This window comes from Chloroflexaceae bacterium (genome assembly GCA_025057155.1).
Taxonomy (GTDB): Bacteria; Chloroflexota; Chloroflexia; order Chloroflexales; family Chloroflexaceae; genus JACAEO01.
This window is the reverse complement of sequence record JANWYD010000001.1, coordinates 57,672-115,342: the sequence shown is the minus strand read 5'-3', so window position 1 is coordinate 115,342 and position 57,671 is coordinate 57,672. Positions and strand designations below refer to the sequence as shown.

Genomic DNA, 57,671 nt, shown 5'->3' with positions numbered 1-57,671 from the left:
GATGCGTAGCATCGAGGAGAAGATTGACATCCCCGAAAGCCGCAAGGACGACTTCCGGCGCGAGATCATGAACTACATCGGCGCGCTGGCCATCGAGGGCAAGACCTTCGACTACCGCACCAACGAGCGTCTGCACAAGGCGCTGGAACTCAAGCTCTTCGAGGATCAGAAGGACAGCATCAAGCTGACCTCCCTGGTCTCCCGCGTGATTGACAAGGATACGCAGGAGAAGATCGACGTGGTCAAGGCGCGCCTGATCCGCGACTTCGGCTACAATGAGCAGAGCGCGACCGACGTGCTGAACTACGTGGCCTCGATCTTCGCTCGCGGAGATACCAAGAGCAACTACTAGGAGGGGTGAGGGGCTGGCGTAAGGCGCACAGCATGAGCGCATTCCGGTCAGCGCGAAGGCGCTCATCTGCCAGATGCCTTACGCCGCGCGCCTCGCCGTTCCTACCGTCGCCGTATGTCTATGTCCATGAAACGTGTTGACCGCGACCTGGGGCGCTTTCGCCAGATCGTTCGCGGGAAGATCAAAAAAGACCTGCGCAAGTACATGTCGCAGGGGGAGATGATCGGGCGGCAGGGAAAACGCTACGTCAGCATCCCCGTGCCGCAGATTGATATTCCCAATTTTCGCTATGGCGCCAGGCAGAGCGGCGGGGTCGGTCAGGGCGATGGCGACATCGGCGATCCGATCGCCCAGGGCGATGGTCAGTCCGGGCAGGGGCAGGCCGGCGCCGAGCCGGGCCAGCACGTCCTCGAAGTGGATGTCTCCCTGGAGGAACTGGCCGCCATCCTCGGCGAAGAACTGCAACTGCCCAATATTCAGCCCAAGGGCAAAAAGAATATCGTCAGCGAGAAGGACAGGTACAGCGGCATCCGCCGCACCGGGCCCAACTCGCTGCGCCATTTCAAGCGCACCTACCGCGAGGCGCTGCGCCGCCAGCTCGCCACGGGCGACTACGACGAAGGCAACCCCGTCGTGGTGCCTATTCGCGACGATATGCGCTATCGCTCCTGGAAGGAGACCATGCTCCCCGAGAGCAACGCCGTCATCATCTATATGATGGACGTCTCCGGCTCCATGGGCACCGAGCAAAAGGAACTGGTGCGCATTACCGCCTTCTGGATCGAAACCTGGCTCCGCTCGCAGTACAAAGAGATCGATATTCGCTATATCGTCCACGATGCCGCGGCCAAGGAGGTGGACCAGGAGACGTTCTATCACATCCGCGAGGGCGGCGGTACGAAGATCTCCTCGGCTTATAAGCTCTGCAACCGGCTGATCGACGAACGCTACCCCGCCGATGAGTGGAACATTTACCCCTTCCACTTCTCCGATGGCGACAACTGGGGCGGCGGCGATACGCGCGAGTGTATCGAGTTGCTCAAGAAAGAACTGCTGCCCAAGGTCAATCTCTTCTGCTACGGGCAGGTGCGTTCGCTCTACGGTTCCGGCCGCTTCGCCCATGATCTCGAAGAGTACCTGGGCAGCGATGATCGGATCGTGATCTCCGAGATCGCCGAGCGTGACGATATTTACGATACGATCAAGGATTTCCTGGGTAAAGGCAAGTGAGTCCGCCGCCACGGCTGGCCGGTGGATCGGGAGCTCACGGCGCGCGGCCCTCATACCGGGGGTCGCGCGTAATCCTATTGCCATCGCAGTGCCAGATCGGCGCCTGTAGCCCGGGCGCGGCCTATCCAGACGCGCTTGACCCCGCGGCGACGCCGTAACCGGTCGCCTGGAACCGCACTATGGTGCTGAAAGACGCTGTGCCTCCGCTCTCTGCGCCGTTTCTCGCGCAGGTTCGCCGCGCGCGCCGCGCCGCCTCCTGGCGCGAACTGGTCCCCGTCACGCTCCTCGGCCTGCTGGCCCTCGCCCTTACCGTCATCTACTACGCCAGCGCCTACCAGGCCCACATCCGCGCTGATGACCGCATCCGCGACCTCTTCGCCGGCTTCCAGTCTCTGGAGGGCGAGGCTCACGGCCTGCCCTATCGCTGGACGATGGGATCGGGGACAGTATGCCTGCCCGCAATGGGGCTTACACGGCCCCTGGCGGCCCTCGACCTGCGCCTCCTGGGCAGCGCCGTTACCGCCGGGAGCGCCGGGCGAGCCGTTGATTACGCCGATGTGCGCGTGGGTGCGCTGAGCATCCCACTGGCGATCGCGCCCGAGCACCGCGCCTACCATCTGCTGCTCCCCCCTGCCCCTGAAGGCGGGCCGCTGTGCGTGACGCTCCTCAGCGCCACGGTGGATCCCTCCGGCAACGGGCGCGTCGTGGGCGTGGGAGTGCGTTCGGTCGCCGCGCGCCCGCTGGAACGGGGAGCGCTGCCGCCGCCGGGGGCGTTGCTGGCGAACCTGGGGCTGGCCCTGGGCAGTTACGGGGTGCTGCGTCGGCTCGGCATTCCTCAAATCGCCAGCCTGGGACTGGTTGCCAGCCTGAGCGTGGCCCTTGGCGCGGGGCTGATCGGCGGCGCGATCCGCCTGGCCCCCGACCTGCCCTACTGGAGCGCCTTCACCGCCGTGGCCCTGGGCCTTATCTTTAGCGCCCTCGTCGCCTACCAGCGGGTCACGCCACGCCTCGGCCCCTGGCAGCGCGAGACCCTGGGCGTCCTGCTTATCCTGGGCCTGATGAGCCTGGGCTGGTACGTACTGGCCCACCGCGAGGGCTACGCCTGGCCCTTCCCGCTGATGGCTCGCGCTGGAGGCGCCTTCGGCTGGGGCATACTCCCCGCGGCGGCCCTCTTCGGCGCCTTCGCTGCCGCTATCCTCACCTGGCTGCGCGCGCCTGACCCGCCCGCGCCGGGGCTGGTCATCGCCGCAACGGCCCTCGCCGCTGCCCTGCTGCCGGCCACTCTCAAAGTCGGCCTGCGCGGCTACCCGTCGTTGTTCCAGCACTTCGCCGAGCAGTCGGGCAACTACATCCACGACGTGCCCCGCGTCGGCAACGATCCGCTCGGCTTCCTACGGGGCTACGTGGCCAGTATGCCCGACCTGGTGCTGCACAACAAGACTCACCCGCCGGGCAGCACCCTGTTCCTCTGGGGCATCGAACGCCTCTTCGGGCCGGGACCCGAGCCGGCGACCTGGGCGGTGATCATCATTGCGGCCCTGGGCGTCTGGCCGACCTACCGGCTGACGGCGGCGCTGGCCGGCCAGCGGGCGGCGATCCTGGCTGCGGCGATCTACGCCGTATTACCAGCCTTTATGATCTACGCCGCCACCTCTATGGACGCGCTCTACGCCACCGTGCTGGCCTGGGCCATCTACAGCCTCTACCGCGCCCTGGTGATCCTCGATCAACCCGACGGGCCGCCGGCGCCGCAACTCCTCGCTGCCCTGGCCGCAGGGGCCTGGATCGCCCTCGGTCTGCTCTTCAGCTTCACCACACTGATGCTCGCGCTGGTGGTGGCGGCCCTGGTGGCGCGCCGCCTGGCCCTCGGCCCGCGCCGGCTCGCCGATGCGCTGCGCTGGGCGGCGATTGGCGCGGCGCTCGCCGGCGCCGTGCTGCTGCCGCTCGGCGCGCTCTGGCTCGCCACCGGCTACAATAGCCTGGCGGCATTTTTCAGCGGGGTGGCCAACAATCGCCTGGATGTCGAGGCCCGCGTATCACCCCTTGGCCTGTCGAGCTACCTCTTCTTTCTGGCAGTTAACACAGTGGCCTATGCCTGGTTCCTCGGACCGTGGCTCATCTACCGGCTTGGACGTGACGGCCTGGCGCAGATGGCGCGAATCTGCGCGGGCATAGGCCGGCCCGCCGACGCCCTCGGGCTCGGCCTCATGGCTCTGCTGCTGGGGATGCTCTTCTCCGGGCTGTTTTACCGCGAGATCGAGCGGGTATGGCTCTTCAGCCACATTCTTATTGCGGCGACGCTTGCTGATGGTATCATGGAACAATACGACCGGCGCGGCAACCTGGCGGCCCTGATCTTGCTGAGCCTCTTCGCGCACAGCGTCATCTTTCGCTCCGCCCTCCGCGTTTCCTGGTAGGAGAGAGTATGAAAAGCACACGCCTTCCGCCGCATCTCGAAGCCGCTCGCGAGGAGATCGAACAGATCGCCCGCGACTACGGCCTGGACTTCTTCCCGATCATCTATGAGGTGCTGGATTACCGCACCCTCTACGAAACCGCCGCCTTCGGCGGCTTCCCGACGCGCTATCCCCACTGGCGCTTCGGGATGGAGTTCGACCAGCTGCTCAAAGGGCACGTCTGGGCCGGCAGCACCATCTACGAGATGGTCATTAACAACAATCCCTCCTACGCCTACCTGCTCGAAGGCAACGAAGACGTGACCCAGAAGATGGTCATGGCCCACGTGACCGGGCATGTGGACTTCTTCAAGCACAATATGTGGTTCGCCCATACCAACCGTAAGATGCTGGATACGATGGCGAACCATGCCACGCGCATCCAGCGGATCATTGACCGGATCGGGTATGACACGGTTGAGGATTTTATTGACACCTGCCTCTCGCTGGAAAACCTGATTGACTACCACTCGCCCTACATTCGCCGCCCCGAGGCCCAGAGTCCCAAGCCGCTCGTCGGAGAAGAAGAACCGGAAGTGGTTGAAGGACTGAAGGTGGAACGGGAGTACATGCGTGAATTCATCAATCCGCCGGAGTATCTCGAAGCCCAGCGCCAGAAGCTGGAAGCCGAGCGCGCCAAACAACGCCGCTTCCCCGAAAATCCGCAGAAGGACGTGCTGCTGTTCTTGATGAATTACGCCCCCCTGGAGCGCTGGCAGCATACGGTGCTTGAGATCATTCGCGATGAGGCCTACTACTTCGCCCCGCAGGGGATGACCAAGATCCTCAACGAGGGCTGGGCCTCCTACTGGCACTCGACGATCATGACCCAGAAGGTCGCCTCGGCCGCCGAGATCGTTTCCTTCGCCGACCTGCACTCCGGCGTCGTCGCTACCGGCGGCGGGCGGCTCAATCCCTACAAACTCGGCCTCGAGCTGCTGCGCGACATCGAGGACCGCTGGAACAAGGGCAAGTTCGGCAAAGAGTATGAGGAGTGCGACGATATCGCCGCCAAACGCACCTGGGACCGGCAGCTTGGCCTGGGACGCCAGAAGATCTTCGAGGTCCGCCGGCTTTACAACGATGTCACCTTTATTGATGAGTTTCTGACACCCGAGTTCGTGCTGGAGAATAAGCTCTTCACCTATCGCTACAATCGCGATACGGACATGTATGAGATCGCCTCCCGCGAGTTCAAGGAGATCAAGGAGAAGTTGCTCTTCCGGCTCACCAACTTTGGCCAGCCGTTCATTTATGTCGAGGACGGCAACTATAACAATCGCGGCGAGCTGTATCTGCGCCACCGCCACGAAGGGGTGGATCTGAAGATAGACTACGCGCGCGATACTATGCGCAACCTGTATAAAATCTGGACCCGTCCCGTCCACCTCGAAACGGTGATTGACGAGAAGAAGCGCCTGCTCTCCTTCGACGGCAGCGATTTTACCGAGCGGCGCATTGATTAGCCGTGGCGCAATCCAGAGGATTGGCCTGCAGCGTCGGCTCAAGATATTTCGGGAGGGAATGCCGGCATCAATAGCTGAACTGCTCCAGGACGCCGCCACCCGCCTCCAGGCAACGAGCGCCACCCCCAGGCTCGACGCCGAGTTGCTCCTCGCGCACACTCTGGGCTGGCCACGGGCGCGGGTGCTTGCCGAGCGGCGGCATCTGCCCTCGCCTGAGCAGGCGGCCGCCTTCGCCGCGCTGGTGGCTCGCCGCGAACGCGGCGAACCGGTGGCCTACCTGGTCGGCCACAAAGAGTTCTACGGCCTTGACCTGGAGGTGACCCCTGCGACCCTGATACCCCGCCCCGAAACCGAGGTGCTGGTCGAACTGGCCCTGATTGAGGCCCGTCGCCTGTTGCAAACGCAGAGCGATGCGGCAGGCTGGCCGGGTCTTACCATCGCCGACATCGGCACGGGCAGCGGGGCCATTGCCATTGCTCTGGCCACGCATCTGCCCCAGGCCCTGGTCTATGCTGTGGATATCTCGCCGGAGGCTCTGGCGGTGGCCGAGCGCAACGTCGCCCGGCACAGGCTGCGGGAGCGCGTGCGTCTGCTCCAGGGTGATCTGCTCGCCCCTCTTCCTGAACCGGTGGATCTGATCGTCAGCAACCCGCCCTATACCGTGTATGCCGAGATCGCCCCGGAGGTGCGCGCCTACGAGCCGCGCCTGGCTCTCGACGGCGGGCCGAACGGCGTCGCCGTCTACCGGCGTCTGCTGGCCATGGCGCCCGCCGCCCTGCGCCCCCACGGCGCCCTGCTGCTGGAGATTGGGGCATGGCAGGGTCAGGCTGTAGCCGATCTGGTGCGGACCGCCCTGCCCGGAGCCGAGGTGCGGGTGCATCAGGATCTGGCCGGGCGCGATCGCGTGGTGGTCGCACGACCTTCCGGGAATCCGGTTGCTGAACAATCTGTCAGGGTGTAATCCAGATGTCATCACTCGCGGGTAGAATATCCAGACGCCTTACGTATACTGAGATGTGAAAGTAATCATCTGGGAGGGCTTCGCTGTCCCGATCCGTTCCCCTCAGCAGGTGGCACGGAAACAGCAGGCGTCCCCTGTGCGCGCAACCGTCCAGGTTGCGCCACAGTATTTCCCCTGAGGATGTACAACGGTAGCGATGAACGGGAGACAAGCAGAATGGCTGCACTCTTTGTCACGCTCGGCATTGCCATTATTACGCTCCTTGCCATCTTACTCTGGTTTGTTCCGCACCTGTTGCATCAGCAGGCGATCAGCAACGCCACCGAATCAGCCAGGCTCCGCGACATGCTCCTCGACATACTCAGCGAGCAGGAAGCCGTTGCCACGCGCCAATCTGAATTAAGCGCCTCGCTCGCCTACTTTCAGGAGCAACTGGAGTCTGTGCTGAACGCCACCCAGCAGGAAGGCCATCAGGAGCAGGTTGCCGTGGCCAATCCAGACACTCTGCGCCAGCTCGAGGAACGCATCAGCGCGATGCAACTGCAGATCCAGCACTGGCTCGACACGCGCGCGCGCGTGCAGCGGTACGTGCAGGCACAGGACAACGAAGCCTGGGCGCACCTGATGAGCTTGCTGTCGGCTATCCAGGAACGGCTAGGCCAGCTCTCGGCTGATCGCGCAGTCTCCTCCAGCGGACCGCAAGTCCGGATATTGGTGGATGAACTTGAGCAAGAACTGGAGCACTTGCGCACCATTGTAAGTGACGTCGCGAAACTGCGCTGGCGACTTCAGCGTTCCCTGGGAGGGCGTGAAGGAAGCGCCGCTGGCTTTCGCATTCAGGCAGGCGGGAGCGCCGATTGAAGTTGGTGGAATAGACCCTTCGACAGGCTCAGGGCGCGGGTGGGGAAAGATTGCGGAGTCTTAAAAAATTCTCAAACCCGGCGCGACGAAGCCTTAGCGTCGTGACGCCTGCTTTGCCAGCGGCTATGCAAATTCGGTCGCGCCGGTACGTTATGATTGTACGGCGGGAAGAGTTAGCCTGCTGGAGAAATACAGTCCAATACGCCCTCGACACGTCTGTATTGCCAGTGCTGCACCAATGAGCATCGTTGTTATTGACAATCAGGTGGTTCACTACGAGGTCTTCGGACGCGGCAAGCCGGTGCTATTTCTGCACGGGTGGCTCGGAAGCTGGCGCTACTGGTTCCCGACCATGGAGGTAGTTGCCAGGCAGTTTCGCACCTACTCATTCGACTTCTGGGGCTTTGGCGACTCGCGCCGCAAGCGCACCCGGGAGAGCATCCAGGCCTACTCCGAACAGGTTATTCGTTTCCTCGATGCTCTTGGCATTGACCGGTTGATGCTGGTCGGGCACTCGATGGGCGGCATGGTGGCTCTGAAGACGGCGATCAACTACCCCGAACGCATCCAGCGGGTGGTGACCGTGGGTGCGCCAATTGATGGCGACTCGTTGTCGTGGCTGCTTAAGTTAACCGACCGGCCCTTCCTGGCCGATGTGTTCGCACGCACGCCGTTGCTGCGGCGGTGCCTGTTCCGCTTCTTTCTTGGCCAGACGAACGATCCGGCGGTAAAAGAAGTGATTGACGACAGCGTCAAATCCAGCGCCGATACGCTGCGCTACGCCGTCAGCTCCATGTGGCGCACCGATCTGCGCCCCGAACTTCCGCGCCTGCGCGTGCCCGCGCTCGTTGTCCACGGCGGGCGGGACGATATTGTCAACCCTGATCAGCTTGACCTCTTCGCCAACGTGCCCACGGCCAGAATCTTCCCCATGCCTCGTAGCCGGCACTTCCCCTTTCTCGATGAAGCCGCCACCTTCAACGAGGCGCTCCTGAGCTTCCTACAGGAGGACGACCCACCTGTGCTGCAGACCATGCCCCGGATTGTCCGTGAGGTGCGGATGTCGCCGGGCGATTAACGGCCTGCCGGGCAGGGATCTGGAAGACCCGCTTTACCTATCGCCGGCGCCGTCTGTGCTACAATACCGGCGTGAGTCTGCGGCTGACAGTCGAAGGTCTTGCTGCGCGCTACGGCGCACGGCTCGTCTTTCACGACGTTTCGTTGGAGGTGCGCGCAGGCGAGACGCTGGTCGTCAGCGGACCCAATGGCAGCGGCAAGAGCACCTTCTTGCGGCTGCTGGCGGGTTTGCAACGGCCCGACGCGGGCGTGATCGTCTATGAAGCGGCGGGAGGCGCCTGGGCGCCGCGCGACGCCGCGCCGCTCATCGGCTGGGTCGCCCCCGATCTGATGCTCTACCGCGATCTCACCGCGCGCGAAAACCTGCGCTTCTTCGCCGCGGTGCGCGGGTTGCCTCGCGACGACCGGGCGCTTGATCAGTTGCTTGAACAGGTCGGGCTTGGCGCGCGCGGCGACGACCGGCTGGCCACCTACTCCTCGGGCATGGTCCAGCGCCTGCGCTACGCCTATGCCCTGCTCCACCGCCCCCCCGTTCTCTTGCTCGACGAGCCGACAGTCACCCTCGATGAGCGCGGCGCCAGCCTGGTTGATACGCTCATCGCCTCGCAACGCCGCGAGGGGATCGTGGTAATTGCCACCAATGACCCGCGCGAATTGCGCTACGCTGACCTGGTGCTGCGTCTGGGAGGCTGATGGTATTGCGGATTGTAGATTTTGGATTTTGGATTGCCGTACATGGCGTCTCAATGAGGCCTGGCGGTGATGGGCACACCGTTGAACCCTTCTGAAACGAATGGTCTGGGCAGGCTCAAAGCCTGACATGGCAGACGGAAACAGGCATGGACAGGGCCGAGGAGAGTGGCCAGGAAGCGCCCGCGCTTGAGACACGCTCACAGACCGGCGTTCCGGCGCTGCTCGCCGCGGCATGGGCAGTGTTCGTCAAGGACCTGCGGATCGAGCTGCGCACGCGCTACGCCCTCAACGCGATGGTGCTGTTCGCCGCCTGTACCGCGGTGATGGTCAGCATCGGCACTACCTTTATCGGGCTGCGGCGCACTGAAGAGGCCTTGCTCATTCAATCTTCGCTGCTCTGGATCGCCTTGCTGTTCGCCGCGATCACGGGGCTGTCGCGCGGCTTTGTACACGAAGAAGAGGCCCGCACCACGGCCGCCCTGCGCCTGGCGGCCCAGCCCGCGGCCGTCTATCTGGGCAAGTTCCTGCTCAATCTGGCCCTGCTGGCGGTACTGGGAACGATTACCAGCCTTCTGTTCATCTTGCTGGTGCGCGTGCAGGTCGGCAGCCCGCTGGCCTTCGCGGCGCTGATCGGCGCGGGCAGCCTCTGTCTTGCCGCCGCGACCACCATTCTTGCCGCGATGATCGCCAGGGCGAGTTTCAAGAGCGCCCTCTTTGCCGTCCTGGCCTTTCCCTTGCTGGTGCCGCCGCTGATCATCGCCATCCAGGGCACGGCGCTGACACTGGAAAACGGCGGCCTTGACCCCGCCCTCGGCGCCTTGCAGTTCCTTATGGCGTACAGTGTTGCCACATTCGTGGCATCATTGATGCTCTTTCGCTTCGTGTGGGAAGCCTAGAGCAGGGGAATTCTCAGGGTTGCCCCCACCCTCTATAGCGAGGCAATCTCGGAGCATGTGATGAATCTCCCATCGGAGCGAAAGACATTGTGATACAATGAGCAGGCAATTATACCTCATACCGGCGGAGCGCCCTGATGCTTACCATCCTCTCATTCCCTAAAAGCACATGCTGTAGTATGATACGCATATCACGGCGCGCCTCTCTCGGAGGCCTGGAAAGGTGATGGCAGTGGCAGAGCGGCTGGGCCAGATCGGCAAATTGCTGATCGGCGTCTGGATCGCCGGCGTCGCTGTGGCGATGTTCCTGGTGATCCCGCAGTACGAGGGCCTCGGCAACGCCGGCCGGATCGTGATCATGCACGTGCCTACGGCCTGGGTGAGCGTGCTGGCCTTCGCGGTATCGGCGCTGTTCAGCGGGTTGTATCTGTGGAAGCGCCGTCCCGCGCATGACCACTATGCCCTGGCGGCGGCGGAGAGCGGTTTTCTCTTCACGGCCCTGGCCACGGTCACGGGCATGATCTTCTCGCAGGTGGTGTGGGGAATCTACTGGAACTGGGACCCGCGGCAGACCTCGATCTTTGTGCTGTTGCTGATCTATGCCGCCCTCTTCGCCCTGCGCTCGGCGATTGACGACCCGGGGCGGCGCCGCCAGCTCAGCGCCGTATACTCGCTCTTCGCCTTTGTGACGGTGCCGTTTCTGGTCTTCGTGGCCCCCCGTCTTGCCGATAGCACGTTGCATCCTAACTGCGCCTTCATCCAGGGCAGCAAATGCGATGGGATCACCCTTGAGGTCGGCAGCGTCGGGCTGCTGGGGGATCGCAAGATCCAACTGCTGGCCCTGGAGCGCGAGGGTGACGTGGTGACCGCCCAGGTGAAGGTGAGCGAACCTGGCCTGACCAGCGAGACCATCCTGCGCCCCAGCTACGATCTGGCCGCTGGCGAAATGATCGCGCGCCCCGAATTTCCCGGTCTGCGCTACCAGCTTGGCCTGGAGGCGGTAGATCTGCAGGCCAATGCCGCACTGTTGAACATCGAGGCGCCGGGTACCGGCCTGCTGGAGAACCGGCGGACGTTGTTCACCTTCCTGGCCTCAATCGGCGGTTTTACGGCGTTATTCTTCTGGCTGCTCAGGCTGCGCGCGACGCTGCTCGACGTGCAGTGGGCCCTGGCTCAGCGCGGGGGATCTCAGTTATGAACGGGCTGTATGAAGCGGGTACGGCGATCTATGTGGCTATGGCCGTGGCCCTGTCCGTGTGGATCGGCATCTTCGTGTACCTGTGGCGGATCGACGCCCAGGCGCGGGCCCTGAAGCGCGAATTGCAGCGCGAGCACGAGCGGCTGCGCCATGCCGAGACCGGCGCGCCGCGGGCCAGCGTCACCCGCGTCGGCCAGGCCGAAGGCGAGCCGGTTGAACAGTCGAGTCGAGGGTAAGGCGGGGGCGCCTCGCGCTCCCCTGGCACGGAAAGTGCGCCTATGGCAACCACAACTTCGCTCTCGCGGCGCGGCATGCCGATCAAGCCCCTGTACATCGCGGGCCTCGGCATTATCCTGATTGCCGTCGTGTATGGTTTCTTTGGCTTCCAGAGCGGCTTCCGCTCCTACACCCAGAGCGTGGATGAAGCCATGGCCGCTACGCGCAGCGTGCAACTGGCCGGGTTCCTCGGCAGCACCGGCGAGTATGACGCGGCAGGCCGCTTTACGTTTATGCTCCAGGATCAGCAGGGCAAGATGATCAAGGTCATCTCCGATGATCCGCGCCCGGCCAACTTTGAACACGCCATCAGCATCGTGGCTGTTGGCCGCTACGATCCCGCCGAGCAGGCCTTCATGGCCGACGACCTGCTGGTCAAGTGTCCGTCGAAGTACCAGGAGCAGATGAGCCGTTAGGAGCCGGTTCGGATCGCCTGATCCATCCCCGTGGGTGAAAGGGAGCGAGCAACCCTGGTTTCCCCGCCCTCTTCCCAGGGGACGGTTAAGCCTTCCTGGAATCCGTAGTCGCACTAGAAAGCGCCCCATGTACCTTCTTGGCACGTTTCTGATCGTCACCGCGATAGCGATGGCTCTGCTGGCCGTTGGCAGTTACGCCGTGACGCCCCGCGGCAATCAGGCTGCGCTGTACTACGGGCGCTTTGGCGTCTATGCCACCCTCGGCGCCGTGCTGATGACCTGGACGCTGCTGATCAGCCTGTTCCTCGCCCGCCGCTTTGATATTGAGTACGTCAACAACTACAGTTCACGCGACCTGGATTTCTTCTTCAGCATCGCGGCAAGCTGGGCCGGGCAACCTGGCAGTTTCCTTATCTGGGTGGTGTGGGGCAGCATCGCGTCAACTCTGCTGGTGCGCCGCAGCCGGCACTTCGAGCCGTATGTGCTCGCCGTGCTCATGTTCGTGCAGGCGGTACTGCTGATCTTCGTTCTGGTTCTTAATCCGTTCAAACCCCTCCTCGACCCTTCTACCAACCTCCCCCTGACCCCTAATGACGGGCGCGGGTTGAACCCCCTGTTGCACAACTTCTGGATGATCATCCATCCGCCGGTGCTCTTCGTCGGGTATGCGCTGAGCACCGTACCCTTCGCCTTTGCCATTGGCGGGCTGATCCGCCGCGATTATGACACCTGGGTGACCCGCGCCCTGCCTTGGACCATCGCTGCCTGGGCCTTTCTGGGGCTAGCCCTGTTGCTCGGCGGCTACTGGGCCTACGAGACCCTCGGCTGGGGCGGCTACTGGGGCTGGGACCCGGTGGAGAACTCGTCGCTGGTGCCCTGGCTCATCCTGACGGCGCTGATGCATGGCATGGTGTTGCAGCGTTCCCAGGGCGCTTTGCGGAAAACGAACCTGTTCCTGGCGCTGGCGGTCTACCCCCTGGTCTTCTATGCCACGTTCCTCACCCGCAGCGGGGTCTATGCGAACTTCTCGGTGCACTCGTTCGTTGCCGAGGGGATCTTCGAGGGGCTGGTAGCCTTCCTGGTTCTGCTCACGGTTGGCGCAATCGGGGTCCTGGTCTGGCGCTGGCGCGACATCCCCTCACGCCCGTTGAGCGACAGGTTCTTCTCGCGCGATAGCTTCTTCGTGCTGGCGATACTGTCGCTGGCAGTGGTCGCGCTGGTGGTGGGCGTCGGCACCTCGATGCCGGTGATCTCGGCCATTCCGGGCGTCGGTCATACCCTCCAGGGCTGGATGGGGTCGGTCTTTGAGCTTGACGACGGGACGCTGATGAACCCGCAGGCCCGGCCCTTTGAAGACGGGCGCTTCAGCCTGGCGCCCAGCTTCTACCAGCAGACCACACCGCCTCTGGGGGTCGTGATTGTGGTGCTGATGACGATCGGGCCGCTGCTGGGCTGGCGCGACACCAATATGCGCCATCTGCTTCGGGCGCTGCGCTGGCCCGCGGTTGCGGCGGTGGCGGCCGCCATCGCCGCTATGCTCATCAGTGTGCGCGAGCCGCTGGCGCTCTTCTACGTCGCCGGCGGCGTCTTTGCCGTGGGCACAAATCTGGTCATGCTCGCCCGCACGCTCAGAAGCGGCTGGCTGCGCATCGGCGGTTATCTGGCCCATGTCGGTTTCGCTATCATGCTCATCGGCGTTGTCGCCTCCAGCGCCTATGCCACGCCCGAGACGCGCCTGACCCTGGCTCCCGGCGAGAGCGCGAAGCTCTTCGGTTACGAGTTCATCTTTAACGGCTATAAACTCGACGAGCAGCAGCACGGCGTGCTCGACTTCACGGTGAGCAATGGCCGGACAACCTTCAGCGCCCGGCCCTACCTCTACGAGAACCAGCGCATGGGCGCGACGATGACCACGCCGTCCATCCATAGCTTCTTCTGGCACGACCTGTACATCTCTCCTGCGGGCTATGATCCTGAGCGGGACGAGGCCCGCCCGGTCCTGAGTCAGAATGACTCGGCGACGATGGGACCGTACACGCTCACCTTCCTCGGCTTCAATATTGATCGCGAGGCAATGATGTCGGGAAGCGGCGACCTGCGCGTGGGGGCGCGGGTGAGGGTGCTGTACGAGGGCGTGGAGAGCGAGCTTGAGCCATATGTGCAGGTAGTGACCGATGCAGACAGCGGGGCGCAACGCCTTGAATACGTGCCGGTCGCCCTGCCCGGGGCGGAGGGACGGCAACTTACCCTCGTGTCGCTCGACCCCAACACCCGGCGGGTGATGCTGCAGGGCAGCGGCCCCGGTCTCGATGATTTGCCGGTTGTGCCGGCCAAGGGTGTGATCGCCGTGAGCGTCAAGCCGCTGGTGGTGCTGGTCTGGGTCGGTGTCAGCGTAGGCATTCTGGGAGGCCTCATCGCCCTGGTGCGCCGCTACCTGGAAGGCCAGGCCAGGCTGGCGGGCCTGCGGGTGCGCCTGCCGAAGGGCCTGCCGGCATTCGGTCTGCGGATGGGTTCGCGAGGGGCGGGCCGTTAGATGGTGCTTGAGCTATGCAAGACCACTACGAGACCCTGCAGGTGCATCCCCGCGCCGATGATGAAACGATCCAGGCCGCCTACGCGCGCCTGCGCGAGCGTTACGACCCGGCGCGCCTTGAAGGCAGCGCCGAGGAACTTCAGGAACTGGCGCGCCGCCGCCGCGACGAGATCGAGCGCGCGTATCTCGTCCTGAGCGATCCGGAGCGACGGCGGCGCTACGACGAGGAACTGGCCGCCCGCCAGGCAGCGCGGACGGACGAACGCGCCGCGACGGGCGAGGAAGAGCTTGACTATCGCCCTCTGCCCCCGGCCCGCGGGCAGGAACGTCCGCCGGGCTTCAACGCCCAGCCAACGCTGCGACCTGCCAGCGCTCCCCGCAGGAGCGGGCGCGCCCCGCACCGCGGGACGTCCCCCGTCTGGCTCGCCCCGACGCTGATCGTCGCCGTGTCGGTATTCGCCATCGTGCTGGTCACCCTGGTGACGACCGTCTACAGCCTGCCGCCGGCCGCCGTCCCCTTCGGCGCGCTGCAGGCCGGGGGGGCGAGCGGGCCGGTAAACGCTCCGGCGCCCACACCTGACGTGACGGCGATCATCAACCAGTTCGAAGGGCAGATCATCGCCGCACGGCAGGTAGCCCAACGAGTTCCTGAGAACCCGAACGCCTGGATCGAACTGGGCAATGCGCTCTACGACAGCGTAGTGATCGTGCGCGAACGGCTAGCCAGCGGCGACCAGAGCCTGCAGAACGTCTATATCGAACGGCTGCCGCGCTGGCTGGAGGCCGCCGACGCCTACCGCAGAGCGACCGAACTGGCGCCGACCGACCCGGTGGCGCGGGCGGACCTGGCGGCGAGTCTGTGCTTCTACGGCAAGGACACCAACGACCAGAGCTACGTGCGTGAAGGGCTGGCCGAAGCTGAACGCGCCCTGCGCGACGATCCCCAGGCCGGGCGCGCCCTGCTGAGCAAGGGCCTCTGCCTGGCTTTCAGCGACCCGCCGCAGGTAGCCCAGGCGCTGGAGCAGTGGCAACAGCTCATTGTGCTGCCTGGCGCGGAACCGGGGCTGGTGATGCAGGCTCGCCAGCTAGTGGCCGAGTATTCGCGCTAGTCCCTGGCCACGGGCGTAGGAAGATGTAGCCTGTTATGTATAGCGCAACCCTCCGGGTTGCGCGACACAGGCGGATGCAAAACGATTGTCTCGCCGAGGCGCGCCCGTCATAGCTGGTGTTCACCGAGACGGTGAGGCATAGCGAGGCCTCGGCTTTCAGTTTTAACCATTCTTAATTCCAGAAGTTAAAAGCTGTGTTACAATAGGGACGACCGAGAGAACGCACCTATGGCTACACTCTATGCCCTCCTCGGCGTTGAACCCGACGCGAGCCAGGAGGCTATTGAACAGGCTTACGCCGAGCAACGGGCGCGCTACGCCCCGGAACAGGTAGCCGACCTCGACCCGCACCTGCAACGGGTGGCAACTGAGCGCAGCGCCGAGATCGAGCGGGCTTATCGTATTCTGGCCGACCCGGAACGGCGTCGTCAGTACGACAGCAGTCTGGCGAACGGCACGGCGCCCGGAAAGGCGCCGCAGCGCGGGTTGACGCCGCGTGAACGCCTCTTCGCCGTTGCAGGCGCATTGCTGGGCGTGGGGCTGATCGCCCTGTTCTGGGTGCTGACCGGCCAGAACGGCTCGCCCCAGGGCCAGGCGATGGGCGAGATGAACCGGCCCGCCCCGCCGTTCACGGCCCCGGCGCTTGCTGGCGGAACGGTGCGCCTGGAGGATTATCGCGGCCAGGTAGTGCTGTTAAACTTCTGGGGCACCTGGTGCGAGCCGTGTAAACGCGAACTGCCCGCCCTCCAGGCTGCCCACGAACAGCTCGGCAGCGAAGGACTGGTTATCATTGGCGTCAATCTGACGGATGACGAGAAACTGCAAGGCCGCGATACAGCGCAGATCCAGTCGTTTTTGAATCAATTCGGCGTGACCTATCCCGTCGCCCTGGATGAGGACGGTTCGATTACCAATGCTTATCGGGTCTTTCCGCTGCCGACCAGTTTCTTCATCGACCCGGACGGCGCCATTCGCTACATGCACATCGGCGAGTTGACCCTTGCCGACGTGCAGGCCACGTTTACCCGAATGCGCGGCGAAATGGCAGGGCGTTCGCCGACATAAATGCGAGGCGCACAGATGGAGCAGCGCACCATTCTTGTAGTTGATGATGATGACGGCCTCCGCGAGCTGATTCGCATTAATCTGGAGCACGAGGGATACGCTGTCATACAGGCCTCGAATGGTGTAGAGTGCGTACAGATGGTCCGTGAACATCGGCCTGATATGGTCATCCTCGACGTGATGATGCCTGAGATGGATGGCCTGGAAGCCTGCGTCAAGGTGCGCGAATTCTCACAGGTGCCCATCCTTATGCTTACGGCCAAGACGCAGAGCGAAGATGTGATCACCGGTCTGGATCGGGGCGCCGATGATTACCTGACCAAACCCTTTAATATGGAAGAACTCGCGGCGCGGATCCGTGCCTTGCTGCGTCGCGTGCCGCCCGCCAACCGGCCTCTCAGCGCTGGCGGCGGCCAGATCAGCATCGATCAGCAGAAGCGCGAGGTGTGGGTGCGTGGCCACCTGGTGGATCTGACGCCGATTGAGTACAAGCTGCTGATTGTGCTTGCCGAGAAGGTGGGCGAGGTCGTCGGGCACGAGATGTTGCTGCGGGCCGTCTGGGGCCAGGAGTATACCAAAGATAACAACGATTACCTCAAGGTCTATATCTGGCACCTGCGGCGCAAGATCGAAGAGGATCCGCGCAACCCCAAGATACTGACCACTGAGTGGGGCGTTGGCTACCGGCTCGTACCGTAGTTGACAGGCATGATGCTGCATGCTATACTCATGGCCGCAGCGCGGGCGTAGCTCAGTTGGTAGAGCGCTACCCTCCCAAGGTTGAGGTCGCGAGTTCGAGTCTCGTCGCCCGCTCCAGTGTGCACCGCATTTCACAGGGCCGTTGCGCCGCAGCCGTTGCAGCGCGACGGCTCTGTTGTTGAGGGCAAGCCAATGCATACCAGACATCGCGACGCGCATGGCAATCCGAAGTACACCAATCGCCTGATCCATGCCGCCAGTCCGTACCTGCTGCAACATGCCCATAATCCGGTAGACTGGCACGAATGGGGCGAGGAGGCCCTGGAGCGCGCCCGGCGCGAGGATAAGCCCATCCTGGTGAGCATTGGCTACGCTGCATGCCACTGGTGCCACGTTATGGCCGATGAGAGCTTCGACGACGAGGCGACTGCCGCCATTCAGAACGCGCTGTTCGTTAATATCAAGGTTGACCGCGAAGAGCGGCCCGATCTCGACAGCCTGTACATGACCGCGGTGCAGGCGATGACGGGCCAGGGCGGCTGGCCGCTGAACGTCTTCTGTTTGCCGGATGGCACGCCCTTCTTCGGCGGCACCTACTTTCCGCCCGACGAGAAGGCCGCTCGCTACCGCGCGTCGAGCTGGAAACAGGTGCTCCAGCGCGTGGCCGAAGTCTACCGCACCCGCCGCGACGAACTGGCAGCCTCAGGCGCGGATCTAGTGAACCATATCCAGCGCCTCGCCAGCGCCGGCGTCTCCGACGGGGCCAGTCTGCCCGATGGCGGCGCGCTGCTGCACGAGGCCGTGGCCGTGCTCAGCCGCCAGTTTGATCATCAGGCGGGCGGGTTTGGCGGAGCGCCCAAGTTTCCTCAGGCGAACGCGCTCGAAGCTCTGCTGCGCGCGCACCTGCGCGGAGCGCCCGGCGCTCTGCCGATGCTCGAACTGACCTTGCACAAGATGGCGCGGGGCGGAATCTACGACCAGCTCGGCGGCGGCTTCCATCGCTACAGTGTTGATGCCCGCTGGCTCGTGCCACACTTCGAGAAGATGCTCTACGACAACGCCCTGCTCGCCCGCATTTACCTGGGAGCCTTTCAGGTGACCGGGACGCCCCTGTATCGCCAGATCGCCATCGAAACGCTGGCATATATGACGCGCGATCTGCGCCATCCCCAGGGCGGCTTCTTTAGCAGCGAGGACGCCGACAGCCTGCCCTATCCCGGCGCGCCCCACGCCGAGGAGGGCGCGTTCTATGTCTGGACGCCCGATGAGGTACGCGAGCATCTGGGCGAAGACGCGGCCCTGTTCTGCCACCTGTACGACATCAGCCGCGCGGGGAACTTCGAGGGCCGGAACATTCTCAATCTGCCCCGCGAGCCAGCCGAAGTGGCCCGGGTAACGGGGGCGACCCCTGAGCGACTGGAGCAGGTGGCGCAGGAAGGCCGGAAACGGCTCCTCGCGGCCCGCGCGCGGCGCCCGCGCCCCTTCCGCGATGAAAAGATTATCACCAGTTGGAACGGCATGGCGCTGCGGGCCTTTGCCGAAGCCGCTATCCCCCTCGCTTCCGACGAGTATCTGGAGATCGCCCGAGCCTGCGCCGACTTTCTGCTCACGTATCTGCGCCGCGACGACGGACGCCTGCTGCGTTCGTGGAAGGATGGCCGCGGCGGTCCCCCGGCCTTCCTTGAGGATTATGCGCTGCTGATTGATGGCCTGCTGGCCCTCCATGCCGCCGACGGCGACGCCCGCTGGCTCGCCGAGAGTTTCGCCCTCGCCGATGCCATGATCGATCTGTTCTGGGATGAGACCATCGCTGGCTTCTACGATACGGCGCGCGACCACGAGACCCTGGTGGTGCGGCCGCGCGACGTCGGCGACAACGCTACGCCATCCGGCAACTCGGTGGCCGCGGAGGTGCTGCTGCGCCTGGCGGCCCTGCGCGGACGCGACGACTACCGCCAGCGAGCCGAGGCGCTGATCGCCGGGCAGGCGGGGATGCTGGCCCGCTTCCCCGCTGGCTTCGGACGCTGGCTCTGTGCGGCTGACCTGGCCGCCGCGCCAGTCAAAGAAGTTGTCATTGCCGGCGCGCCCGAAGCCGAGGATACACGGGCGCTGCTGAACGTGGCGCTAGGGGCCTATCGCCCTCACATCGTGGTGGCGCGCATCCGCCCGGGCGACAGCGATGCCGCGACCCTGACGCCGCTGCTGGCCGGGCGCGAGGCTATTGGCGGCGCGGCGACCGCCTACGTCTGCGCAGGCTTCGTGTGCCAGCTTCCGGTTCAAACGCCAGAGGCGCTCGCCGAACAACTGCGCTGATGGCCGACTACGCTGCTCTCCCGCCCTGCACGCCACATGCCACCTGCTGGCGGCGCATCAATGCACTTCCTGCACATCAATCAACTCTACAACCGGGCCTCGGGGGCTTCGCGCTACTTCATCGAGATCGGCGAGCGGCTGGCGCGCGAGGGGCACCGCGTGACGGTGCTCAGCACCGACGCGCTGGATCTGGAGCACTTCTGGGCCGCCGGGAAAGCCTCGCTTGCCGAACGCGAAGCCGAGCATAACGGGGTGCGCGTGCTGCGCTTCCCGGTGCAGCGCCTGCCGGGACCGCCGCTGGTCTACCCGGCGCTGCGCCGGCTGATGGTGGAGATCGGGCGGCTCGGCCGCCCTGCGGTCCCGCTGTTGCAACGCATGGCCACGCTGACCCCCCGGCTGCCGGATATGGAACGCTACCTGGCCAGCGCCCCCGACCTGATGGATGTGGCCCTGGTGCATACCACCAACATTACCCTGGATTTCGCAATTGTGCCGGTGGCGCGCTGGGCGCGCCAGCGGGGCATTCCCCATCTCTGCACGCCCTTTGTGCACCTCGGCGAGCCGGAAAACCGACAGATCGTGCGCTACTACAGCATGCCGCACCAGATGGCCCTGCTGCGCGCGAGCGACGGCGTGGCGACGATGACCGACCTGGAGCGCGACTTCCTCGTGCGCCAGGGCGTCGCGGCGGAGCGAGTGCGGGTGGTAGGGGCGGGAGTCGATCCGGCGGAGGTGGCCGGCGGCGATGGAGCGCGGTTCCGAGCGACCCACGCGATTACCGGGCCGATGGTGCTGAGCCTTGGCGCGGCAGCCTTTGACAAGGGCACGCTCCACGTGCTGGAGGCCCTGCGGCGGCTGTGGGCCGCCGGTCATGACATCACCTGGGTGCAGTGCGGGCCGCTCTTGAGCCACTTCGAGGACTATTACCGCAGGCTGCCCGCCGCCGAGCGCGCTCGCACGCGCGTCCTGGGGTATGTGAGCGACGCGGTGCGGCGCGACGCCCTGGCCGCCGCCGACGTATACGCGCAACCCTCGCGCACCGACAGCTTCGGGATCGCCTATCTGGAAGCGTGGTGCTATGAGGCGCCGGTGATCGGCGCGCGCGCCGGCGGCGTGCCCGCGGTCATTGACGACGGCGTCAATGGACTGCTGGTGCCCTTTGGCGACGTCACCGCGCTCGCCGCCGCCATCGCCCGCCTGATCCGCGACCGGGACGCGGCGCGAGCGCTGGGCGCCGCGGGCCGCGCCAAAGTGCTGCGCATGTACACCTGGGACGCCGCCTACGCGCGCGCGCGGGCATTCTACTTCGATCTCGCGGGCCAGAGGTTGCATAAAGTTTAACGCTTCCCTCATCTAAAGCAACCCCCTTTTCAGAGCCTTTTCATCGGCGCGTGATACAGTTGCTTACGCCAAGGGGGAAGATCTGTGGCAGCGAGCACCGCGTCGGGGCCGGCACGCAACGACATTGCACCAGACATCGTAGCATTCCCCCTTGCCGCGTGTCGGAGGTGCGCGCTGCCACAGATCCTCTACGCATCCTCCGGGGCGGGCGAGCGGCCCGCCCCGCTGTGTTAAGAGAGCATTACCGTTTCACTCTTGAATCGTCACGTCTGGCGTAGTACAATCTGCGGGAAGAAGCACCTGATCTTCGAGCCCGCCACCCGGTGGCCATCGCCGGCGCCGGCCTGGGCGCCAGATGCGGCACAGCGTAACACGACGTGGTATTGCGCTGCGACAGGAAGTGGCAAGCGATGGAGCTAAACCGCGCTATCCCTGAAATCCGCGCGAACTACTAACTGTAATCAAAGCCCTCGGCCTTCATGCGCCTGAGGGCTTTGGCGTTTGATCGAACGGCACGGGCGCGGTCGCGCCCCTGAACACGGAATTGATGGAGGACCACGATGGAACTGACCGTCAAGAGCCGCAATGGTAAGATCACCGAGCGCCAACGCCAGCACATTGACGAGAAACTGAGCAAGCTCGCGCGCTACATGGACGGGATCACCAGCGCTACCGTCGAGGTCCACACAGAAATGCATCGAAACGCCGGCGAGGTGCACCGGGTACAGGTCACGCTGGTCGGCGAGCATGGCGTCTATCTCCGCGCCGAAGAGGAGGCGCCCGACCTGTACAGCGCGGTTGATGCGGTGCAGGAAGTGCTCCAGCGGCAGATCACGCGCTACAAAGAGAAATACTGGCGCCGTGGCCGATCACGCCGGCCTGTTGAGCCAGTCGAGCCACAGGTCGAGGCCGAACCCCTGGTGGCCGTAGCCGAACCGGAGGCGGCTCCAACCGAGGAACCGCCGGCCCCGGCGGTGATCCGCACCAAGCAGTTTAAGCTGCGTCCGATGTTCACCGAGGATGCGATTGAGCAGATGGAACTGCTCGGCCATAACTTCTTCGTCTTCCAGGACGCTGAGACCATGCGTATCTGCGTGCTCTACCGTCGCCGCGATGGAGCGTATGGGTTGATTATTCCCGAAACCGCGTAGGGGAGGCTCGGAGGGGATTTGCCCCTCCAAAAGCCCCTTTCCGGTAGGGCGCGGCTTCGCCCCGCCCTACCGGAGAGGTAAGCGAAAATCCAACAGCTACAATCCGAAATCGTATCAGGAGGGGGTAGGATAGAACAGGACCATCGGGGCATAGGCGTCGGGCTGATCGAGGAATATTATACCAGCGGTACATTATTAACTCGATCTTCACCCAAACCTATGCAGTACCCAACCGCCCGCACCCTCATCGCTGCCGCGGTCATCCTCACCCTCCTGGGAAGCCTTCTGCTGATCCCCGGCGCCTCCGCTCAGACGGAAACCTTCGTCCATACCGCATCATCCACATACGTTGAACCAGACACGCAAACAACCCTGGCCATACAGGCCGATCTGGTCGCTGCATCGCGGATCTTCGTCCCGTTCATTAAAGCGGTCGGCGGTTCGCAGGCGTCAGATAATCAAAGCATCGCCAACCAGGTGCTGGCGCTGGTGAATGCCGAGCGCGCTCGCGCCGGCTGCCAGCCGCTGAGTCTCGAACCGCGACTTATGCAGGCGGCGCAACGACACAGCGAAGACATGGCAGTGAACAACTTCTTCGGCCACGTCGGCAGCAATGGCTCGACCCTGGTCCAGCGAGTCAACGCCGTGGGCTACCCCTGGTCGGCGCTTGCCGAAAACGTTGCCGCCGGCTACCCTACGGCAGAAGCGGTCATGGCGGGCTGGATGAGCAGCGAAGGCCACCGCCGCAATATCCTGAACTGCCGCTATGTCCATATCGGCGTTGGTTATGTCTACCAGGCCGATGACACACCCCTGCCCGGCGCCCAGCTTCCCTACTACCACTACTGGACGGAAGTTTTTGGCACGCCACGGTAAACAAAGGCCGGGATGCCGTAGGGGCAAGCCAGAAGGCTGCCCCTACGGAGCTAACAGATCTCTCCCCCTCATCGCCTATACTGTCCCGATCAGGGCGATGACAAACATTATCAGCAAGCAGACCAGCAGGGCCCCGAACGCAAGATTGGCGTAGCCCAGGATCAGCCCTGCGAGCGCCAGACCCTGCCCGGAAAGGCGCCCGCCCGACTCGCGGATCTCCTTGCGGGCGATGTGACCGCAGATAACGGCCACCAGCGCGCAGATCAGCGGCAACGCGACCCAGGATAAAATGCCCGCCACCAGACTGATGACAGCCATATTGCTATTAGGCACAACGGTAGGGGCGTACATACCTGGCTGGCTCTGATAGGCGCCAGAGTCTACCGGAACGGGCGGCGCGGCGGATGGCTGGCCGATTGGCGGGGTCAACGGCTGCACCTCGGGCGAGGCTACCTCGGCGCCCAGCCGGATGCCGCAGTTGTCGCAGAACCGCTGCCCCTGGGTCGCTGCGGCGCCACAATTCGGACAGTGCATGCTCCTCCTCCCCTGCTACTGGTGATGAGTGCTGAGACGAGTGACGGGCCAGATGCACCTCTCTGGCACGATTTCGGAATTTAGATTTCTGCACTGAGACCTGGCAAGATGCGCAGATTTCGTCAGACCATATCGAGTGGGAGAAAGGCGGGGAAACCGCGTTTCCCGATGCTCCTACCGTTGGTTGTGGGGCATCTCGCGATAGTCGCCTAATCCGACTTATTGTACGCTCTGAGGCATACCAGAGTTGCGGAGGGAGCAGCGTCAGGCCCGAACCAGGGCGCGGGCCAGCCCCTCCACATCTGGCGCGGTCACCAGGGCCTCGCCGACGAGCACGGCGTCGGCGCCGTAGCTGCGCACCAGGGCCACGTGCTCGGGGGTGAAGATGCCGCTCTCGCTCACCAGCACCGGGCGGCGGCCATCCGTGAGTAACAGTCTGGCCAGCCGCGCAGTGGTTTCCAGACTGGTCTCGAAGCGGTGCAGGTCGCGATTGTTGACCCCGACAACTGCGGCCCCGATCCCCAGGGCAAGCTGCATCTCGGCTTCAGTGTGGACCTCGACCAGGGCCTCCATACCCATGTGCTGCGCCAGGAGCAGCATATTTTCAAGGCGCTCAGCATCGAGAACGGCGGCGACGATCAGCAGCACAGCGTCGGCCCCGTAGGCGCGGGCCTCGACGATCTGATAGGGGTCAATGATGAAGTCTTTGCGGAGCAGGGGGGGCGCGTCGGGCAACTGGCGAATGGCCTCCAGGTACTTCAGGCTGCCCTGAAAGAAGCGCACATCGGTGAGCACCGAGATGGCGGCTGCGCCAGCGGCGATATAGGCGCGAGCCAGGGCCAGGTGATCGAAGGGATCACGCAGCACGCCGCGGCTGGGTGAGGCTTTTTTCACCTCGGCGATCAGCGCGGTGGCCGGAGGGCGCCGCAGGGCGGCGGCGAAGTCGCGCGGTTCGGGGGCGCGAGCGGCGCGGCGCTCAAGTTCGCGGAGCGGCGCTTTGAGCTTCTGCCGGGCGACCTCTTCGGTTTTGTGGGCGAGGATCCGGGTAAGGATGGTTTCTTCGGGCACTGTGCTACTCCGCTTCAAGAGAGTTCACATTTACTGCATATATGTTCACCGCAGAGGGCGCAGAGGGTCGTAAAAAGCCAATCCTCCGGGCGCCTCTGCGTGCTCTGCGGTAAACCTGAACAACTACCTCCGCTGCCTGGTCAGGGGGATGAGTCTACCAGGTTACTCCATCCCCTGCACGGGGATAAAGTAAGGATCCTTCCCGGAAGAGCTGCGCCCTCCTGTGGGGCAGGGTGGTTCAAACGGCGTTCGAGACGGCGATCAGGCGCTCCAGGCGCTCCAGAGCGCGGCCCTCGGCGATGCTGGCCTGCGCCAGGGCCAGGCCCTCGCGGAGGTCGGCGGCGCGCTCGCCGGCAACCAGCGCCGCCGCGGCGTTGAGCAGCACCGCGTCGCGGCGGGGGCCGCTGTCGGCTCCGCTGAGCACGGCGCGCACAATGGCGACGTTTGTCGCCACGTCGCCGCCACGCAGCGCTTCGGGGCCGGCAGGTTCGAGACCCAGTTCTTCCGCGCTGACAGTAAAATGCCGGGGTTGCTGGCCGCCTCGGACTTCGTAGATCAGATTCGGACCGCTCAGGCTCAACTCATCCATCCCTCCGGCGCCATGCACCACCAGGGCATGGGTAATCTCCAGGCGGCTGAGGGCGCGGGCGAGCTTCTCAGCCAGCGGTTCCGAGGCAACGCCGAGGACCTGGTAACGGGCGCGGGCCGGGTTCGTAAGCGGCCCGAGGATGTTGAAAGCGGTGCGAATGCCGATCTCGCGGCGCACCGGCCCGGCAAAGCGCATTGCCGGGTGGAACTTCGGCGCGAACATGAAGGCGATGCCCGCCTCACGCAGGCAACGGGCCACGCCGTCAGCGTCCAGTTCGATCTTCACCCCCAGACCTTCCAGCACATCAGCGCTGCCGCAGAGGCTGGACATGGCTCGATTCCCGTGCTTGGCGACGATGAGACCGGCTCCGGCAGCCACGAAAGCGGCGGTGGTGCTGATGTTGAAAGTATGTGCGCCGTCGCCGCCGGTGCCGCAGGTGTCGGCCACGGGTTGGTCGAAGTAGACCGGCGTGGCCTTCAGGCGCATCACCTCGGCCATGCCGGCGATCTCGGCATCGGTCTCGCCCTTCAGGTGCAAGGCCGTGAGAAAGGCGCCTATCTGGGCCGGCGTCGCTTCGCCGCTCATAATCTGTTCCATCACCGAGGCGGCCTCGGCCTGGCTCAGATCGCGTCCCGCGACCACGGCAATGATTGCGTCTCGAATGTTCACTGGCCCCTCTGTTTACGAACTATGGCGGTGACACCGACCCCTTAATGGTTATCCGATTTCTTTCCGGGAGGGCGCAGCCTTCCCGGACCCTGCGCGCAACTCTCCGGGTTGCGCTGCCAGGCCCTGACAGGGGTATTGTATGCACCGCGGGGAGACTGGTCAATCGCACGTCAGTGGTCCGGCACCGTGAAAGCGACAGGCGCGAACGGGAGGGGGCGTGGGAGAGCAAAGCCCTCCCCGCAAAAAACGCCGCGTCATAATCAGTGGTCTGCGAACGAAGTTTTTGGCAACTTCGCCCCCTCCCCAATCCCTCTCAGGTGCAGGGTTTTTCGAGCGAGAAGGGGTTTTCGGCATTCCAACGCGCTTCCGATCCTCACCCCCTGCCCCCCTCTCCACCTACGGCGGAGAGGGGGGAGTTGGGCGTTCCAATGCCCCTGATGGCGAATGTGACGCGAGGATGCGCCGGAAAATCCTACACCTGAGAACTCCCCAACCCTCCCCCGCTGGGGGAGGGAGTCCGGCGCCTCCCCCAACCGGGGGAGGTTGGGAGTGGCGACGAAATCAATCGCCAGCGCGCCAAGGTGGACGAGTCCGGCGCCTCCCCCCAACGGGGGGAGGTTGGGAGGGGGGCGGAAAGGCAAGGAAACTTCGTTCACAGACTAATCAGGTTATCAAGCTGGTTGGGGAAGGGCAACATTTTTTATACCAGAGTGGCGTTCTCTTTACGCGCGACCGAGCCGGAACATGGTACATTAGCGGCTATCAAGACCGAAAATTGGATCGTAGTTGCACAGTTTGCAACACTGCAGGGGCGCATGGCATGAGCCTGTGCCGCTGCTTTTTGTATTGTTCGATGGTGAGGCGGGCGTTCCGCTGTTCACGCCCGCCCGCAGGGGCGGTTTGCCAACCGCCCCTACCGGATACGACCGGCTGTTGATGAACCCGGCGGCAGCGCCGCAGAGCATGGATGGCGGGACGGCAGACTATGGAAACTCACGCCTACGATGTGCTGGTAATTGGCGCCGGGATCAGTGGCATGCACGCCGCGCTGGATCTCGCCGATCAGGGCTTCAAAGTGCTCGTGGTCGAGCGGCAGGCCAGCATCGGCGGCACGATGGTGAAACTCGACAAGACCTTCCCCACCAATGACTGCGCGATCTGCATCGCCGCCCCGAAGATGGTCGAACTGGCGCGGCACCCGAATATCACCCTGCTGACCTCGGCCCAGGTTGAGCGGGTGAGCGGCTCGGCAGGCAACTTCGAGGCGCTGATCTGGCGCCAGGCGACCTATGTGGACCCGGAGAAGTGCACCGGCTGCGGAGATTGCGCCCAGGCCTGCCCGGTCGAAGTGGACGACATGTTCAACGGGCGGCTTTCGCGCCGCAAGGCGATCTATCTGCAGTTCCCCCAGGCGGTTCCCGCCGTCTACACCATTGATTATGGCAACTGTGTGGGCTGTGGGGCCTGCGACCGGGCCTGCGCCGCCGGGGCGATCGCCTTTCTGCGCCGGTCGCGGCCTGTAACGGCGACGGTGAGCAGCATTATTGTGGCGACCGGCTTTGAGACGCTGGAGCCAACGCAGATCCGCAAGGAATACGGCTACGGTCGTTACCCCAATGTGCTGACCGCCATCCAGTATGAGCGGCTGCTCTCGGCCTCGGGGCCGACGGGGGGCGTGGTGGCACGGCCCTCGGACGGGCGCCATCCCCGGCGGGTGGCGTGGATCCAGTGCGTCGGCTCGCGCAGCGTTCAGGGCGGGTATCCGTACTGCTCGAAGATCTGCTGCATGTACGCCACCAAGGAGGCGTTGATCACCCTCGAGCACGCGCCCGATACCGAGGCGACCATCTTCTACATGGATCTGCGGGCCTATGGCAAGGACTTTCAGCAGTTTTACCATCGGGCCGCCGGCCAGGGGGTGCGCTATGTGCGGGGCCGGCCTGCCGCGGTCGAGGAGGACCGCGACCGGAACCTGGTGGTGACCTACGCCGACACCCTGGGCGGCGCAGTTCGGCGCGAGCGTTTCGATCTGCTGGTGCTTTCAACGGCGATTGTGCCCGCGCCGGAGAACCGGCGCCTGGCCCGTGCGCTGGGGATCGCGGTTGACGCATACGGCTTCTTCGTGCCCCGCGACCCGCTGCTCGATCCGCTGCGCTCGACCCGCGAGGGCATCTTCCTGGCCGGCGGCGCGCAGGGACCGAACGACATCCCCGATTGTGTGGCCCAGGCCAGCGGCGCCGCCGCTCTGGCCGCGGTCGCGCCGTTAGCAAGAATGAGGGCCAACGGTTGGCGCCAGGACCAGCCTGCGGGGGCCCCGCCTGTTACGCTTCCGGCGGCCGAGCGCGGAGCGTGCAGCGTCCCCGATGGCGCCGGCCTGCACGCGGACGGCGCCGGAACGCCACAGGCGCAAGCCGGCGCCGCCGGTGTTGAAGAGGAAAGCTCCGCGGCAGGCGTGGAGACGCCGCGAGTGGGCGTGCTGGTATGCGGCTGCGGCAAAAACATCAGCGGGTTCGTTGAAGTGCCTGCGATCACCGAGGCGGCGCGACAAATGCCCGGCGTGGCCTTCGCCGAGGCCTGCACCTTCGCCTGCTCCGAAGACGTGCAGCGCCGCATCCGCGCCGCCATCGCGGGCCACGGGCTGAACCGGCTGGTAGTGGCTGCCTGCTCGCCGATCACCCACGGGCCGTTGTTCCAGCAGACATGCGCCGAGGCGGGCCTCAACCCTGGCCTGTTCGAGATGGCCAACATTCGCAACCAGTGTTCGTGGGTGCATTCCTTCAATCCAGGTCCCGCGACAGCGAAGGCGGTGGACCTGGTGCGCATGGCGGTGGCGCGAGCCGGGAAGTCGCGGGAACTGCCGCTGCGGAAGGTCAAGGTCATTCCCAGTTGCCTGGTGATCGGCGGCGGCGTGGCCGGGATAACCGCCGCGATAACTCTGGCCGATCTGGGTATCGACACCTTTCTGGTTGAGCGGGGGACAACCCTGGGGGGCAAGCTCAATACGCTGGCCACCCTGGACCCTGGCGATGTGCCGGCCAGTGTTGTGCGCGATCAGTTGATGCGCGAGGTGCAACGACGCCCGCAGATCAGGCTGTTCCTCGGCACAGAGGTGCGTGAGGTGAGCGGCCACATCGGCGACTTCCGCGTGACCCTCGACGAAGGTCCGGGCGGGATGCTCACCGAGTTGCGGGTGGGCGCGATCATTGTCGCCACCGGCTTCCGCGAGGCCGATCTGCGCGGGCGCTTCGGCTACGGGACCGATCCGCGGGTGATCACGCAACTGGAACTGGAGGCCAGCCTGCGCGAGGGAACCCTCGGCGCGCCGCGCACAGTGGTGATGATCAACTGCGCCGGTTCGATGGACGCTGAGAATCCCGCTTGTTGCCGGATCGGCTGCGGCATCGCGGTCAAGAACGCGCGCATGCTCCATCGCGCCGCTCCGGGGGCCAGAATTGTCATGCTTTACCAGGACATGCGGGTGTACGGCAGCGGCCAGGAAGAAGCCTTCACCCGGATGCTCGATGAGGTCGCTCCGCAGCGGGTGCGCTATGCGCCCGACCGGCCCCCGCAGGTGACGCTGCGCGACGGGCGAGTAGTGGTGCTGGTCCATGACAGCTTGCTAGACGAGGAACTGGCGTTCGAGGCCGACCTGGTGGTGCTGACGGCGGCGCTGCGAGGCGACGCCGACACGTCACGGTTGAAGCAACTGCTCAAAGTGGCCACCGACGCCCAGGGCTTCTACCGCGAGGCGCACGCCAAGATCCGGCCGCTGGACTTCAATACCGATGGAATCTACCTCTGCGGGGCCGACCACTACCCGCGCAGCGTGCCGGACACGATCGCCCAGGCTGCCGGGGCGGCCTCGCGGGCAGCGATCCCGCTGCTGCGCGGCCAGGTGAGCGTCGAACCAAATGTCGCCGAGGTGGCGGCGGAAGCCTGCGCGGGCTGCGGCCTCTGTGTGCCCCACTGTCCCTACGGCGCGCTCCAACTCGACCCTGAGCGCAGGATCGCGCGCGTCGAGGAGGTGCAGTGCAAGGGCTGCGGCACGTGCGTGGCGGCCTGCCCGTCGGGGGCGTTGCAACAACGGGGCTTTAGCGACGAGCAGTTGCTGGCGATGATCGAAGCAGCCTGGGAGGAGCCTGCCTATGAGTGAGCCATTCGAGCCACGCCTGCTGGGTCTGCTGTGTAGCTGGTGCGCCTATGGCGGGGCCGATACCGCTGGCGTGAGCCGCCTCCAGTACCCGCCCAACATCCGTGTTGTGCGGGTGATGTGCAGCGGGCGGGTGGACCCGCTCTTCGTCGCGCGGGCCTTTGAGCAGGGCGCCGATGGGGTGCTGGTGGCCGGCTGCCACCCCGGCGATTGCCACTACGCCACCGGCAACGTCTTCGCCGAGCAACGCTTCGAGCGCTTTGCACGCCTGCTCGACTTTTTCGGCATTGACCGTCGTCGCTTCAAACTGGCCTGGGTTTCGGCTTCGGAGGGGGCGCGCTTCGCCGCCGTGGTCACCGAAATGACCGAGGAGATCCGCGCCCTCGGTCCCCTGAAGATGAAGGCGCCCGCATGGCAGGCTTGATCGAACAGCAGATCCGGACGCGGGCCAGCGCGCTGCTGGCAGAGGGGCGGATTGATGGCTTTGTCGGCTACCGGCAAGGTTCGGGGCCGCTGCGGGTAGCGCCGTTCGTGGCCCGCGCGCCAGCCGAGGCGGAGAAGCTGGTCTGGAACCCGGTATGCGCACCGACACTGGCCGGCGCGCTGCGTAAGCACGCCGGCCAGCGGGCAGGCGTGGCGCTAAAGGCCTGCGACGCGCGCAGCGTGGCGGAGTTGCTGCGCCTGCATCAGTTGGACCGCGAGCGGCTCTACCTGATCGGCGTTCCGTGCCGGGGCATGCTCGACCCTGAGAAGGTCGCTGCGGCGGCCACGGGCCGGGTCACCAGCCTGGCCGAGGAAGGGGCGGAGGTGGTGATCGGCGTCAGCGGCGAAACGCTGCGCCAGGAGCGCGCTGCGCTGCTGCTGGCAAGATGCGCCGGTTGCCAGGCCGCCCCCACCGAGCTGTTCGACGAAATGCTGGCCGAGGATGCCCCGATGCCGCCTCCCGGCGACCGCTTCGCGGCGGTGCGGGCGCTGGAGGCGCTGGCGCCAGCGGAACGGCTGGCCTTCTGGCAGCAGCACTTCAGCCGCTGCACCCTCTGCTACGCATGCCAGACGGTCTGCCCGCTGTGCTTCTGCAAGGAATGCGCGCTGGCGCTGCAACGCGACGATCCTCGCCGGCTGGCCCGCGAGCCGGCCAGCGTGTTCGCCTTCCATCTGATGCGCGCCTACCACCTGGCCGAACGCTGCACCGGCTGCGATGAGTGCGAGCGGATCTGCCCGGAGGATATTCCGTTGAGCCTGATCTGCCGGAAACTGGAACTGGACCGCCTTGAATGGTGTGCGAACGGTGATTTTACCACAGAGGAAGCGGAGGGCGGCGGAGTGCGTCTGGAGCCGCGCCTCTACCGCCGAGGGCGTCTGGATGGCAGCGGCTGATGGATACTGAAACATGCCCTTTGCAGACTACCAGGCAGGCGCGAGGCAACGTAGCGGCGACTTCTTACCCCGCCGCGCCTGCCGTATCAGGAGATGCGCCATGACTATAACCATCAGCGCGAACGGCCAGTCCGGGACCTTGCTGCAGCGAGTAGAGGCGCTCAGCGGGCAACGGCTGACGCAGTGCTACCAGTGCGGCACATGCGCGGCGGGGTGTCCCTTCGCCGAAGCCATGGATGTGCTGCCGGACCGGCTGATCCGCCACCTGTTGTTCGATGTGCCGGGAGTGCTGGAGCGCGAGACGCTGTGGGTCTGCGTGGGCTGTGAGTTGTGCGCGCAGCGTTGCCCGCGGGGGATTGACGTACCGCGGGTGATGGAGGCGCTGCGGCTGATCGCCCTGCGTACTCGCGGCGATCAATTGCCGGTGGCGCAGATCCCCGCCGCAGCGCTCCAGGATCTGCCGCCAATCGCCCTGGTCGCCAGCCTGCGCCGGCAGACGGGGTGAGGGTGTGGAGGTGTGGAAGTGTGGAGGTGTGGAGGTGTAAGGCCATTTGATTCACAGCTCCACACCACTACATCTCCACACCTCCACAGACCAGTCAGTGGGCCGTGGAGCAACGCTCAACATGGACCGTCCAGATCTGAAACGTGCCTGAGGAAAGAAGCCCTGCCATGCAACTGGCCTATTACCCTGGCTGCACCATCAAGGTCTCGGCGCGCGAGCACGAGCGGGCGGCGCTGGCGATACTCAGGGAACTGGGCGTCTCTCTGCGCGAGATGCCCGAGTGGAACTGCTGCGGCGTGGTTCATACCCTTACGGGAGAGAACCTGATCCGGCACATGGCGCCGCTGCGAACGCTGGCGCGCCTGCGGCAGCAGGGTGAGCGCGAGGCGGTAACGCTGTGCGATATGTGCTTCAACACGCTGGCGCGGGCCAATCACCTGGCGCGGACGCAACCGGAGCAGGTGGCCGCCCTCAATGCGACCAGCGGCGGCGGTCTGGACTATGACGGCGCTGGCGAGGTGCTGCACCTGCTGCACCTCCTGCGCGACCGGGTGGGGCTGGCAGCGATCCGCAAGCGGGTGCGGCGTCCCCTGCGCGACCTGGCGGTGTACCCCTACTACGGATGCAAATTGCTGCGCCCGGCGGGGATCGGCCTCGACGACCCCGAGACGCCAACCCTGCTGCGCGACCTGATGGAGGCCCTGGGCGCGACCGTGGTCGAGGGGTCGCTGCAAACGCAGTGTTGCGGGGCGTACCTGGCAGTGGACCGACCGGCGCTGGTCACCGAGCGAGTACACGCGACGGTGGAGCAGGCCCGCGATGCCGGCGCCGGGGTGATTGTGCTCTCGTGCCCGCTGTGTCACTTCAACTTTGCGAAGTTTCAACCCGATACCGGCGCGCCGCTGCCGGTGCTGTATTACACCCAGGCGATTGGCCTGGCATTCGGCCTCGACCCGGCGGAACTGGGCCTGGATGATCGACATGTGGAGGCGCTGGCCGGGGTCGTGACCTCCCAGGCCCTCGCCTGATGGGCGCAAACACCGATCGGGAAGGTTTGACGCCGTTTTGGATTGTAGATTTTGGATTTCCGCAGATGGATTCCCAATGAAACCTGGCGATAATCCGCATGCAATCTATGCGACAGGAATGGGCATGACAGGGCTACGTCCTCAGCGGAAACAACTTCCGCTGCCGGGGAAGAAACAGGCGCGAAGCGCATTGGCAACACACCTCGCGCACGCGAGAGGAGGATCGGCATGAGCGAACCTGCCACGCTGGTCACAATGGAACTGATGGGCAAAGAATACCGCGTGCCGAGTGGTCTGACCATCCTGGCGGCAATGGAGTATGCCGGCTATAAGCTGGTGCGCGGCGTCGGCTGCCGCGGCGGCTTTTGCGGAGCCTGTCCCACCCTTTACCGTCGCGAGGGCAGCCATCGCATCTTTACCGCGCTGGCCTGCCAGACGCTGGTCGAAGACGGCATGTGCCTGGTGCAAATACCTTTCGTGCCCGCGCCCACCAAACCCTACGATCTGCACAGCATTACGCCACAGTCAACTACGCTGCTACGCTTCTTCCCTGAAATCGCCGGCTGCGTGGCCTGCAACACCTGCACCCGCTCCTGTCCGCAGGGCCTGCCGGTGATGGACTACATCCAGGCGGCGCTGCGAGGAGACATCGAGCGGGTGGCGATGCTGTCGTTCGACTGCATCGCCTGCGGGATCTGTTCGAGTCGCTGCCCCGCCGACATCAAGCACTACGCGGTGGGCCTGCTGGCGCGGCGGCTCTACGGCAAGTACCTGGTACCGCCGTCGGCGGACCTGGCGCTGCGGGTCGGCGAGATCGAGGCCGGGCGTTACGACGCGGAGTTGCGCGAACTGATGGAACTGCCCCTCGCTGACCTGCGCGCGCGTTACGAGCAGCGCACCTTTGAGCCGGCAGCCGACCAGAACGGCGAGTACAGCGCCACCCGGCGCTACAACTCGCCGATGGACCCTGTGGATTATCAGGATGAACTGGAGGGCGTATAGACAGCGCAGTTGCGAGTTGGGGAGGAGAAGGGCGAGGCATGGGGAAACCCCGGTTTCGCCTCCCTCCTCCAAACCAGTGCAGGGCCTGGCCCCCGGCCTCTTCCAGCAGGGGCGCAGGGAAACCCGGTTTCCCCGCCTCTCTTCCATCGAGCGAGGAGCAACGGTATGGAGCTTATCAATGGCTACCCGGCATCCATGCGCGAGAGCATCGCCCTGGTTGAGCGCACCCGCCCTGCGCGTCTGGGCCGGACCTTCCCGGCTATGAGCCTGGATGAGCGCAAGGCGTTGCTCCTCGCGCACCACCCCGACTATCAGGCCCACGCCAAGCGTCCCCTGCGCTTTGGGCCGAGCAAGGGCATGCTGCTCAACCACGAACTCGCCGATCTGTTCGAGGCGCGGCCACTGGTTCGCCCGGATCTGGACGTGAGCACGATTGACGCCGATGTGGACCTGCTGGTGATCGGCGGCGGCGGCGCGGGGACGGTGGCGGCGATCTGGGCGGTGCAGAGCGGGCTGGACCCGGCGCGGGTGCTGATTGCCACCAAGCTGCGCCACGGCGACTCGAACTCGACCATGGCCCAGGGCGGCATCCAGGCCGCCGACCGGCCCGAAGACTCGCCCGTGCAGCACTTTCTGGATGTGATGGGCGGGGGGCACTTTACCAACCGCCCCGATCTGGTGCGGGCGCTGGTAAGTGATGCGCCGCTGATCATCCAGTGGCACGAACGCCTGGGGGTAATGTACGACAAAGACAGCCAGGGGCGCTTTGTCGAAAACCCCGGCGGGGGCACCTCGCGCAACCGCATGCACTCGGCCCGCGACTACACGGGCCTGGAGATCATGCGCGTGCTGCGCGATGAGGCGCGCAACCTTGGCATCCGGGTGATCGAGTTTTCGCCAGCGATTGAACTGCTCTGCGACGACTGGGGCCACGTGGCCGGGGCAGTGCTGCTCAACCTGGAGACCCGGCGCTACCACATCGTGCGGGCCGCGGCGACGGTGCTGACCACCGGCGGCCTGGGCCGGGTGCACATCCAGCGTTTTCCCACCACTAACCACTACGGGGCTACCGGTGACGGGCTGGTGCTGGCCTACCGCGTTGGCGCCGAGCTCGTAGACCTCGACGCGGTGCAGTACCACCCCACCGGGGCGGCCTTCCCCGCCCAGATGGCCGGACTGCTGATCACCGAGAAGGTGCGCGGCCTGGGGGCCCAGCCGCTCAACCGCCTGGGCGAGCAGTTCGTTTTTCCCCTGGAGCCGCGCGACGTGGAGGCGGCAGCCTTCATCCGCGAGTGCGGCGAACGAGGCCTGGGCATTCCCACGCCCCACGGCATCTGCGGGGTCTGGCTCGACGCCCCGATGGTGGACCTGCTCCACGGGCCGGGGACCATCCGCGCTGCGCTGCCGGCGATGTATCGGATGTACATGCGTTTTGGGATTGATATGACCCGCGATCCGATCCTGGTCTTCCCTACGCTGCACTACCAGAACGGGGGCGTGGCCGCCGACGAGCACGGCGCGACCCGTGTGCCGGGCCTGTTCGTGGCCGGGGAGGTGATGGGCGGCATCCATGGCAAGAACCGGCTCATGGGCAACTCGCTGCTCGACTTCAACGTGTTTGGCCGGCGCGCGGGCATCGCCGCCGCGCACTATGCGCGCACCCATCGTCCCGGGCGGTTGAGCCTGGCCCACGTGGCCGAGTACGAGCGCATGCTGCGCGAGGCCGGCATCGAAACCACCCGCACCGCTCCGCGCATTCTGCCCGATTATCGCGGGAAAGAGGCCCTGGAACGCTATCTGGACGTGCCGGTGTAGTGGGGTTTTGGATTTCGGATTTTGGATTTGGGATTGCCGTATGCGGCGGCGCGATGAGACCTGGGGATTCTGTAATGGGGAGGCGTGGAGGGCCAGCACCTCCGCGGCGCCCACCGTAAAGCCATATGCACACCATTCAGATTGACGAAGGCTGGTGCAAAGGATGCGCCCTGTGTGTCATCTACTGTCCCCCCCGGGCGCTGCAAGTAGCCGCGCGCTTCTCGCCCCGGGGCGTGCATCCCCCGGAGCTGGTTCGCCCCGAACGCTGCAACGGTTGCCGGCTGTGCGAACTGCTGTGCCCGGACTTCGCCATCACGGTGACGGAGGAACGCCGTGTCCACGCATAGAGAGCTGATCCGGCGGGCGCTCGGCCCCAGGGTGCAATTCGTGCAGGGAGACGACGCCTGCGCCTATGGGGCGGTGCTGGCGGGCTGCACCTTCTTCGCCGGCTACCCGATCACCCCCGCCACCGAGGTCGCCGAGCGCATGGCCGAGATCCTGCCGCGCATCGGCGGCTGCTACATCCAGATGGAAGACGAGATCGCCAGTATGGGCGCGCTCATCGGCGCAAGCTGGACGGGGGCCAAGGTGATGACCTCGACCTCCGGCCCCGGCTTTTCGCTGATGCAGGAGAACCTGGGCTACGCCATTATGACCGAGACGCCATGCGTGGTGGTCAATGTGCAGCGGTCCGGGCCGTCCACCGGGCAGCCGACGATGGGGGCCTACGGCGACATGATGCAGGCCCGCTGGGGCACCCACGGCGACCACGAGATCATCATGCTCTGCCCGGCCTCGGTGCAGGAGGCCCTGGAGATCACCATCGTGGCCTTTAACCTCTCCGAGCAGTTGCGGACGCCCGTGCTGGTGTTCATTGATGGCGAACTGGGGCATATGCGCGAGCGCCTGGTCATCCCCGACGATGACGAGTTTGAACTGGTGGAGCGCCCGCGCGCCACTGATCGGGCCAGCTACCGCCCCTTCGCCCCCGGACCGGATCTGGTGCCGCCCTTCGCCCCCTTCGGGTCGGGCTTCCGCACCTTCGTGACCGGGCTAACCCACAACGAGGATGGCCTGCCGCGGGCCTCAAGCGCCGCCGTCCACGATCAACTGGTGCGTCGGCTGGCGGCCAAGATCACCAGCCATCTCGACCTGATCACGCGCTACGAAGAGTTCTACGCCGACGACTGCGAGATTGCCATCGTGGCCTACGGCATTACCGCCCGCACCTGCCGCGACGTGGTGGAGGAGGCCCGGCGCCGGGGCATCAAGGCCGGGTTGCTGCGGCTGATCAGCATCTGGCCCTTCCCCGAGCACGTCGTCGCCCGCTGGGCCGAACGGGTGCGGGCGATGCTCGTCCCGGAGATGAACCTGGGGCAGATCGTGCATCCCATCCGCGAGGCCGTCGCCGGACGGTGCGTGGTGACGCCATACGCCCGGATTGGCGGCGAGTTGCATACCCCCGCTGAACTGCTGGAAGCGCTGGAGGCATTGCAATGGCAACCGGCCTGAGGATCAAAACCGCCGCCGAGTTGCGGACGAACTACCTGCGGCGGGAGATGTTCCCGACGATCTTCTGTGATGGGTGCGGCATTGGCAACGTGCTGAACTACACCCTCTGGGCGATTGACGAGGTGGGCCTTGACCTCGACCGGACGGTGTTCGTGTCGGGGATCGGCTGCTCGTCGCGGCTCCCCGGCTACATCAATGCCGACGGTCTGCACGCCACCCACGGGCGAGCGCTGGCCTTCGCCGCGGGCATCAGGGCCGCCAACCCCGACCTGACAGTGATCGTCTTTACCGGCGATGGCGACGGGGCGGGCATTGGCGGCAATCACCTGCTGCATACGATTCGCCGCAACATGGACATGACCGTGATCCTGGTCAACAACTTCACCTACGGCATGACTGGCGGCCAGTCGGCCCCCACTACGCCCGATGGCGGCTTCAGTTCGACGACGCCCTACGGTAACATCGAGCATCCACTGGACATCTGCGAACTGGCGAAGGCCCTGGGAGCGCCCTACGTGGCCCGCTGGCCGGTGGTGTCGCCAGCGCAGCCGGTCAAATCCATTGCCGAAGGCATTCGCAAGCGCGGCTTCGCGCTGATCGAAATGCTCACCCCCTGCCCGACGGCCTATGGCCGGCGCAACGGGCTGAAGGAAATCGAGCAGATCTGGCGCTGGTACCGTGAGCATACCGTGCTGCTCGACGAGTGGGAATGGGTGGAGCAATTCGGCTCGCCCGAGGAGCGCGAGGCGCTGCGGGGCAAATTGAAGATCGGCGTCTTTCAGGATACCGAGCGCGAGACGTTCGAGGATCGCTGGGCTGCGCTGGTGGCAAGGGAGAGGCTATGAAACGCGAGATTCGCATCTGTGGCTTCGGCGGGCAGGGGGTGGTCACCGCAGCGGTCATTCTGGGCAAAGCGGCGGCGGTCTACGACGGGTTGACGGCCTGCCAGGTGCAGTCCTACGGCCCGGAGGCCCGCGGTGGCGCGGCGCGGGCCGAGGTGATTATCGCCGATCACCCGATTGGCTACCCCGGCATCCACCTGGCCGACGTGCTGGTGGCGATGTCGCAGGAAGCCTACAACCGCTATGGGCGGGCGATCAAGCCGGGAGCAGCAGTGATCATCGATCCCGACCTGGTTTTCCAGCGCGATGAGGCCCAGCCGCTGATCCCGGTGCGCGCCACCAAGATCGCTGAGGACCTGGGCAACACCGTGGTGGCGAATATCGTCATGCTCGGCGCGCTGACCGCGCTGACCGGCGTGGTCTCGCCGGAGGCGCTGCTGGCAGCCACCCTGGACAGTGTCCCGGCGCGTTTCCGAGAGTTGAACCGCCGCGCCCTGGAGGCGGGAATGCAGGCGGCGAAGACGTAATTGGATTTTGGATTTTGGATTGCTGTGTATGGCGTCCCGGTGATGTCCGGGGAACATGCGCACACACTCCTGTTACCGGAACTGATACAGGGTACAGGCGCGTGACGGCTACAGCGCAACGCTCTGGCTTACGTACAGCGTCTGGGAGGGCATTGCCCTCCCAACCTTTTTCTGGCCCGCCTCCTGGTGCGCGCGTCCTGCAAAACGACGGCGCTGTCGCCGACGGCAAAGGACGCCAATTCCCCGCGCTTTAGCTCAGGGCAGGGAGGTAGATATGGATGGTCGTCCCGCGTCCTGGCGCACTCACCACGTCAATTGCCCCTCGATGGCTGCGAATGATGCCGTGGGTAGCGGCCATGCCAAGACCGCGACCGTGAGCTTTGGTGGTGAAGAACGGTTCGAAGATCCGGGCGCGGGTGGCTTCGTCCATCCCACAACCGGTATCGCTCACGGTTAAACGCACAAACCGCCCTGGCAAGAGGTCAGGACCAAGGATCAGCGCATCGAGGCGGGCGCAGTCCAGGTCCTCGATCGCGGTTTCCAGGGTTATCTGGCCTGACGTGTCTCCGAGCGCATCACCGGCGTTGACAAGCAAATTGAGAATGACCTGACGCATCTGGGAGGCATCGGCCTGAATACAGGGGAGCGCATCGGCAAAGCGGTACTGGAGGGTAGCGCGACGAGTCAAGGAAGGCTCAAGCAGCACCACCACGTCACGGACTAGATCATGGAGATTGAGGACCTTCATGACGAGGCGCCCTTTGCCGGCGTAGGCGAGCATCTGAGCCGTAAGATCAGCCGCCTGCCGAACGCCATGCAATATCGCTTCAATATTCTCCTGGAGTGGCGAATCGTCAGGAAGATCAATTGACAACAATTCGGTGTACCCTTTAATAGTAGTAAGCAGGTTGTTGAAGTCATGGGCCAACCCGGCGGCAAGGATGCCGATACTTTCGCGCCGCTGGGCTTCCTGAAGGCCGCGTTCAAAGGCCAGACGCTCCTCCTCGTGACGGCGTTGCTCCGTAAGGTCCATGGCAACGTGCCCCACGGCGATGATGTCCCCATTATCGGTGCGAATAGGAAAACTGCGGGTGAACCATCTGGTTCCTTCGCCGGTAAGATCGTCGTAGACTCCGCCCACCGGCATCGCGGTGCGGAGAATGTACTCCAGGGTCTCGCGATTCAAGTGCGCGACAATCGGAGGAGCAATCCCCTCCAGCGAACGGCCCAGAAGTTGCGATGGCGAAGACAGATCAAAGATCTGTAGCAGGTTTTGATTGGCTAGGATATAACGCCCCTGCAGATCCTGCACACCGAGGGCGATTGGCACGTGGTCGAAAAAGCTCTGCAAAAGGGCCTGACTGCGCTGCAGTTCAGCCGCGATGCGCTGGCGCGCGTTCAGTTCGCTGCGGAGATACTCGTTGGTCACTCGCAAGCGCCTGATGAGGGTGTCGCGCTCAAGCTCGGTACGGCGATACTGGGTGACATCGCGCAAATACACAATCACAAAAGCCGCGCTGGATTCGTGCTCGTGCACCGGAACAAGTTCCAGATCAAAGGTCAGGAAAGAACCATCAAGTTTTTCCGTAATGAACTCTGTACGCAGCGGGACGCCATCGGCGCACACCCGGCGCAGGTGGAGGAGAACCTCCGAGGTGATCGTGGAGCCGAGAAGGCGCTCCAGAGTCTGCCCCACCGCATGCTCGGCAGACACGCCGGTCATTCGCTCACAGGTCGGGTTGATGTAGATCACCTGCGGGCCAGGAGGCTCAAAGGGCGCCGTTTCAGTAATGATAATCGCAGCCTGGGCATACTGCGGGATCACCTCGAACGCCCTGGCGCGCAATGCGACGCAGGCTTCGGAACGGCTATCGCCTGGATTTCGATTTCCGGTTGACGCTTGTAATTCTACGCTTTGGGCGGGCAGGCAGAAGCCATTGGCATTCCTATGGCCAGAGGCAGGCAATGGTGACATGGTCACAATACGCTCCGGAACAAAGTGCCAGGAAAAGGTTCCAGATCACATCATAACCCCTGTTTATAATTTTAACAACATTCAATTCTCAAACTGAGAGCCATTGCCACTATGAGTCTTTGCGCTGAAATTGCCATCCGGTATCGAGTGAGATTATACTGATAATTGTCGTGCTGCGCCGCCAATCTATCCGGAGGCAAGGGAAACAGGGATTCGCGCATCTCGTCGCCGCCTGGGCGCGCTCCCCACGGGCGTGTTATAATGCGCCGGTTGTGGGAGACCGCGTAACTGTAACCGGCCTGAGGATGGCATGGACGAGTTCGAGGAACTTGACCACTACGCAGTGCTCGGCGTCCAACGGAACGCAACGGCGGAGGAGATCAAACGCGCGTACCGGCAGCAAATCGCGCGGTACCATCCGGATCGCTTTGCGACGGCCAGCCCTGAGGAGCAGGCCGAAGCCAGCCGGCGCGCCCGGCGGATCAACGAAGCCTATGCCACGCTGAGCGATGCAGCCGCGCGAACGGCCTACAACCGGAAGCTGGGGCTTGCAGCTGCGAGCCCGCGTGCGCATCCAACTCCGGCTGCACCGGCCCAACCCCGCGATCATCTGGCGGAGCTGTACGCGCAGGCGCGCGCTCACATCGATGCAGGACGCCACCTGCAGGCCATCGCCACTTTGCGCGAGATCCAGCGGATCAACCCGTTTTACCGTGACAGCGGGGCGCTGCTGGCGCGAGCGGAAGCCGCGGGGCGCGCAGTCGCGCCCCCATCGGGGCCGTCCGGCCAGAAGCCGGACAGCGGGCGCCGGGCGCTGCTTGTCGGCGCCGTCGCGGCCCTGTTCCTGGCCGGGATAGGGGCGGCCGGGTGGGCCCTGCGACGCCAGGGTGAAGCCACCTTGCAGGGCGCAACCGGCGCCGGTCCAACGCTCGCCCCCACCGGCGTCCCGACCCTCGCCCCCACTGGCGCCCCGACCCTCGCCCCCACCAGCGTCCCGACCCTCGCCCCCACGGCAGCAGCGATCGCCGAAAGCGGGACGGTGCTGTACCAGGAGGATTTCACCCAGGCGGCCCGCTGGCCCTCGATCCGTGGCGCCGGTTGGAGCGTCGGGTTTGCGCCGGGCGCCTATCAGATCACCGCCGCCCAGGAGGTCGGCAACATCTGGGCGTTTAACACGTCACCTGCGGGCGTGAACTTTCTGGTTGGCGTTGATGTCGAGGTCAACGGCGGATGGGCGGGATTGCTGTTGCGCTTCAACGAGCGGAACTACCTGGCCTACATGGTTGACCCGCGCGCGGGCGGCTACCGCTTGCTCCGTTCCGGCGGCGGGCGTTCCACGGTGCTGCTTGAGGAGCAGCATCCGGCGGTGATCGCGGGCGAAGGAGCGCGGAATCGGCTGGCGGCGCGCCTGGAGAATGAGCGGATCAGCCTGGGGATGAATGGCGCGGAGGTCGCCGATCTCAGCCTGGCCGACCCGCCGCCGACGGCCCGCTACGGCATGGTGGCTGTGGCAACTGACGCCCAGGTGGTGGCGCTGTTTCGCAACCTCGTGATCCGGTCGCTCGATTAGAGCACTGACCGCAATGCTTGACCCCCGAGGACCCTGAGCCATGTGGCTCCTGCACTCGCGTCGCCAGCGTTGCAGGTCAATCTTTTCGAGAAACGCTACAGCGCGCAGCCGATAGCGATTCGGTCGCGGCCGCAACCGAACACGTTCATACCGCAGCGAGCGCAAACGGCCCCAAACGCCTCATCCTCTACGCCTCCCTGCGTGCTCGGCGGTAAAGCCGGGGTCTCCTTATCATATCCGTTGAACCCGCGCTTGCCTGGCGCGCCTCCGGCAACACCAGACCAGAAAGCAGCCTCCCCCATCCGAAGTGGTTATTCATTGACCAGAGGTTGTTGCTTCGCAACCCTTGACGCGCCCTCTAAGAAGGGGTACAGTGGCAGAAAGACAGAGGGCAAGCGGGGAGATGCGCGATGGAACAGCTAGACCCAGACGACATACGGCGCGGCTCGGGACTGGCGCTCCACGCCTATGCGGGCATGCTCGACCTCATCGCCGAAGGACGCCTGCAGGCCGGCGAACCGATCCTGATCGAGCGCCTCACCGAACATCTGGGCGCCAGCCAGACGGCCGTATGCGAAGCAGTGATGCGCCTGGTGCAGGAAGGGTTGGCGACCGAAGCGGCTGATGGCCGCCTGCGCATCGTCGGCCTCAGCGCGAGTTACGTCCAGAATGTTTACCTGGTTCGCGGGGCGCTTGAAGGGTTATGTACGGAACTGGCCACGCCGTATATTCGCCTGGAGGACCTGATCGAACTGCGGGCGCTACTAAACGAGACCGGTGACGCCCTGGCTCGCAGCGACGCCCGCCCCTATCTGCGATCCGATATGCAGTTGCATGCCCTGATCGTGCGCGCCACCACCAACAACATTCTGCTCGCGGCCCTGCGATCGCTCCAACCCCACGTGAACCTGATCCACCGCTACATGCAGCGCATCGAAGGCACGTATTTGCTCTCCTCTTACCAGGAGCATCTGGAGATTGTGGCCGCAATCGCCGACCGCGACGCCGTGCGCGCCCGCTATGCCATGGAACAGCATATTCGCAGGACCGGCGAGCGCATCGGCAGGTTGTTGAGCCTCTAGGCCTGGCGTTTTTTTTGGCAGGGCATATTCTTAGACGTTCCCACACGGACCGGATTATCATTAGAGACCCACGGGAAGGCTCCGCCTTCCCACAGTTCATCTGTGCGCTCCTTTACCCACGGTGCGTGTTCAGATGTACCGCAGTGCACGCAGCGGAACTCAGAGGACGAACTGGTTGAAGCCGTGTGCGCCCTTCTGCGCCTTTGCGGCAATACCATTCGGCAGTTGTGAACCCCACCCCGCAGCAGGAGTTTGACAGCCCGGCGCGTGCGGCACACAATACCAGAAGGTCCTCTCACAGCAGAAAGGTGCCACTCTATGACAGAGTTACCTCGCCTTGCCCGGATGCTCGGCCTCACCGTCGGTCTCGCTGCTGGCGCCGTGGGTATCGGCGTCGTTACAGCTTTGCGCCGTTCGCTGCCGCGCGTCACCGGGCGGCAGCCGCTGCCGGGCCTTGCCGCTCAGGTCGAGGTGCGCCGCGATCGCTGGGGCATTCCGCATCTCTATGCCGCGAGCAACGCCGATCTTTTCGCTGCGCTGGGGTATGTGCATGCCCAGGACCGACTGTGGCAGATGGAGTTGAACCGCCGCACCGGGCGGGGTCAACTGGCCGAGATCTTCGGCCCGGTGGCCCTGAGTTCTGACCAGTTCGTGCGCACCCTGGGCTTCGAGCGCATCGCCCGGCGCGAGGTCGAGTTGCTCGATAAGGAGACGCGCCTGATCCTGGAAGCCTACGTCCGTGGCGTCAACGCCTGTCTGGAAGCCAGTCGCGGGCGGCTGCCGCTGGAGTTCACCCTTCTCGGGTTCCAGCCGCGCCCCTGGGAACTGGTGGACATTCTGGTCTGGCCCAAGGTTATGGCCCTGACGCTTTCAGGGAACTGGACGGGCGAGTTGCTCAATAGCAAGATCATTGCCGCCGTGGGCTATGAACGGGCCGCGGCCATTGCGCCGCGCTATCCGGGCGCCGCGGTGGTCACCGTGCCCCCGGAAGCGGAGTTGCCGCCGCGCCTCGGCGAGGGCGCCCTGCGGCTCGCCGCCGAGGCAGCCCCCTTTACCGGCGAGAGCGGCACGCCCCAGGGCTCCAACGCCTGGGCCGTCTCTGGCGCGCGGACCACTACCGGCCGTCCCCTGCTGGCCGAGGATCCCCATCTGAGCCTGGGGCTGCCTGGTCTGTGGTACCTGGCCCATCTGGAGGGCGGCGACTTCAAGGTGGCCGGCGCGACCATTCCGGGCACCTGCGGCGTGATTATCGGGCATAACGATCGCATCGCCTGGGGCCAGACCAATACGATGACCGATAATCAGGACCTCTACATCGAACGGTTCCATCCCGAAAACCCCGACCTCTACGAGTGGCGGGGCGAGTGGCGCGAGGTGGAGAGCCTGCGCGAGGAGATCGTGGTCAAGGGCCAGAAAGAAGTCGTGCTGGTTGACGTGCGTCTGACCCGCCACGGTCCGATTATTGACGAGATCGCCGGCCCTGAAGGCTCACCGTTCCGCCGCACCGAGCCGGCCGCACCCCATCAGGCCCTGGCGCTGCGCTGGACGGCGCTCGATCCGTCGCCAGCGGTGACGCGGGCGGTGCTGCGCCTCAACCGCGCCCGTGATTGGGACGAGTTCCGCGCCGCGCTTGAAGACTGGGACGTGCCGCCGCAGAACTTCGTCTACGCCGACGTGGACGGGCACATTGGCTACGCGGTGGGCGGCCGCTTACCCGTGCGGGCAAAGGGAGACGGGCAAACGCCCGTGCCCGGCTGGGACGGCGAGCACGAATGGCAGGGCTTCATCCCCAACCTGTCCCTGCCTGCCGCGCTCGACCCGCCAGGCGGCCTGGTGGTTTCGGCGAACAACCGCATCGTCGGCGCCAACCACCCCTATCACGATGCCATCCACGGCGACTGGGCCAATCCCTACCGCGCCGAACGGATTACCGAGCTATTACAGCGCGTGGAGCGGCACGACGTGCGCAGCTTCGCCCATATTCAGGCCGACGTGCGCAGCCTGCCGGGGTTGCAACTGGCCCGTCTGGCGGCGCGCCTCGAACCTGAGGAGCGCCTGGAACGGGCCGCACGCGACCTCCTGGCAGCTTGGGACGGCGAGTTGACGGCTGACGCGCCCGCTGGCGCAGTCTACGATGCCCTGCGCCACCACCTGCTGCGGGTAGTCTATGCCGAGCTTGGCGAGTTGATCGGCGCCCAGGGGGGGCTGGGGGCCTTCGGCGCGCTGCCCTCCAACACCTATCTGGAACGCGCCCTGCCTGAGGTGCTGGCGCGCGCCGAGGGCGCCACCGACCTGGCTCGGCCGGATGCCTGGCTCGGCGGCGAGCGCAGTTGGGGCGCGGTGCTCGGCGAGGCGCTGCGGCTGGCCGTGGCCGAGCTGCGCGAAAAACTCGGCCCCGATCCGAGTAAATGGAGCTACGGCAAGGTCCATACGCTAACGCTGCGCCATCCGCTGGGAAGCGTGCCGGCATTGGCGCCGATCTTCAATCGCGGCCCCTGGCCGACCGGCGGCGATGTGGACACTGTGAACCAGCAGTATGTGCCGCGCCAGACGGCCGCCGGGCCGATCTACAACGCCCCCTCCTACCGGCAGATCTTCGATCCTGGCGACTGGGACGCGGCACGGGTGATCATCCCCGCCGGGCAGAGCGGTCATCCGATGAGCAGCCACTATGCCGATCTGGCCGGCACGTGGCGCGCGGGCGGTTACTGCCCGCTCCTGTGGAGCCGCGAAGCGGTCGAGCGCCATACGGCCGATGTACTGTTCCTGGAACCGCGGTAAGATATGTGGAGGTGTGGAGATGTAGAGGTGTGGAGATGTAGAGGTGTGGAGATGCAGAGATTTGGAGCTAAATTGTTTAGATGCATTTATGGAACTTATAAGCGATCCATCTACACCTCCACACCTCCACACCTCCACACCTCCACACCTCCACACCTCCACACCTCCACACCTCCACACCTCCGCACCTCCGCACTTCCACCCTCGCCTTGCCCGGCGCATCCCCATCGTGTACAATGCCACGGAATGTGGAACCGGCGCTGTTGGGCCTACGGGTAGTGCATGTCAACGCTTGAACTGTCGCGGCCACGGACCGCTTCCGAGCCTGCCTCCGGCACGGGCGCAACTACTTCCCGGCTCTGGTTGCTTACAGTCGAGCAGGCGGCCTACCTGACGCTGGGAGTGGCAGCCCTGCTTGCCCACCTCTGGGCGCTCGGCGACCGGGCCCTGCACCACGATGAGACGCTCCACGCAGCGTATTCGTGGTACCTGCTGATGGGCCGCGGATACATCCACGATCCCCTGCTCCACGGCCCGCTGCTCTACTATCTGGGAGCGGCGCTCTTTTTCCTCTTTGGCGATAACGACTTCGTCGCCCGTCTGGGGCCGGCCCTGGCCGGCACCGCTCTCACCCTCTCGCCCTACCTCCTGCGCCAGACGCTGGGGCGCGCTGCGGCGCTCATCGCTGCCGTCTATTTCCTGATTTCGCCGGTGGCCCTGTATGTCGGGCGCTTCTTCCGCCACGACATCTATTCAGTGTTATGTGAAGTCCTGGTTTTCGCTGCGATTGTGCGCTACGGCGCCACGCGCCGCCCCGCCTGGCTCTTCGTGGGCGCGAGCGCCTTCGCGTTGATGCTGGTGAACCATGAGACGACCTATCTCTTCTCCCTGATCATGGCCGCGCCCCTGACGGCAGCTTTCCTGTGGCGCGTGTACCGTCCGGGGATCATGCTGGCGGGCCTGCTGGGGGCAGGGGTTGCCGCGCTGATCTTTGTGCTGCCCGGCCACGCCCAGGTGGATGGCGCGCACCACGCCATGCGCGATCCACAGACAGGCGAGTTGATCGTCGAGCGGCCGGGGTGGTTTGGCTGGCCGCCCCTGGAGACCGAGGATAATAGCTATGCCCTGCGCGTGCGTAATCGCCCTGATAATGACGGCGGGCGCAGTCTCTTTGCCAATCTGGGCCTGTACCTGCGCGACCTGTGGCAGTTCTTCCGCCATCCGGCGGTGCTGCTGGCGATCGGGTTGACCCTCGGCGTCCTGGCGACGCTGAGCTACCTGATCTGGCGGCGCCCTGGAGCAGACGGGCGCACCCCCTGGCAGGTCGCTCGCGAGCGCGGCGATCCGGCGGCGGAGGTCTTTGCCAGCCTTGGCGCCGGTCGGCGCTGGCTGGTGGCCCTGCTGATCGTGCTGGGTATCTACACGGTGTTCTTCACTGCCTTCTTCACCAACATTATCGGCGTGATCAGCGGCGTAACCGGGTCGCTGCTCTACTGGCTCGCGCAACACAACGTCGAGCGTGGCGGACAGCCCGGGCACTATTACTTCTTTCTGCTTGGCGTCTACGAGCCGCTGCTGCTGATCTTCGGCGGCGCGGCCCTCGTGCTGGCGGCTCTGGACGCCCTGCGTGCCGCGCGCCGTTCGGGGCAAGGGCCGGACGCTGCGGAGGACGGGCCGGCATGTCCCGGTCAGCAGGCTGGCCCTGGCGTCTACCTGCTGGCCTGGTGGACGCTGGCCGCCCTGGGCATCTACACCTGGGCCGGCGAGAAGATGCCCTGGCTGACCATCCACATCAGCGTGCCGCTGACCTTGCTGGCGGCCTGGGGCGCGCAACGCCTGATCTGGAACCGCTGGCGCGCCAGAGAGGAGGCCGAACTGGCCGCCGAGGACGCGGCCCTGGCCCGCGCCTCTGTTCGCGCCGCCTGGACAATCTACGCAACCCTCTTCGCGATTATTGTCGGGCTGAGCTTTGTGCTGCTGACGGCCATTGTGGCCTTTGGTGAACAGTCAGCGCTGGCGCCCTGGGTGGTGCCGGCAGCGGCGCTGGGGCTGATTGCGCTGCTGACCACCGGCGCCGCCCTGCGCTGGGGGCCGGGACACGCCGTGACCCTGCTCGCCGCCTGTCTTGGGATCGCCGTGGGCCTCTACACCTTCCGCTCAGCAGTGCGCCTGGCCTACGTCAATGGTGATGTCCCGGTTGAGGCTATGGTCTACACGCAGACCTCGCCGGATATGATGCGCATCGTGCGCCGCCTGGAAGAGGCCTCCATCCGCCGGGGCCGGGGGCTGGCCCTGCCGATTATCTATGACAACGAGACCATCTGGAGCTGGTACCTGCGCGATTTCAGCGCCGCCGAGCGCATCGGCGGGCAATTGCTGGAGCCGCCCGACGCGCGGATTATGGCCGTGCTACTGCTCCAGGAGAACTATGATCGCTACCCGGAGAACCGGCGCTATCTGGAGGGCTTCGTGATCCAGCGTTACCCCCTGCGCTGGTGGTTTCCCGAGGATCACGTCTACCGGTTGGGCCCGGGCTGGCGCCAGGCGCCCCTGGAGCAGGTGTCGCTTCTCGGCCAGGCCCTGCGCGCGCCCTTCGACCGCGGGGTGGGCGAACGCTGGTGGCGCTTTCTGATGTTTCGCGATCTTGGCGAGCGCCTGGGTTCGACTGATGTGATCATCGCCGTGCGCCCCGAACTGGCCGACCAGATCAGCCCCGGCTTCGGCGGCCAGTTGAGTGGCAGGCGGCTCTGAACGCTGGCGCAACCCCGAGGGTTGCGCGCAGGCTCCGGGAGGAGAGGTATAGGGAAACCTGGTTTCCCGCCTCCCTGCCCGGCAGAAAAAAATGTGCCTTATGCCTTTGGAGTGTGAAGCGCCGTGATGTTCTCGTTAGAATGTATGTATTAGACACGCGCAGCATGGCACTTGAAACGCTTAACCAGCCAACTGAACCCCGGCTGCTTAGCCGCCCGATCAGCCTGGCCTGGCTCACCTGGGAAACAGCGGCGTTCGCGCTGATCGTCCTCGCCAGCATTATCACTCATCTCTGGGGCCTGGGCGATATGGCGCTGCATCACGACGAGAGCATCCACGCCTGGTCGAGCTGGCGCCTCTATGCCGGTGCAGGCGGTTTCAACTGCTGGGGCGGGGTGGTCGCGCCAACGTACTGTTATGACCCGGTCTATCACGGGCCATCGTTATACTATTTCACCGCCCTGGTCTACTTTCTTTTTGGCGATGGCGACGCTCAGGCGCGTTTGCCAATGGCCATAGCCGGCATTCTGATGGTCGCCTCGGCCTGGTGGCTGCGACCCTACCTGGGGCGCCGCGGGGTGCTGGCGGCGGCGGCGCTGCTGGCCTTCTCGCCCTCGCTGCTCTACTATACCCGCTTCGCGCGCCACGACGGCCTGATGGTGCTCTGGGAGGTATGGATGTTCGTCGGCGCGCTGCGCTGGCTCGACAGCGGGCGTCCTGGCTGGCTGTACCTGACCGCGGCGGCAGTGGCCCTGGCCATCGCCACCCACGAGCTGTACTACATTCTGCTGTTCATCTTCGGCGTCTTCGTGCTGATGCGCCTGCTCGCCGAGAGTCGTTTCGCCCGCCACCTTAACTGGTTCCTGATCGCCGTCATCGGCATCGCTGTGCTGCTGATGCTGGTCAATCCGCGCATCCCGGTGGGCCAGGGGCTGTACTTCGGCGAAAAAGCCTTTCTGGTGGCCTCGGCCTTCCTGCTAGCCTGGCTCTGCCAGCAGTTGTGGGACCCCGCCCCGATCCTCGCGCCGCGCCTGCGGGCGCTGTGGAGCGAGCAGCGCCCGACGCTGTGGATCGCTCTGGCTATTCTGGGCGGCATCTACCTGGTGCTTTACTCTTCGTTTTTCGCCCATATGCGCGGGGCCTTTGACGGCCTCTACGCCGGGCTGGCCTACTGGCTGGGGAGCCAGCAGGAGTATGCTCGCGGCGATCAGCCCTGGTACTATTACCTGATGCTGCTGCCGCTCTACGAGCCGCTGGCGGTTCTGGCCGCCATCGGAGTCGTGGCGGCGCTCGTGGCCGCCGTGGCGCGGCGCTTCCTGGCCCGTCAGCGCGCCGCTTCTTGCTCCACCGGCAACGCTGCGCCACCGGAGAGCACCGAAGATCAGCCACGGGAGGAATCCTCACCATCCAGGGCATCCCTGGCCGGCATAACGCGACGCTTCCCGCCTCGCCAGCGCCCCTTTGCGGCCGCAACTGGCGGCGACGCGCCGGAGACAGACGAGGAGACCCGGGCGCCGGAGGCCTCCTACCCGACCGGCGTTCCGGTGATGCCCGGCGCGTTGCAGCCCTGGGGCCTCTATCCCTTGCTCACCGTGTTCTGGTTCTGGACGGCGCTGATCATTTTTTCCTGGGCCGGCGAGAAGATGCCCTGGCTGGTGGTGCATATGGCCCTGCCGGGCGCCCTGCTGGCCGCCTGGGTGATCGCCCGCCTGCTCGATGTGGTAGAGCGCGAGGGGCGCGCGGCAGGCCCGGCGCCCGCGGCAGACGCCAGCGACCCGCCAGCGGGCAACGCCAATCCGTACCCGCTCCTCGCCCTCGTGCCCCTGGTCACCGTCCTTGCCGCCGTCGCCATCGGCGTGGCCTTCTGGCGCATCGGGGCCAGCGCTCAGGGCCAGGAGTGGCAGCGCAATCTCTTGCAGGGCCTGGTGCCGCTGTTTATCGCCGGGGGCCTGGTATACGCCCTGTTGACCCTGGCGAACCTCCTCGGCGCGCGGCTGGTGCTGGCCTTGATGGCGCTGACCCTTGCCCTCGGCATCGGCGCGTACACCGTTCGGGCCACCTGGATGGTGGTCTATCACCATCCCGATACGCCGATTGAGCCGCTGATCTATACTCAGACCGCCCCGGAGGTGCCGCGCTACGTCGCCGATATTCGCGAAATGGCGATTAACCTGACCCGCAGCAATCGCACTCCGCAGGACGAGACCGGCGGCCTGAGCATGCCGGTGTTCATTGACAGCGGCGACGAAAATGGCGAGGGGTCCCTGGCCTGGCCACTGCAATGGTACTTCCGCGATTTCAAGCACCTGGTCTGGACCAAACGCGACCGCTTTCAGACTGATCCCGGCCCAGAAACGTTCATCGTGTCCATGCCCGACGGTTCCACTGCTCTGGCGCCCGTGGTGCTGCTCTACCGCCCCCACGTGACTGAAGCGGTGCGCGAGGCGCTGCGCGGGTCGTATGTGCAACCCTATGGCCCGGCGGGAGTGTTTAACTGGTGGTTTCCCGAAGGCGACAAGTGCTCCCCCAACAGTCCCGGGTACAAACGCTTCTACTACAGCACGTGGACGCCGGTGGAGCAATTGTTAAAGCCCCCCGGGTCCGGCGGCTCGGGCGGGTGCGGGCGCGATATTTCGGCGGAGGTGCACGGCCCGTATGCTCCGCTTCTGTGGCCGTTCCGCGTTGAGAACTGGAACTGGCTGGGCCGCTACGTCTTGTACCGCGAGTTGCCCTATCCCCTCGTGCCTGGCGCACGGGAGATGGAGGTCTGGGTGCGCAGCGACCTGGTGGCCGGCGGCGGGGGGGCGCCGCCAGCGGCGCCGGCGTCGCCCGATCTGCGGCTGGTGGCCCGACAGGTGCTAACCTTGCCCGCCGGGGGTGGCCAGCCGACAGGCGTGGCCATTGACGCGCAGGGCAATCTCTACATCGCCGACACCGGCGGCCATCGCATTCACGTCTACGGCCCCGACGGGCGCTTGATCCGCAGCCTTGGCGGGCAGGGCGCGGCCCTGGGCGAGCTGTACGAGCCCCGTGGTCTGGCCGTTGACGCCGAGGGGAACCTGTATGTCGCCGATACCTGGAACGCCCGCATTGTGAAGTACAATCCCCAGGGCCGGGCGGTCGCCGCCTGGGGCAGCGGCGAACAGGATCTGGGCGATGGCCGGCTAGCGACGATTACTGGAGGCGACCCGGAGCGAAATGCCGCCGCCCCCCTGGGGTTGTTCGGGCCGCGCGGCGTGGCGGTGGACGCCCGGGGCAACGTCTACATCGCTGATACTGGCAACCGCCGCATCATCGTGACCGATAGCGACGGGACGTTCCTCTACCAGTTCGGCGCCGCCGGGGCCGAGCCAGGTCAGTTCAACGAGCCGACCAGCCTGGCTGTGGACGCGCAGGGCAATCTCTACGTGGCCGACACCTGGAACAGCCGCGTCCAGGTGTTCGCGCCCGATGGCGCCGGACGGGTCGGCCCCATCCCCATCGTCACCTGGCAGGTGGCCGGCTGGCGCCCGAACACCTACGATGATCCCGCGCTTACCGCCAGCCCCGATGGCACGGTCTTTGTCAGCGTGCCCAGCCGGAGCCAGGTCATCTCCTTCAACCTGCGCGGCGATCCGCTGCTGCGCTGGAGTGGGCAGAGTAACGATCTCGTCGCCCTGACCAGCCCGAGCGGCCTGGCAGTGGACGCCGGGGGGGCGGTGTGGGTGACCGACCGCGCCACCAATCGGGTGCTGCGCTTCGTTTTGCCCGACGTGGCGCCTCAGTGAGGGGGGACGGAGGAACGAGGGTTTTCGCAGGGATCAGCAGGCAGGAGCGTTGGGAGACCCGGTTTCTCCACCTCTCTTCAACCGACCAGTTTCATACCAGAACCAATGGATTACACCCACCTCAACCACGCCATCCCACCGGTCAGCGAAGGCATGAGCGATGCCTGGCGCCGCCTGCTGGCTCACCTGGGCGAGCATACCGCGCTGATCGTGCGCGCGCTGAACCTGCGCCCCACCGCTGTGACCCTCTACGGGCAAACCGAGCAGCACATCCTGGTGCGCATCTCAACGCTCAACGAGCATCTGATCCTGCGCATCGCCCCCGAGGACGACCTGGCGGCGCACGTCTTCTTTCTGCGCATGATGAGCGCCCAGAACCTGCCCGCGGCGCGGCTCATTCAGCGCGACCTGTCGTGCACCCTGGCGCCCTTTGCCTACACCCTGGAAACATTCGCGCCCGGCGTACCCGCGACGGCGCTGGATGAACCACACCTGCTGCGCGGCGCGGGGCGCCAGGCCGGGCGCGTGCTGCGACGCATGCACCACGTCAACACCCCCGGGGCGGGGCGTCCGCGCATTACGGGGCGCTGGCCGCAGATGCACTGGCGCATGGTGCTGCGGCGCATTGGCGAGCATCTGGCCCCGCCCCCCGCTGACGCGCTGCTGTTCAGCGAGGCGGAACGGGCGGCCATTGGCTTGCTGCTCGATGATGAGCGCCTGGAGTTGCCCCGGCCGGTGCTGATGCACGGCGCCTTTAGCCCGGCGGTGGTGCGCTGCACGGCCGGTAACGGGGTGCATCTGGAGGCGATTGAGGCGCCAGGACGCTGGGTGGGTGGCGATGGGTTGTGGGATCTGGCCTGCGGCCTGTGCCCGGTGTACCCTGAGCCCTGGCGCGAGGGCTTGCTGGAGGGCTACAACGTTGCCGGGCCGCTCTCGCCGGCCGAGGAAGAGCGGTTGCCCCTGTTGCGTCTGCTGGCCAGCTTCTGGCTCGCCTCCTACCACTACATGCGCGCTCAGCCCTACGAGGCGGCCCGTGACGACGCCCTGCGGCTCATCGAGACCCTGGTGGCCGCGTAAGCGTGAGGCGGTGGTCCCACCCTCCCCCAACCCCCTCCCTTGCCCACAGGTGGAGAGGAAGGGGGCGCCGAGTTAGCGAGGCGGAGGAGGGTAAGGACCAGCCGCCCTTCTACCGTTAGAGGAGCGTGGGGCGCCCCCAATATAGCGTTTCTCGAAAAGGTTGATCCGCAACGAAGGCGGCACGAGCGCCGCGAGCCACACGGCTCAGTGTCCTCATCTTCAGTGGATCAAGCATTCCGGTCAGTGCTCTAATCAAGAAAGTTCCAGACCATGCCAGCACAACCCGAGGTTGAGATCTACGCCAGCCCGGAGGAACTCCAGGCGGCGGCAGCGGAGCGGGCGGCGACCGTGGCCGAGACGGCGGGGCGCGCGCGGGGGCGCGTGTTGCTCGCCGTATCCGGCGGGTCGCTGGCGCCGGGGGTGTTCGGATTGCTGGCGTCGGAACCGCTGCGCAGCCGGGTTCCCTGGGAACGGATCAGCCTGATCTGGTGCGATGAGCGCCTCGTGCCCTTCAACAGTCCCGACAGCAACTACCGCCTGGCCCGCGAGACCCTGCTGGCCCATGTGCCCATCCCTTCGACGCAGGTGTACCCTGTGGCGACCTACTACGACGCCGCTCGCGCCGCCGAAGTGTACCATCAGCAGGTAGCGGCCCTGCTCGCGCTGCACGAAGGGCGCATTGACCTCGCGCTGCTGGGCATGGGTTCCGACGGGCATACGGCGTCGCTCTTTCCGGGCTTTCCGCAGCTTGACGCGCCGCTCGATGTGTGGGCCTTGCCGGTCGAAGGGGCGCCAAAACCGCCTCCCACCCGCGTGACCCTCAGCCCCGCCGCGTTGAACCGCGCCGCCCTGGCGCTCTTCCTCGTTGCGGGCGCCGACAAGGCTCCGATGGTCCGCGCGGCCCTGCGGGGACCGTATGATCCCCACGCCATCCCCGCGCAGATTGTGCGCCCGCCCGGCGGCGCCGTGGTGTGGATGCTCGATCAGGCGGCGGCAGGGGCGTTATAGCGTTGCTCGAAACGATTCGGTCCGCAACCATGGGGGCGTGAGCGCAACGAGCCGCACGGCTCAGGGCGCTACGGGGATCAAGCGTTCCCGTCAGCGCTCTGGAATATCGAGATACCGGTTTTCGTCGGTTAACCAATGCGCATTCCACGGTACGACGGCTATATCTTCGACCTGGACGGCACGCTCTATCTGAGCGACATGCCCCTGCCCGGAGCAGTGGAAGTGCTGGCGACGCTGCGGGCCGAAGGTCGGCGGGTGGCTTTCCTCTCGAACAACCCGACGAAGACCCGCGAGCAGTACGTCGCCAAATTGCGCGGGATGGGCATTCAGGCCAAATTGGACGAGGTGGTCAACTCCTCTCACGTACTGGTGCAATGGCTGCTGGAGCACGCGCCGGGGGCCACGCTCTTCGTCTGCGGCGAGGCCCCCTTGATCGGCGAGTTGACCGCGGCAGGCTTCCGGCTGAGCGAACGGGCCGGCGAGATTGACATTGTTGTCGCCTCGTTCGACCGCACCTTCACCTACCACAAGCTACAGGTAGCCTTCGACGCCATTCGCGCCGGGGCGCGCCTGGTGGCCACCAATCCCGACCGCTTCTGCCCGGTGCCCGGCGGCGGCGAACCCGACGCGGCGGCGATCATCGCCGCGATCGAGGCCTGCACCGGTACCCGCTGCGAGGTGAATGTCGGCAAGCCGTCGCCGATCATGGCCCGCACTGTCGGGGCAATGCTCCAGCTTCCCCCCGAACGTTGCCTGATGGTCGGCGACCGGCTGACGACCGACATCGCCATGGGCGTGAACGCGGGCATGGCCACCGCACTGGTGCTCACCGGCGACAGCACACGCGCCGATCTGCCCGGCGCGCCGGTCCAGCCCACGTATGTGATGGAGAGCCTGCTTGAATTGCTGGGATGAACGGCGGCTTCCCCGTATCCCATTGCGGCTTGAAGACTCTGGATTTCAATCAGGACAAAAAGCCCTTGACTCCGATGACCTCTCGGCTTTACACTAAGCAAAACTTGCCATATGCCGAGGTGATGCTATGACCACCGCGCGTTCGCTAAAACAACAGCCTTACGGACACATCCCCCGCTTTATCGCCGGTGACATGGCATCGGAGGCGGGATGGCCCGTTGCCCTTCGGGCGCTCCTGCTGCTGAGCGAAGCGGGCGCCGCTACTGACCCGTTGCTGGCCCGTCTGACCGATGATGAGCTCGCGCTGCTGCGCGCGTCCCTCGTGCGCCTCAGCGGCATCGAGCCGACCAGCGCCGCCTGAGGAGCGCACCTGGCCCTGCAGCGTACCACGGGACTGGCGGAGAGGGCGCAAAAGGGGGTTAAATCTGCACGCCCCTGCCAGATAAATTGGAAAATTTCTTAGAGAGGTTGACGCAACGGCGCGAAGGCGCAACGGGTTCTAGTGATGCCACACTCTGGCAGTATGGCATCCCGGCGGTCACGAATTGAAGCATTCCGTTCAGCGCTCTACTCCACCGGGCGGGCTACGAAACTGAAGCTGATCTTCACATCGTCCTCGGCCCGCAGCACCCCCGCAATGTCCGGCGGCTGAAAGCCGAAATCGGTCATCTTGATCTGCGTCTCGGCCATACCGCGGATGGTCTCGCCATCAAGCGCGCCGGTTACGGTGAACGTTGTCGGCCTGGTCACCTCGCGCACGGTCAGATCGCCGGTGATAGTCAGTGTTACCTCTTCGCCTGAGGTGTACGTCTCGGGCAAACCCTCAATCGCCGTAGGCGTGAAGGTCGCCAGCGGATAGCGCGCCGACTCAAGCCAGCGGTCGCGAATGGCATTGTCACGGCGCGGGCTGTCTGAGGTAAAGGCGCTTATGTCAATAGTAATCGTCCCCACGCTGCTGTTGCGCGGGTTCGCCGGGTCGAAGCGCACCTCGCCGTTGACCTGTTGCGTGCGGCCCACGGCCACCGCGTAGCGGTTGTTCTGGTTGAGGAACGTCTCGCCGACCTCGTAGGTCACCTGCGAGTCCTCGGGAATGATGCGAAACACGACCGCAGCGGCACTGCCCGGAGCGGCGGTCGCCACGTTCGTAGACTCGGGTGCGGCCATCGCAGCAGTAGGAGCGGGAGCGGCAGTCGGCGCCTCGGTGGGCGCGGGGGCGCTCGTCGGCGCCTCGGTGGGCGTCTGAGCGGCGGGGGCAGCACAGGCGGTCAGCACCCCGGCCAGGAGGAACACAGCAAGCAGTTGCCGTAGCATCAAACAGACTCCTGATACAGTCGGAGCAACTCCTGATACATGTGGGTGGAGCAACCCGGAGGGTTGCTCCACAGCCCTTGCTCAGGGTATGCCGTCCGGGCTGGAGTGTCAAATAAGTATTCGGTGAGAGAGGCAGCCTGCGGAACAACTCTGGGTGTCTCCCCGTCACGGTCTGATGGTATACTCAGAAAAGTGGAGAGCATCTGACATTTTGCTAGCGTTCACATCTACCGGACACGTTCGCGCCATAGCGGGGCGCAAAGGGACCCAAAAAGCTCAGTCTCTGCGTACTCCGCGGTCAATCTGAAAACACACGGCATTTCGCGCATGTCCTCACCCTCCAGAACTGGCGATGTGATTGTAACCGTCAACCAGACGACCCGCCGGCGCCGCGTATACTGGACGCTGGGCAATCTGCTGGCGATTGCGGGGCTGTACCTGTTGCTGTACGTCGGCGGCGTGTATTCCGAAATCGCCTACCACCGCATGGCCGCCCGCGGCGATAGCGATATTGCCGCGCCACGGGTGCTGATGGGCGGCGTTGCCGATCGGACAGACGCGAGCTTCGCCAGCGCTCCCGTCACTCCGCCATCCGCCGCCCCGGCGGCACTGCCCGCCTTCGAGGCCCCCGTGCTCGTCGATCAGAATAAGGGGGCGCCGTCGTCCGCTCCTGCGGAAGTTCATCCGGCCCTGGTCGAACGCATTGTCATTCCCAGCATCAAGGTGGACTCCAAAGTGATCGAGGTGGGGTGGGAGGTTGTGGAGCAGGACGGCCAGCGAGTGGCAGTATGGCAGGTCGCCGAATACGCGGTTGGACAACATCGCGGTTCAGCTAACCCCGGCGAAG

46 protein-coding genes and 1 tRNA gene (2 of these 47 cut by a window edge) are annotated in these 57,671 nt (G+C 65.2%); 42 read left to right on the top strand and 5 right to left on the bottom strand.

The window, feature by feature from the left end; translation table 11 throughout:
- The 21 genes from NZU74_00450 to NZU74_00350 form a co-directional block, all read left to right on the top strand.
- A protein-coding gene (locus tag NZU74_00450; GenBank protein MCS6879781.1) for a serine protein kinase crosses the window boundary here: on the top strand, positions 1-352 show its final stretch. 1,736 nt of this gene lie to the left of the window's left edge; only the last 352 of its 2,088 coding nucleotides appear in the window; the start codon falls outside the window, past its left edge; the stop codon is at positions 350-352.
- A gap of 120 nt (positions 353-472) precedes the next feature.
- A complete protein-coding gene (locus NZU74_00445; GenBank protein ID MCS6879780.1) occupies positions 473-1,582 on the top strand; it encodes a DUF444 family protein in 1,110 nt (369 codons plus the stop codon).
- 179 nt (positions 1,583-1,761) lie between these two features.
- Positions 1,762-3,999, top strand: a complete 2,238-nt coding sequence (locus NZU74_00440; protein MCS6879779.1) for a glycosyltransferase family 39 protein — start codon at positions 1,762-1,764, stop codon at positions 3,997-3,999.
- An 8-nt stretch (positions 4,000-4,007) separates the two neighbouring features.
- A complete protein-coding gene (locus NZU74_00435; GenBank protein MCS6879778.1) occupies positions 4,008-5,504 on the top strand; it encodes a SpoVR family protein in 1,497 nt (498 codons plus the stop codon).
- Positions 5,505-5,562: 58 nt separating this feature from the next.
- Entirely contained in the window at positions 5,563-6,465 is a 903-nt protein-coding gene (gene prmC / locus NZU74_00430; GenBank protein ID MCS6879777.1) for a peptide chain release factor N(5)-glutamine methyltransferase, read from the top strand.
- Between the two features lie 216 nt (positions 6,466-6,681).
- Complete coding sequence (locus tag NZU74_00425; protein ID MCS6879776.1) at positions 6,682-7,326, top strand: hypothetical protein; 645 nt, start codon at positions 6,682-6,684, stop codon at positions 7,324-7,326.
- 238 nt (positions 7,327-7,564) lie between these two features.
- Complete coding sequence (locus NZU74_00420; GenBank protein ID MCS6879775.1) at positions 7,565-8,404, top strand: alpha/beta hydrolase; 840 nt, start codon at positions 7,565-7,567, stop codon at positions 8,402-8,404.
- 71 nt (positions 8,405-8,475) lie between these two features.
- A complete protein-coding gene (gene ccmA, locus NZU74_00415; GenBank protein MCS6879774.1) occupies positions 8,476-9,096 on the top strand; it encodes a heme ABC exporter ATP-binding protein CcmA in 621 nt (206 codons plus the stop codon).
- Between the two features lie 146 nt (positions 9,097-9,242).
- Positions 9,243-9,992: a heme exporter protein CcmB gene (locus NZU74_00410; GenBank protein ID MCS6879773.1), complete on the top strand. Its 750-nt coding sequence runs from the start codon at positions 9,243-9,245 to the stop codon at positions 9,990-9,992.
- 232 nt (positions 9,993-10,224) lie between these two features.
- Positions 10,225-11,190 carry a cytochrome c biogenesis protein gene (locus NZU74_00405; protein ID MCS6879772.1) on the top strand — a complete coding sequence of 322 codons (966 nt, stop codon included), beginning with the start codon at positions 10,225-10,227 and terminating at the stop codon, positions 11,188-11,190.
- A complete protein-coding gene (locus tag NZU74_00400; protein MCS6879771.1) occupies positions 11,187-11,426 on the top strand; it encodes a CcmD family protein in 240 nt (79 codons plus the stop codon). Before NZU74_00405 ends, NZU74_00400 begins: the two co-directional genes overlap by 4 nt.
- A gap of 42 nt (positions 11,427-11,468) precedes the next feature.
- Positions 11,469-11,882 carry a cytochrome c maturation protein CcmE gene (locus NZU74_00395; GenBank protein MCS6879770.1) on the top strand — a complete coding sequence of 138 codons (414 nt, stop codon included), beginning with the start codon at positions 11,469-11,471 and terminating at the stop codon, positions 11,880-11,882.
- Positions 11,883-12,009: 127 nt separating this feature from the next.
- The gene (gene ccsA, locus NZU74_00390; protein ID MCS6879769.1) at positions 12,010-14,415 is read left to right on the top strand and encodes a cytochrome c biogenesis protein CcsA; all 2,406 of its coding nucleotides are present in this window, start codon (positions 12,010-12,012) and stop codon (positions 14,413-14,415) included.
- Positions 14,416-14,429: 14 nt separating this feature from the next.
- Positions 14,430-15,524, top strand: coding sequence for a J domain-containing protein (locus NZU74_00385; GenBank protein MCS6879768.1), 1,095 nt, complete (start codon positions 14,430-14,432; stop codon positions 15,522-15,524).
- A 228-nt stretch (positions 15,525-15,752) separates the two neighbouring features.
- Positions 15,753-16,589 (top strand): redoxin domain-containing protein, encoded by an 837-nt coding sequence (locus tag NZU74_00380; protein MCS6879767.1) that lies wholly within the window; start codon positions 15,753-15,755, stop codon positions 16,587-16,589.
- A 15-nt stretch (positions 16,590-16,604) separates the two neighbouring features.
- Positions 16,605-17,288: a response regulator transcription factor gene (locus NZU74_00375; GenBank protein ID MCS6879766.1), complete on the top strand. Its 684-nt coding sequence runs from the start codon at positions 16,605-16,607 to the stop codon at positions 17,286-17,288.
- A gap of 41 nt (positions 17,289-17,329) precedes the next feature.
- Positions 17,330-17,405: transfer RNA gene (locus tag NZU74_00370), tRNA-Gly, on the top strand.
- Between the two features lie 75 nt (positions 17,406-17,480).
- Positions 17,481-19,601: a thioredoxin domain-containing protein gene (locus NZU74_00365; GenBank protein MCS6879765.1), complete on the top strand. Its 2,121-nt coding sequence runs from the start codon at positions 17,481-17,483 to the stop codon at positions 19,599-19,601.
- 60 nt (positions 19,602-19,661) lie between these two features.
- Positions 19,662-20,942 carry a glycosyltransferase family 4 protein gene (locus NZU74_00360; protein ID MCS6879764.1) on the top strand — a complete coding sequence of 427 codons (1,281 nt, stop codon included), beginning with the start codon at positions 19,662-19,664 and terminating at the stop codon, positions 20,940-20,942.
- 560 nt (positions 20,943-21,502) lie between these two features.
- Complete coding sequence (gene raiA / locus NZU74_00355; protein MCS6879763.1) at positions 21,503-22,093, top strand: ribosome-associated translation inhibitor RaiA; 591 nt, start codon at positions 21,503-21,505, stop codon at positions 22,091-22,093.
- A 219-nt stretch (positions 22,094-22,312) separates the two neighbouring features.
- The gene (locus NZU74_00350) at positions 22,313-22,969 is read left to right on the top strand and encodes a CAP domain-containing protein (protein MCS6879762.1); all 657 of its coding nucleotides are present in this window, start codon (positions 22,313-22,315) and stop codon (positions 22,967-22,969) included.
- Between the two features lie 75 nt (positions 22,970-23,044).
- Here NZU74_00350 and NZU74_00345 read toward each other — a convergent pair whose 3' ends face one another.
- The 3 genes from NZU74_00345 to trpD form a co-directional block, all read right to left on the bottom strand.
- Positions 23,045-23,503 (bottom strand): DUF4190 domain-containing protein, encoded by a 459-nt coding sequence (locus NZU74_00345; GenBank protein MCS6879761.1) that lies wholly within the window; start codon positions 23,501-23,503, stop codon positions 23,045-23,047.
- A 264-nt stretch (positions 23,504-23,767) separates the two neighbouring features.
- Positions 23,768-24,571, bottom strand: coding sequence for an indole-3-glycerol phosphate synthase TrpC (gene trpC, locus NZU74_00340; protein MCS6879760.1), 804 nt, complete (start codon positions 24,569-24,571; stop codon positions 23,768-23,770).
- Positions 24,572-24,809: 238 nt separating this feature from the next.
- Complete coding sequence (gene trpD / locus NZU74_00335; GenBank protein ID MCS6879759.1) at positions 24,810-25,829, bottom strand: anthranilate phosphoribosyltransferase; 1,020 nt, start codon at positions 25,827-25,829, stop codon at positions 24,810-24,812.
- A gap of 985 nt (positions 25,830-26,814) precedes the next feature.
- Between trpD and NZU74_00330 the strand changes: the two genes are divergently transcribed.
- The 11 genes from NZU74_00330 (at position 26,815) to NZU74_00280 (ending at position 38,587) form a co-directional block, all read left to right on the top strand.
- On the top strand, positions 26,815-29,982 hold the full coding sequence (locus NZU74_00330; GenBank protein ID MCS6879758.1) for a CoB--CoM heterodisulfide reductase iron-sulfur subunit A family protein: 3,168 nt from the start codon (positions 26,815-26,817) through the stop codon (positions 29,980-29,982).
- Positions 29,975-30,403: a hydrogenase iron-sulfur subunit gene (locus NZU74_00325; GenBank protein ID MCS6879757.1), complete on the top strand. Its 429-nt coding sequence runs from the start codon at positions 29,975-29,977 to the stop codon at positions 30,401-30,403. Before NZU74_00330 ends, NZU74_00325 begins: the two co-directional genes overlap by 8 nt.
- Positions 30,391-31,356, top strand: a complete 966-nt coding sequence (locus NZU74_00320; protein ID MCS6879756.1) for a 4Fe-4S dicluster domain-containing protein — start codon at positions 30,391-30,393, stop codon at positions 31,354-31,356. The genes NZU74_00325 and NZU74_00320 overlap by 13 nt, the downstream gene beginning before the upstream one ends.
- 100 nt (positions 31,357-31,456) lie before the next feature.
- A complete protein-coding gene (locus NZU74_00315; protein ID MCS6879755.1) occupies positions 31,457-31,861 on the top strand; it encodes a 4Fe-4S dicluster domain-containing protein in 405 nt (134 codons plus the stop codon).
- 167 nt (positions 31,862-32,028) lie between these two features.
- Entirely contained in the window at positions 32,029-32,889 is an 861-nt protein-coding gene (locus tag NZU74_00310) for a CoB--CoM heterodisulfide reductase iron-sulfur subunit B family protein (GenBank protein MCS6879754.1), read from the top strand.
- 228 nt (positions 32,890-33,117) lie between these two features.
- The gene (locus tag NZU74_00305) at positions 33,118-33,891 is read left to right on the top strand and encodes a 4Fe-4S dicluster domain-containing protein (protein MCS6879753.1); all 774 of its coding nucleotides are present in this window, start codon (positions 33,118-33,120) and stop codon (positions 33,889-33,891) included.
- A 165-nt stretch (positions 33,892-34,056) separates the two neighbouring features.
- Positions 34,057-35,706 (top strand): FAD-binding protein, encoded by a 1,650-nt coding sequence (locus NZU74_00300; GenBank protein ID MCS6879752.1) that lies wholly within the window; start codon positions 34,057-34,059, stop codon positions 35,704-35,706.
- Between the two features lie 125 nt (positions 35,707-35,831).
- The gene (locus NZU74_00295) at positions 35,832-36,053 is read left to right on the top strand and encodes a 4Fe-4S binding protein (protein MCS6879751.1); all 222 of its coding nucleotides are present in this window, start codon (positions 35,832-35,834) and stop codon (positions 36,051-36,053) included.
- Positions 36,040-37,218 carry a 2-oxoacid:acceptor oxidoreductase subunit alpha gene (locus tag NZU74_00290; protein ID MCS6879750.1) on the top strand — a complete coding sequence of 393 codons (1,179 nt, stop codon included), beginning with the start codon at positions 36,040-36,042 and terminating at the stop codon, positions 37,216-37,218. Before NZU74_00295 ends, NZU74_00290 begins: the two co-directional genes overlap by 14 nt.
- A complete protein-coding gene (locus NZU74_00285; protein MCS6879749.1) occupies positions 37,203-38,063 on the top strand; it encodes a thiamine pyrophosphate-dependent enzyme in 861 nt (286 codons plus the stop codon). Before NZU74_00290 ends, NZU74_00285 begins: the two co-directional genes overlap by 16 nt.
- On the top strand, positions 38,060-38,587 hold the full coding sequence (locus tag NZU74_00280) for a 2-oxoacid:acceptor oxidoreductase family protein (GenBank protein ID MCS6879748.1): 528 nt from the start codon (positions 38,060-38,062) through the stop codon (positions 38,585-38,587). Before NZU74_00285 ends, NZU74_00280 begins: the two co-directional genes overlap by 4 nt.
- A gap of 250 nt (positions 38,588-38,837) precedes the next feature.
- Here the strand turns inward: NZU74_00280 and NZU74_00275 are convergent, their stop codons facing one another.
- Entirely contained in the window at positions 38,838-40,562 is a 1,725-nt protein-coding gene (locus NZU74_00275) for a PAS domain-containing protein (GenBank protein ID MCS6879747.1), read from the bottom strand.
- 310 nt (positions 40,563-40,872) lie between these two features.
- On the opposite strand from NZU74_00275, the gene NZU74_00270 reads away from it, so the two are divergent.
- The 9 genes from NZU74_00270 (at position 40,873) to NZU74_00230 (ending at position 55,874) form a co-directional block, all read left to right on the top strand.
- Positions 40,873-42,132: a DnaJ domain-containing protein gene (locus NZU74_00270; GenBank protein MCS6879746.1), complete on the top strand. Its 1,260-nt coding sequence runs from the start codon at positions 40,873-40,875 to the stop codon at positions 42,130-42,132.
- A 410-nt stretch (positions 42,133-42,542) separates the two neighbouring features.
- Entirely contained in the window at positions 42,543-43,214 is a 672-nt protein-coding gene (locus NZU74_00265; GenBank protein MCS6879745.1) for a GntR family transcriptional regulator, read from the top strand.
- Positions 43,215-43,532: 318 nt separating this feature from the next.
- On the top strand, positions 43,533-45,995 hold the full coding sequence (locus tag NZU74_00260) for a penicillin acylase family protein (GenBank protein MCS6879744.1): 2,463 nt from the start codon (positions 43,533-43,535) through the stop codon (positions 45,993-45,995).
- A gap of 282 nt (positions 45,996-46,277) precedes the next feature.
- Complete coding sequence (locus NZU74_00255) at positions 46,278-48,746, top strand: TIGR03663 family protein (GenBank protein ID MCS6879743.1); 2,469 nt, start codon at positions 46,278-46,280, stop codon at positions 48,744-48,746.
- 164 nt (positions 48,747-48,910) lie between these two features.
- Positions 48,911-52,513, top strand: a complete 3,603-nt coding sequence (locus NZU74_00250) for a TIGR03663 family protein (protein MCS6879742.1) — start codon at positions 48,911-48,913, stop codon at positions 52,511-52,513.
- Positions 52,514-52,618: 105 nt separating this feature from the next.
- Positions 52,619-53,590 (top strand): aminoglycoside phosphotransferase family protein, encoded by a 972-nt coding sequence (locus NZU74_00245; GenBank protein MCS6879741.1) that lies wholly within the window; start codon positions 52,619-52,621, stop codon positions 53,588-53,590.
- A gap of 270 nt (positions 53,591-53,860) precedes the next feature.
- A complete protein-coding gene (gene pgl, locus NZU74_00240; protein ID MCS6879740.1) occupies positions 53,861-54,598 on the top strand; it encodes a 6-phosphogluconolactonase in 738 nt (245 codons plus the stop codon).
- A gap of 135 nt (positions 54,599-54,733) precedes the next feature.
- Positions 54,734-55,513 carry an HAD-IIA family hydrolase gene (locus tag NZU74_00235; protein ID MCS6879739.1) on the top strand — a complete coding sequence of 260 codons (780 nt, stop codon included), beginning with the start codon at positions 54,734-54,736 and terminating at the stop codon, positions 55,511-55,513.
- Positions 55,514-55,640: 127 nt separating this feature from the next.
- Entirely contained in the window at positions 55,641-55,874 is a 234-nt protein-coding gene (locus tag NZU74_00230; GenBank protein MCS6879738.1) for a hypothetical protein, read from the top strand.
- A gap of 206 nt (positions 55,875-56,080) precedes the next feature.
- Here NZU74_00230 and NZU74_00225 read toward each other — a convergent pair whose 3' ends face one another.
- A complete protein-coding gene (locus tag NZU74_00225; protein ID MCS6879737.1) occupies positions 56,081-56,824 on the bottom strand; it encodes a YceI family protein in 744 nt (247 codons plus the stop codon).
- Positions 56,825-57,178: 354 nt separating this feature from the next.
- On the opposite strand from NZU74_00225, the gene NZU74_00220 reads away from it, so the two are divergent.
- On the top strand, positions 57,179-57,671 hold the 5' portion of the coding sequence (locus tag NZU74_00220) for a sortase (GenBank protein MCS6879736.1). The gene runs 344 nt beyond the window's last position; 493 of the gene's 837 nt are visible here — the first part of the coding sequence; it begins with the start codon at positions 57,179-57,181; the stop codon falls past the right edge of the window.

Excerpts from the sequence above, each read along its gene's own strand:
- NZU74_00295 (MCS6879751.1), top strand. The coding sequence starts at position 35,832 with ATGCACACCATTCAGATTGACGAAGGCTGGTGCAAAGGATGCGCCCTG.
- NZU74_00445 (MCS6879780.1), top strand. The coding sequence starts at position 473 with ATGTCCATGAAACGTGTTGACCGCGACCTGGGGCGCTTTCGCCAGATC.
- NZU74_00300 (MCS6879752.1), top strand. The coding sequence starts at position 34,057 with ATGGAGCTTATCAATGGCTACCCGGCATCCATGCGCGAGAGCATCGCC.
- ccsA (MCS6879769.1), top strand. The coding sequence starts at position 12,010 with ATGTACCTTCTTGGCACGTTTCTGATCGTCACCGCGATAGCGATGGCT.
- NZU74_00310 (MCS6879754.1), top strand. The coding sequence starts at position 32,029 with ATGCAACTGGCCTATTACCCTGGCTGCACCATCAAGGTCTCGGCGCGC.
- NZU74_00360 (MCS6879764.1), top strand. The coding sequence starts at position 19,662 with ATGCACTTCCTGCACATCAATCAACTCTACAACCGGGCCTCGGGGGCT.
- NZU74_00235 (MCS6879739.1), top strand. The coding sequence starts at position 54,734 with ATGCGCATTCCACGGTACGACGGCTATATCTTCGACCTGGACGGCACG.
- raiA (MCS6879763.1), top strand. The coding sequence starts at position 21,503 with ATGGAACTGACCGTCAAGAGCCGCAATGGTAAGATCACCGAGCGCCAA.
- NZU74_00345 (MCS6879761.1), bottom strand. The coding sequence starts at position 23,503 with ATGCACTGTCCGAATTGTGGCGCCGCAGCGACCCAGGGGCAGCGGTTC.
- NZU74_00350 (MCS6879762.1), top strand. The coding sequence starts at position 22,313 with ATGCAGTACCCAACCGCCCGCACCCTCATCGCTGCCGCGGTCATCCTC.
- NZU74_00315 (MCS6879755.1), top strand. The coding sequence starts at position 31,457 with ATGACTATAACCATCAGCGCGAACGGCCAGTCCGGGACCTTGCTGCAG.
- NZU74_00440 (MCS6879779.1), top strand. The coding sequence starts at position 1,762 with ATGGTGCTGAAAGACGCTGTGCCTCCGCTCTCTGCGCCGTTTCTCGCG.
- NZU74_00320 (MCS6879756.1), top strand. The coding sequence starts at position 30,391 with ATGGCAGGCTTGATCGAACAGCAGATCCGGACGCGGGCCAGCGCGCTG.
- NZU74_00410 (MCS6879773.1), top strand. The coding sequence starts at position 9,243 with ATGGACAGGGCCGAGGAGAGTGGCCAGGAAGCGCCCGCGCTTGAGACA.
- NZU74_00270 (MCS6879746.1), top strand. The coding sequence starts at position 40,873 with ATGGACGAGTTCGAGGAACTTGACCACTACGCAGTGCTCGGCGTCCAA.
- NZU74_00250 (MCS6879742.1), top strand. The coding sequence starts at position 48,911 with ATGGCACTTGAAACGCTTAACCAGCCAACTGAACCCCGGCTGCTTAGC.
- NZU74_00230 (MCS6879738.1), top strand. The coding sequence starts at position 55,641 with ATGACCACCGCGCGTTCGCTAAAACAACAGCCTTACGGACACATCCCC.
- NZU74_00420 (MCS6879775.1), top strand. The coding sequence starts at position 7,565 with ATGAGCATCGTTGTTATTGACAATCAGGTGGTTCACTACGAGGTCTTC.
- prmC (MCS6879777.1), top strand. The coding sequence starts at position 5,563 with ATGCCGGCATCAATAGCTGAACTGCTCCAGGACGCCGCCACCCGCCTC.
- NZU74_00255 (MCS6879743.1), top strand. The coding sequence starts at position 46,278 with ATGTCAACGCTTGAACTGTCGCGGCCACGGACCGCTTCCGAGCCTGCC.
- NZU74_00275 (MCS6879747.1), bottom strand. The coding sequence starts at position 40,562 with ATGTCACCATTGCCTGCCTCTGGCCATAGGAATGCCAATGGCTTCTGC.
- NZU74_00385 (MCS6879768.1), top strand. The coding sequence starts at position 14,430 with ATGCAAGACCACTACGAGACCCTGCAGGTGCATCCCCGCGCCGATGAT.
- NZU74_00395 (MCS6879770.1), top strand. The coding sequence starts at position 11,469 with ATGGCAACCACAACTTCGCTCTCGCGGCGCGGCATGCCGATCAAGCCC.
- NZU74_00380 (MCS6879767.1), top strand. The coding sequence starts at position 15,753 with ATGGCTACACTCTATGCCCTCCTCGGCGTTGAACCCGACGCGAGCCAG.
- NZU74_00325 (MCS6879757.1), top strand. The coding sequence starts at position 29,975 with ATGAGTGAGCCATTCGAGCCACGCCTGCTGGGTCTGCTGTGTAGCTGG.
- NZU74_00365 (MCS6879765.1), top strand. The coding sequence starts at position 17,481 with ATGCATACCAGACATCGCGACGCGCATGGCAATCCGAAGTACACCAAT.
- NZU74_00435 (MCS6879778.1), top strand. The coding sequence starts at position 4,008 with ATGAAAAGCACACGCCTTCCGCCGCATCTCGAAGCCGCTCGCGAGGAG.
- NZU74_00245 (MCS6879741.1), top strand. The coding sequence starts at position 52,619 with ATGGATTACACCCACCTCAACCACGCCATCCCACCGGTCAGCGAAGGC.
- NZU74_00425 (MCS6879776.1), top strand. The coding sequence starts at position 6,682 with ATGGCTGCACTCTTTGTCACGCTCGGCATTGCCATTATTACGCTCCTT.
- NZU74_00375 (MCS6879766.1), top strand. The coding sequence starts at position 16,605 with ATGGAGCAGCGCACCATTCTTGTAGTTGATGATGATGACGGCCTCCGC.
- NZU74_00225 (MCS6879737.1), bottom strand. The coding sequence starts at position 56,824 with ATGCTACGGCAACTGCTTGCTGTGTTCCTCCTGGCCGGGGTGCTGACC.
- NZU74_00330 (MCS6879758.1), top strand. The coding sequence starts at position 26,815 with ATGGAAACTCACGCCTACGATGTGCTGGTAATTGGCGCCGGGATCAGT.
- NZU74_00280 (MCS6879748.1), top strand. The coding sequence starts at position 38,060 with ATGAAACGCGAGATTCGCATCTGTGGCTTCGGCGGGCAGGGGGTGGTC.
- NZU74_00260 (MCS6879744.1), top strand. The coding sequence starts at position 43,533 with ATGACAGAGTTACCTCGCCTTGCCCGGATGCTCGGCCTCACCGTCGGT.
- pgl (MCS6879740.1), top strand. The coding sequence starts at position 53,861 with ATGCCAGCACAACCCGAGGTTGAGATCTACGCCAGCCCGGAGGAACTC.
- NZU74_00265 (MCS6879745.1), top strand. The coding sequence starts at position 42,543 with ATGGAACAGCTAGACCCAGACGACATACGGCGCGGCTCGGGACTGGCG.
- NZU74_00305 (MCS6879753.1), top strand. The coding sequence starts at position 33,118 with ATGAGCGAACCTGCCACGCTGGTCACAATGGAACTGATGGGCAAAGAA.
- NZU74_00400 (MCS6879771.1), top strand. The coding sequence starts at position 11,187 with ATGAACGGGCTGTATGAAGCGGGTACGGCGATCTATGTGGCTATGGCC.
- NZU74_00285 (MCS6879749.1), top strand. The coding sequence starts at position 37,203 with ATGGCAACCGGCCTGAGGATCAAAACCGCCGCCGAGTTGCGGACGAAC.